Source organism: Burkholderia sp. AU31652 (genome assembly GCF_002223155.1).
Lineage (GTDB): Bacteria > Pseudomonadota > Gammaproteobacteria > Burkholderiales > Burkholderiaceae > Burkholderia.
Genome location: NZ_NKFG01000004.1, coordinates 336,757 through 392,395 on the forward strand (window position 1 = coordinate 336,757; position 55,639 = coordinate 392,395).

The window sequence follows — 55,639 nt, forward strand, 5'->3', positions numbered from 1 at the left end:
GGACGGCGCGCATCCGCTCGACGTGTTCGCGAAGACGATCAACGTGAACCTCATCGGCACGTTCAACATGATCCGGCTCGCGGCCGCCGCGATGGCGGCCACCGCGCCGACCGCGGACGGCGAGCGCGGCGTGATCGTCAGCACCGCGTCGGTCGCCGCGTTCGACGGGCAGATCGGCCAGGCCGCGTACGCGGCGTCGAAAGCCGGCGTCGCGGGCATGACGCTGCCGATCGCGCGCGACCTGTCGCGCAGCGGCATCCGCGTGATGACGATCGCGCCCGGCCTGTTCGAGACGCCGATGCTGCTCGGCATGCCGCAGGACGTGCAGGACGCGCTCGGCGCGATGGTGCCGTTCCCGCCGCGGCTCGGCAAACCGGCCGAATACGCGCTGCTGGTGCGCCAGATCGTCGAGAATCCGATGCTCAACGGCGAGGTGATCCGCCTCGACGGTGCGATCCGGATGCAGCCGAAATAGGCACAAAAAACGCCCGCGATGCGGGCGTCCTTTCATTCAGGGTGCCAGCAGCGTGGCGGCGGCTCAGTCCTCGCCGTCGCGCTGCATCCGCTGCCGCAATTCGGTCACCTGCGACTCGACGACGGTGGCGTCGTCCGCGTCCGGCCGCTCGCCGAGATACAGTTCGAGATCCTCGAGCGCGGGCCGCAGGTAATCGAGCCGCGCATACGCGAACCCGCGGTCGCGGACTTCGTCGAGGTGCTCGGGCAGCAGGATCACGAGCCGCTGCTGCACCGCGAGCAGCCGCTGCCAGCGTTCCGTCTGAAGATAGATCGTCTTCAGGTTGCGCAGCATCCGCGCGATGATCTCGCGGCTCGTCGCCGGCTGCAGCAGCGCGCGCAACGCGCTGTCGACCGCGCCGGCCGCCCGCGCGACGTACGGCTCGAGCATCTCGACCATCTCGGCTTCGGACAGCGAATGGCCGTTGGCCGGATCGATGATCAGGTCGCCGTCCGGCAGCGTGACGCGCAGCAGGAAGTGGCCGGGGAACGACACGCCGCGCGCCGGCACGCCGATCTGCTCGGCGAGCTCCAGGTACAGCACCGACAGCGAGATCGGGATCCCGCGCCGCCGCTTCAGCACGGCGTTCAGGTGGCTGTTATCGGGGTCGTAGTAGTCGTTGTGATTGCACGCGAAGCCGAGCTCGCGGAAGAAGAAATCGTTCAGCGCGGCGACGCGGCCCTTCAGGTCCGCATCGTCCGTGAGCCGCCGGCGCAACCGCGCCGCCAGCATGTCGAGTTCGGCCAGCGTGCCCTGCAGGTCGAGGTCGGGATACGCGTCCTGCGCCAGCGACAGCGCCGCTTCCGTGACGGGCAGACTGTCGTCGTCTGCCACGAGCGTGCTGAAGTAGTCGAGGACGCGGGTCATTGCGGTCGTCACTTGGCGCGCCTTCTGAAATAAGCGTATTTGAAGCCCATCACCCACAACATACCGAAATATAGTGCAGCGAACAGCACGAGGCACGCGGCCATCAGCGCGATGCGATCGAGCGGCTGCGTACGCATCCCGGTCCAGTCGAAGCTGATCGACAGCCAGTGCATCAGGCCGGCGAGCACGAGCGCCGCGCCAATCAGCTGCACGAAGAAGCGCAGCCAGCCCGGCGACGGCTGGTAGATGCCGCGCTTGCGCAGCCCGATGAACAGCAGCAGCGAGTTCAGGCACGCGCCGACGCCGATGCTCAACGTCAGGCCCGCGTGGCCGATCAGCGGCACGAACACGTAGTTCGAGATCTGCGTGACGATCAGCACGCCGATCGCGATCTTCACGGGCGTCTTGATGTCCTGCTTCGCATAGAAGCCCGGCGCGAGGATCTTGATCAGGATGATGCCGACGAGGCCGATCCCGTAAGTCGCCAGCGCGCGCGCGACCATCGTGACGGTGTGCGCGTCGAACTTGCCGTAGTTGAACAGGGTCGCGGTGAGCGGTGTCGCGAAGAAGAACAGCGCGAGCGCGCTCGGCGCCGCGAGCAGGAACGTGACGCGCAGGCCCCAGTCGAGCAGCGCCGAATACTCGTGCGAATCGGCATCGACGTGCGCCTTCGACAGGCTCGGCAGCAGGATCGTGCCGAGCGCGACGCCGAGCAGCGCCGTCGGGAATTCCATCAGGCGGTCGGCGTAGTTGATCCACGACACGGCGCCCTGCCCGAGCCGCGACGCGATGTTGGTGTTGATGATCAGCGACAGTTGCGCGACCGACACCGCGAACGTCGCGGGCACCATCTTCGCGAGCACGCGCTTCACGCCCGGGTGGCGCAGCGCGCGCAGCGGGTTGAGGCCGATCAGCGGCACCATGTCGATCTTCTTCAGGCCCGGCAACTGCACGAGGAACTGCAGCACGCCGCCGACGATGACGGCCCATGCGAGCGCGAACACCGGCACCTTCAGGTGCGGCGCGACGAACACCGCCGCGGCGATGAACGCGACGTTGAGCAGCACCGGCGCGAACGCGGGCAGCGAGAAGCTCTTGTACGTGTTCAGCACGCCGGAGGCGAGCGTCGTCAACGAGATGAACACGATGTACGGGAACATGATCTGCGTCATCGTGACCGCGAGCGGGAACGCCTGCCCGTCGGTGTGCAGGCCGGACGCGACGGCGAACACGACCCACGATGCGCCGGCGATCCCGACCACCGACAGCACGGCAAGCGCCCACGCGAGCACGGTCGACATCGCGTCGACGAGCGCTTTCGTCGCGTCATGCCCCTGCTGGTTCTTGAACTCGGCGAGGATCGGCACGAACGCCTGCGAGAACGCGCCTTCGGCAGACAGGCGGCGCAGCAGGTTCGGGATACGGAAGGCGACGTAGAACGCGTCGGTGTATTGACTGGCGCCGAACGCACGGGCGATCAGCGTCTCGCGGGCCAGTCCGGTCACGCGCGACAGCAGCGTGAAGCCGCTGACCGTCAGCAGGGCTCGGAATAGATTCATGGGGCGCTTATTATACGGACGTTGCGTGGCCCGGCCAGCGGCCGATGCCGAAAAGCGCGCACGCGTTCGGCGCCGTCCTCGGCGGGTGTCACGTTGAACTTGCCACGCGCTTGATTTCGTTGCTATAATCGCCGGTTTCTAGGCTCGTACATGCACGGCAACTGCCGTTTTCATGTCCCTGCCTCGGTTAAAATCACCGTTTTTTATGCGCCCCTGGGCAATCGCTCTCAGGGGACGGATCGAAAAGCAGCGCTTGGCCGTCTAGGCTCCAAGCTCTGGAAACAGGACAGGATAAGGAACCGTCATGGCTAACTCCGCACAAGCACGCAAGCGCGCCCGCCAGGCCGCGAAGGCAAATTCGCACAACTCGGCGCTGCGCTCGAAATTCCGTACCGCGATCAAGGCTGTTCGCAAGGCTGTCGACGCCGGCGATCAAGCAAAGGCTGCAGAGCTGTTCAAGTCTGCCGTCAAGACGATCGACACGATCGCCGACAAGAAGATCGTTCACAAGAACAAGGCCGCTCGCAGCAAGAGCCGCCTGGCCGCAGCCGTCAAGGGTCTGCAGGCAGCAGCGTAAATCCGGTGCGCCCGCTCACGCGGGCGTTCCTGTTTCCTGCGATCGCAAAAAAGCCCGCCTAGGCGGGCTTTTTGTCGCCTGTCGCCAGCGCATCCTGCGGGCCGGTGACAGTTGCCACGAGGGCGGGCGCGGCAAGCGCCCTCGCCCGCGCCGGCATCACTTCTTCGCGTCGTAGTCCGGCAGTTCGCACGCCTCGGTCACGACGAGATTGTTGTCCTTCGCGAAATTCAGCACGAAATCGAACGCCATCGGCTCGACGTCGCGCAGCCGGGAATCGAGGATCACGCATTTCAGGTCGCCGAGCATCGTCGGACGCACGTAGAGCGAATACTGGAGACGCGCGTTCCGCCCGCTCGCCCCCGGCCCGAAGCAGGCCATCACACCGGCCAGACGTTCCGACCAGTCGCTCGGGCGAAACTTTTTCCCGTCTTTCGTGATGCCCTGAATGAAGAATTCGGTCGGAGGGGTTTCAGCCATGTGGTTACCCAAGTGACGGCCCGGCGATGTCCAGGCAACGGCGCCTGGATACGCGAACACAAAGCTGAAACGGACGGCGGCACAAGCATTCCGATATCCCGAAAACGGGACGTCGGTGCGCGCCACCGGCGGACTGCACCGGATTTGTGCAGCGCACGGCTTGTGTCCGGCAGAGCGCGAGGAGGCTTGCCTGCCGGGCTGGAGAAAACTTTTGAATTATACCGCAGCGCGCCATCGCGCGCCGTCCCGACACCCCTCCTGCTGCATCGCTTGCCGCGCGCGGCGATCGTGCCCCGCTTCTCTCCGCGGCTCGTCAAAGCACAGAAAATCCTTTATGCTGCTTTGAGTTATCCACACCCGACGGCGGCGCCGTCCGGCCTTGCTGCCGGGTGCAACCCGCCGTATTTCGCTTCATGACCACCAAAACCATTCGTCACTACCTGCAGTTCAAGGATTTCTCGCTGGAAGACTACGAGTACGTGCTCGAACGCACGGGTATCCTGAAGCGCAAGTTCAAGAACTACGAGACCTATCACCCGCTGCACGACCGCACGCTCGCGATGATCTTCGAGAAGAGTTCGACGCGCACGCGCCTGTCGTTCGAAGCCGGGATCTTCCAGCTCGGCGGCCACGCCGTCTTCATGAGCACGCGCGACACGCAGCTCGGCCGCGGCGAACCCGTCGAGGATTCCGCGCAGGTCATCTCGCGGATGGTCGACATCATCATGATCCGCACGTTCGAGCAGGACGTCATCAAGCGCTTCGCGGACAATTCCCGCGTGCCGGTGATCAACGGCCTGACGAACGAATACCACCCGTGCCAGGTGCTCGCCGACATCTTCACGTACTACGAGCACCGCGGCCCGATCGCCGGCAAGACCGTTGCCTGGGTCGGCGATGCGAACAACATGCTCTACACGTGGATCGAAGCCGCGCAGATCCTCGGCTTCAAGCTGCGCCTGTCCACGCCGCCCGGCTACGCGCTCGACATGAAGCTCGTGTCGCCCGACAGCGCGCCGTTCTACGAAGTGTTCGACGATCCGAACGAAGCATGCAAGGGCGCCGACCTCGTCACCACCGACGTGTGGACGAGCATGGGCTTCGAGGCCGAGAACGAGGCCCGCAAGCAGGCGTTCGCCGACTGGTGCGTCGACGAGGAAATGATGGGGCACGCGAACCCGGACGCCCTCTTCATGCACTGCCTGCCCGCGCACCGCGGCGAGGAAGTGACGGCCGGCGTGATCGACGGCCCGCAGAGCGTCGTGTGGGATGAAGCGGAAAACCGCCTGCACGTGCAGAAGGCGCTGATGGAATTCCTGCTGCTCGGCCGCCTCAAGCACTGACGCGCCGGCAACCCGCCAGCTCATGAAAAAAGCGCCGATCGACGATCGGCGCTTTTTGTTTGGGCGCGGGAAAAGCGGTGCTGAACCCGCGTTACAGGCAGACCGGTTCGGGCTCGAGTTCGACGCCGAAACGGGCGCGCACGTCGGCCTGGATCGCCTGCGCCAGCGCGAGCACGTCGCCCCCCGTCGCGCCGCCGCGATTGACGAGCACGAGCGCCTGGCGGTCGTGCACGGCCGCCGCGCCCAGCGCGCGCCCCTTCCAGCCGCAGCGGTCGATCAGCCAGCCAGCCGCGAGCTTGACCTGCCCGTCCGGCTGCGGATATGACACGACTTCCGGCGCGCGGGCGCGCAGCACATCGAACTGCGCGGCATCGATCACCGGATTCTTGAAGAAACTGCCCGCGTTGCCGAGGACGAGCGGATCGGGCAGCTTCGCGCGGCGGATCGCGACGACCGCGTCGAACACGTCGCGCGCCGTGGCCGCATCGGATGCAATGCCTCGGGCGTCGAGTTCGCGCGTGACGTCCGCGTAGCCGAGCCGCGGTGCCCACTGCTTCGGCAACCGGAACGTCACCGACACGATCGCGAACCGGCCGCGCCCTTCCCGCTTGAAGAAGCTGTCGCGATAGCCGAACGCGCAGCGCGCGGCGTCGAAACGCTCGCTGCGCCCCGTCGCCAGCTCGACCGCGACCAGCGAGTCGAAATACGCCTTCATCTCGAGGCCATATGCGCCGATGTTCTGGATCGGCGCGGCGCCGACCGTGCCCGGAATCAGCGCGAGGTTCTCGAGGCCCGCCATCCCGTGCTCGAGCGTCCATGCGACGAATGCGTGCCAGTTCTCGCCGCCGCCGGCCTCGACGTACCACGCGTCGTCGTCCTCGCGCACGACGCGGCGGCCCGCGATCTCGTCGAGCAGCACGACGCCGTCGAAGTCGCGCGTGAACACGACGTTGCTGCCGCCGCCGAGCACGAGTTGCGGCAGGTTCGCGACGCGCGGGTCGCGATGGAGCGCCTCGAACTGCGACGCATGCGTGATGCGCGCGGCAAAGCGCGCGGTCGCGGCGATGCCGAACGTGTTGTGCGCGGCGAGCGGATAGTCGGGAAGCAGCGACAGGGCGGAATCGTCAGAAGGCATCGGCATTCGCGGTCACGTCCGCCCGGGCGGCGCATGGCCGGCCTTGGGCAAACGGAGGGGCATCGGTAAAATGGCAAACAGTCCGCAATTATAGCGAGTGCCCGCGCGCGAGCCGGGTGCCCGCATCTCAAGGGAGGAATGCCATGCCATCGTTCGACGTCGTTTCCGAAGCGAACATGATCGAAGTGAAGAACGCCATCGAGCAGTCGAACAAGGAAATTTCGACGCGCTTCGACTTCAAGGGCTCCGACGCGCGCGTCGAGCAGAAGGAACGCGAGCTGACGCTGTTCGCCGATGACGATTTCAAGCTCGGCCAGGTCAAGGACGTGCTGATCGGCAAGCTGGCCAAGCGCAACGTCGACGTGCGCTTCCTCGACTACGGCAAGGTCGAGAAGATCGGCGGCGACAAGGTCAAGCAGATCGTCACCGTGAAGAAAGGCGTGACCGGCGATCTCGCGAAGAAGATCGTGCGCCTCGTGAAGGACAGCAAGATCAAGGTGCAGGCGAGCATCCAGGGCGACGCCGTGCGCGTGAACGGCACCAAGCGCGACGACCTGCAGAGCGTGATCGCGATGCTGCGCAAGGACGTGACCGACACGCCGCTCGACTTCAACAACTTCCGCGACTGATCGCCGGGCGATCCGTCACGTCACCCCGCCGGGCCCCGCACACGCGGCGCGCCCGGCTGCGGCCAGGCGCCGCGCTTCCTCAGGCCTTCCCGCCGTCCTGCGCGCCGCCATCCGCGGCCGCCTTCTTCTTGTCGCCGATCCGGCTCTCCTGCCCCGCGAGCAGCTTCGCAATGTTGCCGCGGTGACGCCACACGAGCAGCACGCTCATCGCGAGCACGGCCCATGCGACCGGGTTGTGGCTCGTGCCGAACAGGAACACGTCGAACACCGGCGCGAACACGGCCGCCACCAGCGCCGCGAGCGACGAATAGCGGAAGAAGAACGCGACGATCAGCCAGGTCAGCGCGGTCGCGAGCCCGAGCACCGGGTGCACCGCGAGCAGCACGCCGGCCGCGGTCGCGACGCCCTTGCCGCCCTGGAAGCGGAAGAACACCGGATAGAGGTGGCCGAGGAACACGGCGATCGCGACCCATGCGACCGCGACGTCCGGCAGGCCGAAGCGCCGGGCGAGCCAGACGGCAATCCAGCCCTTGAATGCATCGCCGACGAGCGTCAGGATCGCGGCCTTCTTGTTGCCGCTGCGCAGCACGTTGGTCGCGCCGGGATTCTTCGACCCGTACGAACGCGGGTCGGCCAGGCCCATCGCGCCACTGACGACGACGGCGAATGACACCGAACCGATCAGGTAGGCAACGAGGGCGGCGAGCAGGATCTGCATGCGGAGGACTCTTCTTTCAACGTATCGGTAAAGGGACGGCTGCGCGCGGCACGCCGAAACGGCGCCCATTCTACCGAACGCGCGCCGCCTGCCACGAAGGTGAAACCCTCAGTCGACACTGGCGCACTGCACGGGCTGCGCGCCGAGCAGTGACGTAAGCACGGCCGGCGCGAGGCTGACGAGGTAGCCGCGACGCCCGCCGTTCAGGTAGATCGTCGGCAGCTCGAGGATGGTCGCCTCGACGTAGACGGGCATCGCCTTGCGCGTGCCGAACGGCGACGTGCCGCCGACGAGATAGCCCGAATGGCGGTTCGCGACCTCGGGCTTGCACGGTTCGACGCGCTTCGCGCCGATCTGCCGCGCGAGGTTCTTCGTCGACACCGTGCGGTCGCCGTGCATCAGCACGATCAGCGGCTTCGCGTGCTCGTCTTCCATCACGAGCGTCTTCACGACGCTGTGCTCGTCGACGCCGAGCTGGCGCGCCGATTCGCCGGTGCCGCCGTGCTCGACGTAGTCGTACGGATGCTCGCCGAACGCAACGCCGTGGCGGCGCAGCAACTGGGTCGCGGGGGTTTCGGACACATGCCTGGATTTGCTCATGGCGGCATTTTAAGGGTGAACGACCGGCGCGCGCGCGATCACGCCCGCGCGCCCCCACCGACGGTATACTCGCGGCCCGTTTTTCGCCGGGCGGCCTGCTGCGTCGCCGCAACGATTCCGTCCATCATCATTGCGGACATCGCGAAGCGCTATTGCCCGAATGGCCGATTGTGGCGCGCCCGCGGTCATGGCACGATCGTTCGCCAACCTCGTCGGCCGCCGCCCGCCCCTTTTCTGGAGACGCCATGTCCTCGTCCCTCCGTTCATCCGAGCCGCTCGACGTCGACGCACTGCTCGCCGCGCTGCCTCGCCGCATCGCCGACGTGCCCGCACGCTGGGCCGCGCAGGCGCCCGCGCATCCGGCGCTGATCGAGGACGCGCGCCGCCTGTCGTACGGTGACCTGTCGCAGGCCGTCGATGCCGCCGCCGCGCTGCTCGCCGACCTCGGCGTGCAAGGCGGCGACCGCGTGATGATCGTCGCCGAAAACTGCGTCGCGCAGATCGTGCTGCTGTTCGCGGCCGCCCGCCTCGACGCGTGGGCGCTCGTGTCGAACGCGCGCTTGTCCGCCAGCGAGCTCGACGCGATCGCCGCGCACGCGCGGCCGAAGCTGATCGCGTTCACCACCGACGCCTCGCCCGACGCGCGCACGCATGCCGAACGGCACGGTGCGACACCCGCCGGCACGCTGCCGGTCGACGTCGGTGCATGGTCGTACCACGTCGACGCGAGCGCGCCGGGCGAACCGGTCGCCGCCGACGGTGCCGCGCAATGCGCGGCGCTGATCTACACGACCGGCACGACCGGCACGCCGAAGGGCGTGATGCTGTCGCATCGCAACCTGCTGTTCATCGCGGCGACGTCGAGCACGCTGCGCCGCGTGTCGCCCGACGACGTCGTCTACACGGTGCTGCCCGTATCGCACGTGTACGGGCTCGCGTCGGTCTGCCTCGGCAGCCTGTACGCGGGCGCGACGCTGCGGCTCGCGCCGCGCTTCTCGCCGGAAGCCGTGCGCGTCGCGCTCGCCGACGAAGGCGTCACGATCTTCCAGGGCGTGCCCGCGATGCACGCGAAGCTGCTCGAACACCTGCACACGCACGGCCATGCGTGGTGCGCGCCGCGCCTGCGCTTCGCGTATTCGGGCGGCTCGCCGCTCGACGCGAACCTGAAGGCGCGCGTCGAGCGCCTGTACGGCGTGCCGCTGCACAACGGCTACGGGATGACCGAAAGCAGCCCGACGATCACGCAGACGCCGCTCGACGCACCGCGCACCGACAGCTCGGTCGGCGTGCCGATTCCCGGCGTGGAGATGCGGATCGTCGCGCCGGACGGCACCGACGTGCCGCCGGGCGAAGTCGGCGAGATCCGCGTGCGCGGGCCGAACGTGATGCTCGGCTACTACCGCAACGCGGACGCCACGCACGCGGCCGTGTCGCCGGACGGCTGGCTGAGCACCGGCGATCTCGCGCGGCAGGAGGCGGACGGTGCGGTAACGATCGCGGGCCGCAGCAAGGAACTGATCATCCGGTCGGGCTTCAACGTCTATCCGGTCGAAGTCGAGCAGGTGCTGAACGCGCATCCGGACGTCGTGCAGGCGGCCGTCATCGGCCGCGCGGTCGAAGGCAACGAGGAAGTGCTCGCGTTCGTCGAACTAGTGCCCGGCGCGACGGCCGACGAAGCGGCGTTGCACGCCTGGTGTGCGGAGCGGCTCGCGCCTTACAAACGCCCCGCACACATCCGCGTACTCGACGCGCTGCCGGCCGCATCGACGGGCAAGGTCCTGAAGCACAAGTTGCGCGAGCTGGTCTGACTTGAACCGGCCGCGGCGCGTGACACTGCCTGCTCCGCACCGGATGCGCTAACCGCGCGGGTGGTGTTGCGCATGCAGCGTCTTCAAGCGCTCGCGTGCAACGTGCGTATAGATCTGCGTGGTCGAGATATCGCTGTGGCCGAGCAGCAGTTGCACGACGCGCAGGTCGGCGCCATGGTTCAGCAGGTGCGTCGCGAACGCGTGCCGCAGCGTATGCGGCGACAGGTGCGCGCGCACGTCCGCGTGCTGCGCGTGGCGCTTGATGATGTTCCAGAACTGCTGGCGCGTCATCCCGTCGCCGCGCGCGGTCACGAACAGCGCGTCGGCCGCGCGCGCGCCGAGCAGCGCCGGCCGCGCCTCGCGCAGGTAGCGCTCGATCCACCCTTGCGCGACTTCGCCGAACGGCACGAGCCGCTCCTTCGAGCCCTTGCCCATCACGCGCACGACGCCCTCGTTGAGCCCGACCTCGACGGTCTTCAGCGTCACGAGCTCGCTCACGCGCAGCCCGCTCGCATACATCAGCTCGAGCATCGTACGATCGCGCAGCCCGAGCGGCGTGCCGATGTCGGGCGCACCGAGCAGCGCCTCGACCTGCGCCTCCGACAACGTCGACGGAAACCGGGCCGCCTGTTTCGCGGACGTGATCCGCAGCGTCGGGTCGGCGCTCGCGCGATGCTCGCGCACGGCCCAGCCGTAATAGCGCCGGAACACGGACAGCCGCCGGTTCGACGACGTCGCCTTGCCGTCGCTGCGCGCGGCGATGTAACCCGTCACCATCGCTTCGTCGGCGGAATCGAGCGACGCGTCGTGCGTCTCGGCCAGCCATTGTGAAAACAGCACCAGATCGCGCCGGTACGCATCGAGCGTGTTGCGCGCCAGCCCGTGCTCGAGCCACAGCGCATCGCAAAACACGTCGATCGACGCGCGGCTCGCGAGCAGCGCGGGGGACGCCTCGACGGCATCGCCGTCGACTTCGGGGGACATCAGCGATTCACTCATCAGTACGGCACGCCTTCGTGCGCCAGCAGCCAGCGCTTCACTTTCTGGTAATAACCGTTGTCGTCGTGGTTCGCGAAGCCGCCGAGTCCGCCCGCCGCGACGACGCGATGACACGGAATCACGAGCGGGAAGTAGTTCGCGCCGCATGCCTGGCCCACCGCGCGCGGCGCGCTGCCGATCCGCTTCGCGACCTGGCCGTAGGTCAGCACCGTGCCGGGCGGAATATCGCTGATCACGTCCCACACGCGGTGCTGGAACGCGCTGCCGACTTCGGCGAGCGGCAGGTCGAAGCGCGCCGACGCGCGCTCGAAATAACGTTCGATCTGCTTGACCGCACGCTGTGCGAGCGGCGAATCCGGATCGACCGACTTCACCGATTCGGGCAGATAGACGATCTCGCGCACCACCGCGGCATCCGTGCGGATGCCGACCTTGCCGAACGGCGCGTCGATGACTGCATTGAACATGGCCCTCTCCTGACCGATGGATGCGCGCGACACCACCGCGCGCCGACGACACTTTACGCCGCCTTCACGCGGCACGCAGCGCCCATTCGACATGCTCGCGCACGACCGGCGACGGGTCGTCGGCCCGCGCGCGCAACGCGGCGACGATCGCGTCGCGCGCCTGCGGCGTGAGCCGGCCCGCGTCCGCGCGCAGCGCATTGCCGAGCCCGACCGCGAGATTGCGCAGCCAGCTTTCGTAGCCGATGCGCCGGATCGCACTGCCCTGCATCCGCGTATCGAACGCGTCCGCGTCCCATGCAAACAGCTCGACGAGCGTCGCGCGATCGAGGCCGTGCCGCACGTCGAAATCGGCGACGGGCGCGGCCTGCGCGAACTTGTTCCACGGGCACACGAGCTGGCAGTCGTCGCAGCCGTACACGCGATTGCCGATCATCGGCCGCAGCAGCTCGGGGATGCTGCCTTTCAGTTCGATCGTCAGATACGAGATGCAGCGGCGCGCGTCGACGCGGTACGGCTCGACGATCGCGCCGGTCGGGCAGGCGTCGATGCAGCGCGTGCAACTGCCGCAGTGTGCGCCGGGCGTCTCGGGCGCGGTGTCGGGGGACGTGTGCGCATCGGTCGGCAGCGGAACGTCGACGTAGATCTCGCCGAGGAAAAACAGCGAGCCCGCATCGCGCTGCAGCAGCAGCGTGTGCTTGCCGCGCCAGCCGACGCCGGCCTTCTGCGCGAGCTCGACCTCGAGCACGGGCGCCGAATCGGTGAACACGCGGTAGCCGAACGCGCCGATCTCCTGCTCGATGCGCTCGGCGAGCGTCTGCAGGCGGTTGCGCAGCACCTTGTGATAGTCGCGCCCGCGTGCGTAGATCGACACGACGGCCGCCTGCGGATCGTCGAGCCGCGCCCGTTCGCGCGCACGCCAGTCGTGCAGTGCGAGCGCGCCCGGCTCGCTTTCAGCCGCGTCGGCGGCGAGCGTTTGGGCCGGCAGATAGGCGAGCCGGGCGGAGATCACGCGTCGCGTACCGGCCACAAGTTCGGCCGGACGCGCGCGTTTCATCCCATGTTTCGCCATATAATCCATTTCGCCGTGGTATCCGGCTTCCAGCCAGGCGGCGAGGCCTGCTTCGGCATCCGAGAGATCGGTATCGCTGATGCCGATCGCCCCGAAACCCAATTCGCGCCCCCACGCCCTGATGCGCGCGGCGAGCGCAGTCAACGCCGCATCGTCGAGCGCGCACGGTGCCGCACCTTCGGCACGAGTCGAAGGTCTGTCGGATGCGGCGAGTTCCGGTAATCGGTTCATCGCACTATTTTACGAGAATGCCAGCCACGCCCAGCCATCCGCCTCACGACACCATGCTGCCCGCCCCGCTCGCGGAGCGCGTGATCGCGCTCGCCGACGAAGCGGCGACCGAGGCCTTCGGCACCCGCTTCGCGCACGCGCTCGACGCGGCGCGCACCGAGCTTGCCCGCGCGCATGCGTTCGACGGGCTGCAGATCCAGCTGGTCGGCGATCTCGGCGCGGGCAAGACGTCCCTCGTCCGCGCGATCCTGCGTGGCCTCGGCCACACGGGGCGCGTGCGCAGCCCGACCTATACGCTCGTCGAGCCGTACGCGCTCGAACGCGACGATGGGGAACTCGAGGTCTATCACTTCGATCTGTATCGTTTCAACGATCCGGCCGAATGGTCCGACGCAGGCTTTCGCGAATATTTCAATTCCAGCGCGATCTGCCTCGTCGAATGGCCACAACAGGCAGGCACGCTGCTCGGCGTACCCGATCTGGTTTTCTCGCTCGACGTGGACGGCGACGGCCGCGCCCTCACCGTCCGGGCGTACAGCGCTTCAGGAAAGGCATGTCTCGAAAGATGTTGATCAAACCGTTCCGCTCGATCGAATCGGCGGCCACCGCGACGCACAACTGGCGCCGCCGCCAGATCCTGTGCGCGGGCGCGTCGACGCTGGTGCTCGGTCTCGTCGCCCCGCGGCTCGCGCGCGCGTCGTCGGTGCTCGGCGTGCGCGTGTGGCCCGCTCGCGATTACACGCGCGTCACGATCGAATCCGACCAGCCGCTGCAGAATAGCCAACAGCTGCTGCAGGGTCCCGACCGTCTCGTCGTCGACCTGACCGGCCTCGACCTCGACCAGGCGCTGCGCGACCTCGTGTCGAAGATCGCGCCGAACGATCCGCAGATCCAGTCGGTGCGTGTCGGCCAGTATCAGCCGCACGTCGTGCGGATGGTGTTCGACCTGAAAGGTTCGGTGAAGCCGCAGGTGTTCACGCTGCCGCCGGTCGGCACCTATAAGTACCGGCTCGTGTTCGACCTGTATCCGGCCGTCGCGCCCGATCCGCTGTCCGACCTGATCGCGCAGACGGAACGCAAGGAACAGGCGCTCAACGACAACGCGCGCGCGCAGCAGATGCAGCCGCCGTCCACGCTGGCCGGCCCGGGTACCCCGCCGCCCGCCGCGGGTGACAACAGCGACGCGTTCTTCCAGCGCTTCACGCAGAACACGCCGGCCACGCCGCACACGCCGCCCGCCACGCCTTCGACGCCCGCGAAGCCGGCCGTCAAGCCGCCGCCCGTCATCGCACGCCGCGACGACAGCGACGACGATGGCGACACCTACAAGTTCACCGCGCCGAAATCCGGCAAGGGCAGCACCGTCCGCCTGCTGACGGTGGCGATCGATCCGGGCCATGGCGGCGAGGATCCGGGCGCGATCGGCGGCGGCGGCACGTACGAGAAGCACATCGCGCTCGACATCGCGAAGAAGCTGCGCGCGAAGATCGACGGCGCGCCGAACATGCGCGCGATGATGACGCGCGACGCCGACTTCTTCGTGCCGCTGAACGTGCGCGTGCAGAAAGCGCGCCGCGTGGGCGCCGACCTGTTCGTGTCGATCCACGCGGATGCATTCACGACGCCGTCCGCGCGCGGCTCGTCGGTGTTCGCGCTGTCCGACCACGGCGCGACGAGCGCCGCGGCGCGCTGGATGGCGAACAAGGAGAACTCGTCCGACCTGATCGGCGGCATCAACATCAAGACGGCGGACGCGGCCGTGAACCGCGCGCTGTTCGACATGTCGACGACCGCGCAGATCCGCGATTCGCTGCGCTACGGCAACTACGTGCTGAAGGAAGTCGGCGGCATCAACAAGCTGCACAAGGGCTCGGTCGAGCAGGCCGGGTTCGCGGTGCTGAAGGCGCCCGACATTCCGTCGATCCTCGTTGAAACGGCCTTCATCAGCAACCCGGAAGAAGAGAGCCGGCTGAACGACGACGGCTATCGCGACCAGATGGCCGACGCGATCTTCCGCGGCATCAAGCGTTATTTCGCCGCGAATCCGCCGCTCGCGAAGAGCCGGATGGCCTGACGCCCGTACCCGGCCACCCCGCCCCGCCGCCGGCACGCGGTGCGTGCCGGCGCGTCACGACGCCGCGAAGCGGCGCATCAGTTTCCCGCCGAACACGTTCACCGCGAGCCCGCCCATCACGAGCGCGGTGCCGATCAGCTGCGTGCGCGTCAGATGCTCGTCGAGCAGCAGCGCCGACGACGCGAGACCGACGATCGGCACCAGCAGCGAGAACTGCGCGACCTGCGCGGCCGGATAGCGCGACAGCAGGCGGCTCCACAGCCCGTAGCCGAGCAGCGTCGCGACGAACGCGAGATAGACGACCGCGAAGATCGACGCACCGTTCAGCCCGGCGAGCGCGGTCGCGATCCGCTGCGGCCCTTCGAACCACAGCGACAGCAGGAAGAACGGCACGGGCGGCACGAGGCTGGCCCACACGACGAGCGACACGAGGTTCGCACGGCCGACCTTCTTCGTGACGATGTTGCCGAACGCCCACATCGCGGCCGAGCAGATCGTCAGCAGGAAGCCCGCGAGCGTCATCGCGCGGCCGCCCTGCGCCGCGATCACGACGAGCCCGCCCGCGGCGATCGCGAGCCCGAGCAGGTTCTGCACGCGCAGCCGCTCGCCGAGGAACAGCATCGCGAACACGAGCGTGAAGAATGCCTGCGACTGCAGCACGAGCGACGCGAGGCCGGCCGGCATGCCGACGTACATGCCGGTGAACAGGAACACGAACTGGCCGAGCTGGATCGTCGCGCCGTACAGCACCAGCAGACGCCATGGAATCTGCGGCCGGCGCACGAAGAACACCGCGGGCACGGCCGCGAGCGTGAAGCGCAGCGCGCCGAGCAGCATCGGCGGCATGCCGTGCAGGCCGACCTTGATCACGACGAAGTTCACGCCCCACGCCAGGATCACGACCAGCGCAAGCAGCAAGTCCTTCGGGGCCATCATCGGCGTCTCCTCGATTGTCGAATGGTCGTGCACGGTGCGCTCAGGCCCTGTTGCTTTGCGCCGGGCGCCCCGAGAAGACTGCCTTCGAGGCGGAAAGCCCGGCGCGGCCCGGTGTTTTCCTCTGGGAAGCCGGTCAGTCTACCGGGTTTCAGCCCCCGGCCCGATACCCGCGCGGCGCGCATGGAATCGGCGGCGGACGGCCAGTACAATGACCGGCATCCCCCGCCGCCCCACAGGATCCGCCATGACCGCTCCGATCAAAGCCCTGCTGAAGCCGCACGTGCGCGACATCGGCAACCTGCAGGTGCGCCGCACGCTGCCCGCACTCGCCGCCCGCCTCGTCGGCCCGTTCATCTTCTTCGATCACATGGGGCCCGCCGCGCTGCCGCCCGGCACGGGCCTCGACGTACGCCCGCACCCGCATATCGGCCTCGCCACCGTCACCTACCTGTTCGACGGCGCGATCCTGCACCGCGACAGCCTCGGCTCGCTGCAGGAGATCGTGCCGGGCGACGTGAACTGGATGACGGCCGGCCGCGGGATCGTCCACTCCGAACGCACGCCCGACGCGCAGCGCGAACACGGCCACACCGTGCACGGGATCCAGACCTGGGTCGCGCTGCCGCGCGCGCACGAGACGACCGAGCCGTCGTTCGAGCACCATGCGGCCGACACGCTGCCGAAGCGCAATGAGGACGGCGTCGCGCTGACGGTGATCGCCGGCGATGCGTTCGGGCTGCGCTCGCCGGTCACGACGTTCTCGCGCACGCTGTACGTCGCGGCCGAATTCGCGGCCGGCGGCCGTCTCGCACTCGACGCGTCGCACGAGGAGCGCGCGGTCTACGTGGTCGACGGCGAGCTCGCGATCGACGGCACGCCGGTGCCGGCCGAGCAGATGGCCGTGCTCACGCCCGGCGCCGCGGTCACGCTGACGAGCGGCGGCGGCGCGCGTGCGATGCTGCTCGGTGGCGACAAGATCGACGGCGAGCGCTTCATCGAATGGAATTTCGTCGCCAGCAGCCGCGAGGCGATCGAGCGCGCGAAAGAAGCGTGGACGCGCCAGGAAATGGGCAAGGTGCCGGGCGAGACGGAGTGGATTCCGCTGCCCGAGTCGAAGCCGCGTTGAAAAAGGGGCGCGCCGCCCCCATCCTGACGACATTCGAACGGAAGAGAACGACATGGACACCACGCTTGCCACATTCGAGAAAGACGTCATCGAGGCGTCGCTGGACGCACCCGTGCTGGTCGACTTCTGGGCGCCGTGGTGCGGCCCCTGCAAGACGCTCGGCCCGCTGCTGGAAAAGCTCGAAGGCGACTATGAAGGCCGCTGGAAGCTCGTGAAGGTCAACGTCGACGAGAACCAGGAACTCGCCGCGCACTTCCAGACGCGCAGCATCCCGCACGTGATCGCGTTCGCCGACGGGCGCCCGGTCGACCAGTTCGTCGGCGTGCTGCCCGAAGGCCAGCTGCGCGCCTTCCTCGACCGGCTCCTGCCGGCGCCCGAGGAAGCCGAACGGCGTGCCGCGCAGTATGCGATGGCCGAGGCGCGCTACGACGACGCGCTCACGCACCTCGAGGCGGCGCTCGCGCTGAACCCAGGCTTCGACGACGCCCGCCTCGATCTGATCGAACTGCTGCTCGCGAACAACCAGGTCGACGCCGCACGCGCCGAGACCGAACGCCTGTCGCCGCAGACCGTGCAGAACGGCGATCCGCGCTACCAGGCGATCAAGACCCGTTTCGACGCGCTCGACGCGACGGCCGACCTGCCGCCGACCGACGCGCTCGAAGCGCGCATCGCGGCGAACCCGGCCGACCTCGACGCGCGCTTCGACCTCGCGCAGAGCCTGATCGCGCGGCGCGCGTACGAAGGCGCGGTGGAGCAGTTGCTGGAAATCGTCACGCGCGACCGCGCGTACGGCGACGATCTCGGCCGCCGCACGCTGATCTCGGTGTTCGAGCTGGCCGGCGATCGCCCGGACCTCGTCGCCGGGTGGCGGCGCAGGCTGAGCATGGCGCTCAACTGAACGGATGGATGACCGGCCGGGCTGCAACGGCCCGGCTGCGGGATCGCCCCGCATGACGGCCGACGGCGCGCGTCACGCGCCGCCATGCCTCGACGACCGCGATTCGCAGCGGCTCAGCCGGCGGCCTGCGCCGCGATCGCGCGCAGCGCATGCGCGGCGGCCGCGAAGCCGAAGCTCGCGGTCACGCACACGCTCGAACCGAACCCTGCACAGTTGAGCCCCGCGACGTGCGCGGCCGCGGACGGCTCGGCGCCGTCCTCGAGGTCGCAGGCGGCCGCTTCCGGATAGATCAGCGGCTCGTCCGAATACACGGCGCTGACCTTGAAACGTGCCTTCGGCCCGCGCGGAAAGCCGTGCTGCTTGCGCAACTGCGCGCGCACCTTCGACAGCAGCGGATCCTGGATCGTCAGCGCGAGATCGTCGATCCGGATGCGCGTCGGGTCGAGCTGGCCGCCCGCGCCGCCGACCACCACGAGCGGCTGGCGCTTCGCGACGCACCATGCGATCAGCGCGACCTTCGTGCGCACGCTGTCGATCGCATCGATCACGTAGTCGAAGCCGCCGCCGAGCAGCGCGTCGAAGTTGTCGGGCTCGACGAAATCCTCGATCCGGTTCACGCGGCACGCGGGATCGATCAGCGCGATCCGCTCGGCCATCGCGTCGACCTTCGGCTTGCCGTAATTGCCGTCGAGCGCGTGGATCTGCCGGTTCGTATTGCTTTCGGCGACGTTGTCGAGATCGATCAGCGTCAGCGTGCCGACCGCGTTGCGCGCGAGCGCCTCGGCCACCCACGAGCCGACGCCGCCGATCCCGATCACCGCGACGTGCGCGCGCTCGAACGCGGCGGCGGCCGGCGCGCCGTACAGGCGCGCAACACCGCCGAAACGCCGCGCGCGATCCACGTCAAGCTGGATTTCCGGGGTCGGGGTAAGATCAGAGGAACTGGGCGGGGCAGCGTCGGCGACGGACATGGCAGCAAGGAAAACGTAAGTCGTGCAGCCCTCTATTTTGCCTGAACTCCCCGCTCGCACGCGCCACTGTGCACGCACGTTTCTTGCGCGTTGGCTACAATGGTTCCAGATTGAAGCGTTTGCATAACATGACGACTCTCGCCGATCTCCGCATCAATTACTCACGTGCTTCGCTCGACGAGGCCGACGTCGCCCACGACCCCTTCGTCCAGTTCGACCGCTGGTTCAAGGAGGCGCTCGCCGCCAAGCTGCCCGAGCCGAACACGATGACGCTCGCGACCGTCGGCGCCGACGGCCGGCCATCGGCACGCATCGTGCTCATCAAGGGCGTCGACGAACGCGGGTTCGTCTTCTTCACCAATTACGAAAGCCGCAAGGGGCGCGATCTTGCCGCGCACCCAGAGGCCGCGCTGCTGTTCTACTGGATCGAGCTCGAGCGCCAGGTGCGCATCGAAGGCCGGATCGAGAAAACCAGCGCAGAAGAAAGTGACCGCTATTTCGCGTCGCGCCCGCTCGGCTCGCGCATCGGCGCATGGGCGTCGCAACAGAGTGCGGCGATCGACAGCCGCGCGACGCTCGAAGCGCAGGAAAAGGCCGTCAGCGAACGCTACGGCGACAACCCGCCGCGCCCGCCGCACTGGGGCGGCTACCGTCTCGTGCCCGACTCGATCGAGTTCTGGCAGGGCCGCCCGTCGCGGCTGCACGACCGCCTGCTCTACACGCGCGACGCCGGCACGTCGACGGGCTGGTCGATTTCGCGCCTGTCGCCGTAAGCGCTGCGCCGGCGCACGCCGGTCGTGTCTCGTGTTGCATTCGGGCGCCCGCCTCGCAAGCGGCGGGGCCGGTCAAGATACTTGGCTGTATTCGATTCAACGAACAAACGGAGAATCCAAATGTTCTGGGAAAAGAAGCTGGCACAGTGGGCGGACGAAGTACGGGCGAAAGCGAACATACCGGCGCGCCTCGTGCTGTGGAACGGCGATCAACTCGATTTCGGCACCTTCAGCGCGCCGCAGGTCACGCTGAAGGTCAACAGCGCGTCGGCGTTGCCGCTCCTGCTCGAACCGAGCCTCGACAATCTCGGCGAGGCGTACGTGAAGGGCAAGATCGACATCGAAGGCAAGCTGTCGGACATCATCAACATCGGCTACTCGCTCGCGCGCAGCACGGTCACGAGCGCGAGCAAGCTGGCGCGCGTGAAGCGCTACTTCAATCACTCGAAGAGCACCGACAAGAAGGCGATCCAGTATCACTACGACGTCTCGAACGAGTTCTACCAGCTGTGGCTCGACGAGAACATGGTGTACTCGTGCGCGTACTTCGAGAACGGCGACGAGGATCTCGCCACCGCGCAGATCAAGAAGATCGACCATATCCTCACCAAGATCCGGCTTCAGCCCGGCCAGCGGCTGCTCGACATCGGCTGCGGCTGGGGTGCGCTCGTGCTGCGCGCCGCGCAGAAGTTCGGCGCGCAGTGCCTCGGCGTCACGCTGTCGCAGAACCAGTTCGACCTCGCGACCGCGCGCGTGAAGGCCGCCGGGCTGGAAGACAAGATCGAGATCCGGCTGCAGGACTACCGCGAGATCGACGGGCAATTCGACCGCATCACGAGCGTCGGGATGTTCGAGCACGTCGGGCGCAAGAACCTGCCGCTCTATTTCTCGCGGATCCATGACCTGCTCGCCGACGACGGCATCGCGATGAACCACGGGATCACGTCGACCGACGCGGAAAGCGGCGAGACGGCGCTCGGCGGCGGCGAGTTCATCGATCGCTACGTGTTCCCGGACGGCGAGCTGCCGCACATCAGCCTCGCGCTGGAAGCCGCGCAGCGCGGCGGGCTCGAAGCGATTGACGTCGAAAGCCTGCGCCGGCACTATGCCCGCACGCTCGATATCTGGACGGAAAACTTCGAGGCGAAGGCCGACGCCGCGCGACAACTCGTCGACGACGAAAAATTCCGCATCTGGCGCGTATACCTCGCCGGCTGCGCGTATGCGTTCGAGCACGACGACGTGTCGATCTTCCAGATCGTGTGCCGCAAGGCCGGGCAGAGCGCGAAGACGCTGCCGTGGTCGCGGCGCTATATGTACGAACACGCGCTGCCGCGCTAGGCGGCGCTTCACGCTGGGCATGCATGGGTGACGGCAGGACGCGGCGCAAGGCGCCGCCGGAACGACAGCAGCACGACGACGCGAACACGCCGCACGCCGACGGGCAATTCGACCTGTTCGGCGTGCCGGCCGATGCTGCACGCGCGTCGCCCGAGAACGATGGCCCGCCTGCCGACGCCGACGAACATGTGAACCCGGGCGCGCCTGACGACGCGCAGCCGGCACCGCGCACCCGCACCCACCCCCGTTCTTCAGACGAAACACCGCCCGCCGCTTCCGGCCTGCTGTGGGACGAACCGTCCCTGCCAGTCGAGCCGCCGAAGAAGGGCCGGCGCCGGCGCGGCGTGCTGCCCGCGCCGATCACACCGGATGTGGCCGATGCGGCGGCCGGCCTGCCGCCGAACGTCCGGCTCGGCACGTCGTCGTGGTACTTCCCCGGCTGGGACGGCATCGTCTACGACGGCGATTTCGCTCAGACGAAACTCTCGCGCGAAGGGCTCGAAGCGTACGGCGCGCATCCGCTGCTGAAGAGCGTGAGCCTCGACCGGTCGTTCTATGGCCCGCTATCGGTGGCCGACTACCTGCGCTATGCGCAGCAGGTGCCCGACGATTTCCGCTTCGTCGTGAAGGCGCCGGCTTCCGTGACCGATGCGGTGATCCGCGGCCGGCGCGGCGAACCGTCGGGACCGAACCCGACCTTCCTCGACGCGGATCTCGCCACCCGGGAATTCGTGCAGCCCTGCCTCGAAGGGCTCGGCCGGAAAGCCGGGGTGCTCGTGTTCCAGTTCTCGCCGTTGCCCGACACGCTGCTTGCCCGGCCGGCCGAACTGATCGACCGGCTGGCCGCGTTCTTTGCGGCGTTGCCGCCGCTGCCGGCGGAAGCCGACGGCACCCGCTATGCGATCGAGATTCGCGACGCGAGCCTGCTCACGCCGCGCTTCATCCGCGCGCTCGCCGCGCTCGGCGTGCGCTACTGCGTCGGCCTGCACGCGCGGATGCCCGACCCGCTGCGCCAGGCGGCCGCGCTCGCGCTGCTCGACGGCGACGCGCCGGGCCCGCTGATCGTGCGCTGGAGCCTGCACGGCGGCTTCAAGTATGAACAGGCGAAAGCGAAGTACGAGCCGTTCGACAAGCTCGTCGACGAGGATCCGGCCACGCGCTCGGCGCTTGCCGAACTGGCCGCGCGCTATGCGCTGGCCGGGCAGCCGGTGATCATCACGATCAACAACAAGGCGGAAGGCTCCGCGCCGCTGTCGTGCATCGCGCTTGCGCGCGAGATCGCCGCCGCGTGCGCGCAGTGGCGCAACGAGGCGGCTTGATACCCGCTTGATACCGGCTAGATACCGGCTTGCGCCGGCCGCGGTCACGACGCTTACGCGCCGCGCAGCGACTTCAGACGGTGCGAGAACTTCTTCCGGAATTTCGCGAGCTTCGGCCCGATCACGACCGAGCAGTAGCCCTGCCCCGGGTTGCGCGCGTAATAGTTCTGGTGATAATCCTCGGCCGGCCAGTAGTTGTCGTCGAGCGGCACGACCTGCGTGACGATCGGCTGCCCGAACACCTGCTCGCGCTCCAGCTCGCGGATCACGTCGAGCGCCGTGTCGCGCTGCGCGTCCGAATGCGTGAACACGACCGAACGGTACTGCGTGCCGACGTCGTTGCCCTGCCGGTTCAGCTGGGTCGGATCGTGCGTTGCAAAGAAGATCTCGAGGATCTCGCGATAGCCGATGCGCGCCGGATCGAACGTCACGTTGACGACTTCCGCGTGGCCCGTATCGCCTTCGCAGATGTCGCGATAGCCGGGATTGCGCGTATGGCCGCCCGCATAGCCCGACTGGACGGCCGTCACGCCGTCGACGTCGAGAAACACCGCCTCCGTGCACCAGAAACACCCGCCTCCCAATGTCGCGGTTTCAAGCATCTCGTTCACCATGAAATCAGTCCCTCGTTGATGTCGGCAGCCGGCACGCATGCGCCGGCGCCACCGTTCCGTCTCGCCGCTGCCCACCCGCGTGCGGGTCGCAACGGCACGTCGGCAAGTATCTCACTCGCGCGCGAACCTGACAGATTGCACGGGTGTCGCGCGCGACCGGCCGCCCGTTTTCTCGACTACACTTAGGCACGCGCGAGCGCGGCGGCAAACCCGCTGGCTCGCGCAATGTGCCCGATGCATGCCCGACCCTGATGCAAACATCATCTGCCGGAACTTCGCTATGCATGCCTTAACAGACCTCGCCCGCGTCACGCGTCCGGCCGTCGCCGCGTCGCGGGCCGCGGCTTCGATTGCATCACCTCCTTGCCATGCATCCGTCTCGCTCCGCGCGCGGCGATCCGGCACACCGCTTCTTTCCGCTTTCACGATCTGATGCACGGCGTCGCACGCTCATCGACGCGTGCGTCCGCCTGCCGATCGCTCCCGCCGGCGTGATGCGCGCCGTGCGGCAACCCCGACTCGCACGCCCGCAACGAACGGCCGTGCGACCCCGATCCGACACCATCGAGAGGGCATCACCATGAGCATGCGGCCTGACCCGACGTTTCACGCTTCACCCGAGCTTGCGATGCAGGCACCGGCGGAGGAGTTTGCCTATACGTTGTTGCTGAGCCCCGATTTTTCCAGACCCGACGCGCTCGCCGTGATCGACGTCAAGCCTGGCTCGTCGACCTACGGAAAAATCGTGCACACGGTGACGATGCCGAACACCGGCGACGAGTTTCACCACTTCGGCTGGAATGCGTGTTCGTCGTCGCTGTCGCCGCTGACCGGCCATGCATTCCTCGAACGCCGCTTCCTGATCATCCCCGGCCTGCGCTCGTCGCGCATCTACGTGATCGACACGAAGCCGCATCCGACGCAGGCGCGCATCCACAAGATCATCGAGCCCGACGAGATCTTCTCGAAGACCGGCTATTCGCGGCCGCACACCGTGCACTGCGGGCCCGAGGGCATCTACGTGAGCACGCTCGGCGGCGCAGGCAAGGACGGCACCGACGGCGCGCCCGGCATCTTCATCATGGATTGCGAAACCTTCGACGTCCTCGGCCGCTGGGAGATCGATCGCGGCCCGCAGGACAAGCATTACGACTTCTGGTGGAACCTGCCGCGCGACTACATGGTGTCGAGCGAATGGGCGCTGCCGCCGCAATTCGAGAACGGAATCGTGCCGGAGGACCTGCTCGCGAACAAATACGGGCACCGGCTGCATTTCTGGGACCTGCGCGCACGGCGCAACGTGCAGACGATCGATCTCGGCGCGCAGCACCAGATGGCGCTCGAGGTGCGGCCCGCGCACGACCCGGCGCGCGAATACGGGTTCGTCGGCGTCGTGGTCGACACGACGAATCTCGAAGGCTCGATCTGGACCTGGTGGCGCGAAGGCGGCAAGTTCCATGTGAAGAAAACCGCGACGATCCCGGCCGAGCCGGCCGCGGCCGACGAACTGCCGCCGCTGCTCAAGGGATTCGGCGCGGTGCCGCCGCTCGTGACCGACATCGACCTGTCGCTCGACGACCGGTTCCTCTACGTGTCCTGCTGGGGCACCGGCGAGATGCGCCAGTACGACGTGTCGGACCCGCACAACCCGGTGCTCGCGGGGTCGGTCCGCATCGGCGGCATCGCACGCCGCGCGCCGCACTCGAACGGCCGCACGTTCGCGGGCGGCCCGCAGATGGTCGAGATCAGCCGCGACGGGAAGCGCGTGTACTGGACCAACTCGCTGTATTCGACGTGGGACGACCAGTTTTATCCGGACGGCGTGCCGGGCGCGCAGGTGCTCGCGCACGTGGGGCCGGAAGGCGGGCTGACGCTCGCCGACGATTACTGGGTCGAGTTCCCCGACGGCTATCGCGCGCACCAGATCCGGCTCGAAGGCGGCGACTGCTCGACCGACTCGTTCTGCTATCCGTCGGTCAAGCGTTGAACGCCGGCTTTCACGCGCCGTTCGCGCTGTGGGCGGCCGTGCTCGCGAGCGGGGTGTATCACGGGCTCAACCCCGCGATGGGCTGGCCGCTCGCGGTGTCGAACGCGCTGATGACGCGCCGCGGCGGCGCGCTCGTCGCGGCGCTCGGCTATCTCGCGCTCGGCCATGCGCTCGCCGTGTTCGCGGTGATGCTGCCGTTCGGGCTGCTCGCCGCGCTGCTTGCGTGGCAGACGGCGATCCGGATCGGCGCGAGCGCGCTCGTGATCGGCTTCGGCGCCGTGCTGCTGATCCGGCGCCGGCATCCGCGGGCGCTTGCGCGGATTCCGCCTGCCCGGCTCGGCCTGTGGTCGTTCGCGGTCGCGATCGCGCATGGCGCGGGGCTGATGCTGGTACCGATCTACCTCGGGCTGTGCGGGCTCGACCAGGACGCCGGCCATCGCGCGGCGGCCACGCTCGTCGATGCGCATCTCGGAATGGCGCTCGTCGTCGCGGCCGTGCATGCCATCGCGATGATCGGCGCCGGCGGCGGGCTCGCGTGGCTCGTGTACCGCTATCTCGGGCTGAAGTTCGTATCGCGAAGCTGGTTCAATCTCGACGCGGTGTGGGCGTCGAGCCTGATCGTGACGGGCGCGTTGTCGCTGGGGCTGGCGGCGACGCGATAGTGCGGGGGGACCTGCGGCCGATGTCGAGCAGAGGTGCCGGGCGGAGCGGCGGCCCCGCACAAAAAACGCGACGGAACGGCCGTGCCGGCAGCGTGCCATCGCGCATCCGGCCGCGCGCCGCAGTGTTCGCTACGTCACCCTGCCCCCGCAATGCGCCGTCCGGCCGGGCCCGGCGGCCCCGATTCCGCTAAAATCGGGCCATGCGCACCCCTTCCCCCTCGACCGCCTTGTCGCCTTTCGTCCGCCGTGCCCGCCCCACCCGCGTCGCGCCGCGCCCGCCCGTCTCGTTCCGGATGGCCGCGCGATGAGTCACGCCAATCCCCCGGATTTCGACTCGGCCGCCTTCCGGCAAGCCCTCGGCCAGTTCGCCACAGGCGTGACGGTGATCACGACGCGCGCGCCGTCCGGCCAACTGATCGGCATCACCGCCAGCTCGTTCAACTCGGTCTCGCTCGATCCGCCGCTCGTGCTGTGGAGCCTCGCGCACAAATCGGCGTCGACGCCCGTGTTTCGCGGCAACAGCCATTACGTGGTGAACGTGCTCGCGGCCTCGCAGCTCGACCTGTGCAAGCGCTTCTCGACCTACAAGGGTGACCGCTTCGAAGGGATCGCGCATGCGGCCGGCAACTCGGGGATGCCCGTGCTCGACGGCGCACTCGCGTGGTTCGAATGCCACAACCGCAGCCGCTACGATGAAGGCGACCACGTGATCTTCGTCGGCGAAGTGGAGCGCTGCGGCGTGCGCATGGAATCGGACACGGCACCGCCGCTCGTGTTCCACGGCGGCGGCTTCCACGGCCTTACACCGCTTTGATCGCCCCCGTGCGCGCCAGCCCGACCGGCGCGCCGGCTTCATCCTTCAGCGTCTGCAGCACGATGTTGGAACGGATGTCCATCACGCCCGGCGCCTTGTAGAGCCGGTTCAGCACGAAATCCGAATAGTGCTTGAGGTTGTGCGCGAGCACGCGCAGCAGGTAGTGGCTCTCGCCCGTCACGACGAACGCGCCGACCACCTCCGGCCATTCGCGCAGCGCTTCCGCGAAGCGCTCGTGCCATTGATTCTCTTCGTTGCGCATCGACACCTGAACGAACGCCTCGAGCTCGAAGCCGAGCTTCTCGCGGCTCAGGCACGCGCGATAGTGCTCGATCACGCCCTGCTCCTCGAGCAGGCGCATGCGGCGCAGACAGGCGGACGGCGAAAGCGAAATCCGTTCCGCCAGGTCGAGATTGCTGATTCTGCCCTCTTCCTGCAGTACCGCCAGAATCCGGCAGTCGGTGGCATCGAGCGTGATCGCGTGCATTTTTGGTCCCCGTTTTCCCTCTGAGTCGAATTATCTGCCAATCCGGCGGATTGTCCATGTTTATTTCGCAAGCACTTTCTGCGAGCGTCCACCTATCATTCGAAGGATCGACTCACCGAATCGTCATGCCATGGACACCCTCTGGGACATCTCGCCGCCCGTCAGCCCCGCCACCCCCGTGTGGCCGGGCGATACGCCGGTTTCCGTCGAACGCGTGTGGCGGATGGAGGCCGGCTCGCCGGTCAACGTCGCGCGCCTGACGCTGTCGCCGCACACGGGCGCGCACTGCGACGCGCCGCTGCACTACGACGCCGACGGCGCGCCGATCGGCGCCGTGCCGCTCGACACCTACCTCGGCCCGTGCCGCGTGATCCATTGCATCGGCGCATCGCCGGTCGTGCAGCCGGCCGATGTCGCGGCCGCGCTCGACGGCGTACCGCCGCGCGTGCTGCTGCGCACCTGTGCGCGCGCCAGCGTCGATGAGTGGGACAGCCACTTCTGCGCGGTCGCGCCCGAGACCGTCGACCTGCTCGCCGCGCATGGCGTGAAGCTGATCGGCATCGACACGCCGTCGCTCGACCCGCAGGAATCGAAGACGATGGATGCGCATCACCGCGTGCGCGCGCACCGGATGGCGATCCTGGAAGGCATCGTGCTCGACGACGTGCCGCCCGGCGACTATGAACTGATCGCACTGCCGCTGAAGTTCGCGACGCTCGACGCGAGCCCCGTGCGCGCGGTGCTGCGCGCGCTGCCCGCGCGTGCTTCCTGATTACCCCGACTGACGACCCCCACATCATGATCAAGACCCGTGAAGATGCGCTCGCGCTCGACCGCGACGATCCGCTCGCCCCGCTGCGCGACCAGTTCTCCCTGCCCGACGGCGTGATCTACCTCGACGGCAACTCGCTCGGCGCACAGCCGCGCGCATCGGCCGCCCGTGCGCAGCAGGTGATCGGCGCCGAATGGGGCGAAGGCCTGATCCGCAGCTGGAACACGGCCGGCTGGTTCGCGCTGCCGCGCCGTCTCGGCGACAAGCTCGCGACGCTGATCGGCGGCGCGCCCGACGAGACGGTCGTGACCGACACGATCTCGATCAACCTGTTCAAGCTGCTGTCGGCGATGGTGCGCCACCAGGCCGAGCGCGCGCCGGAGCGCCGAGTGATCGTGTCGGAGCGCTCGAACTTCCCGACCGACCTGTATATCGCGCAGGGGCTGATCGAGCAGCTCGGCGGCGACTACGAACTGCGCCTGATCGACGACCCGGCCGACCTGCCCGGCGCGCTCGGCGCGGACACGGCCGTCGCGATGATCACGCACGTGAACTACCGCACCGGCTACATGCACGACATGCCGGCCGTCACGCAGCTCGTGCACGACGCGGGCGGCCTGATGCTGTGGGATCTCGCGCACTCGGCCGGCGCGGTGCCGGTCGACCTGAACGGCGCGCGCGCGGACGGCGCGGTCGGCTGCACGTACAAGTACCTGAACGGCGGCCCCGGTTCGCCCGCCTTCGTATGGGTGCCGCAGCGCCATCACGCGCACTTCTCGCAGCCGCTGTCCGGCTGGTGGGGCCACCGCGCACCGTTCGCGATGCAGCCGGGCTTCGCGCCCGATCCGGGCATCGCGCGCTTCCTGTGCGGCACGCAGCCGATCGTGTCGATGTCGATGGTCGAATGCGGGCTCGACGTGTTCCTGCAGACCGACATGCACGCGATCCGCCGCAAGTCGCTCGCGCTGACCGATGCGTTCATCGCGCTCGTCGAAGCGCGTTGCGCGGGCCTGTCGCTGAAACTCGTCACGCCGCGCGCGCATCACCAGCGCGGCTCGCAGGCGAGCTTCGAGCATCCGCACGGCTACGAGGTGATGCAGGCGCTGATCGCGCGCGGCGTGATCGGCGACTATCGCGAGCCGTACGTGCTGCGCTTCGGCTTCACGCCGCTCTATACGCGCTTCGCCGACGTGTGGGATGCCGTCGAGACGCTGCGCGACATCCTCGCCACCGACGCGTGGAAGGCGCCCGAGTTCGCCGAACGCGGCGCGGTGACCTGATCGGCCTTGCCCGGCGCGCGCGAGCCGCGCGCCGCGCCCCGTCATTCAAATCTGGAGAAAGTCGTGAATTCTGGTCATATGCAGCCACCCGGCGACGACGCGCCGGCGGGCTGCCCGTTCTCGGGCGCACGCGCCGCGCATTCGGCCCAAGCAGCCCCGGCCGCGCACGAAGCGTCGCACGTGCCCGGCGATGCCGGCTGGCACAACGCGCAGCTCGATTTCTCGAAGTCGATGAGTTACGGCGACTACCTGTCGCTGAATTCGATCCTCGACGCGCAGCATCCGCTGTCGCCCGATCACAACGAGATGCTGTTCATCATCCAGCATCAGACGAGCGAGCTGTGGATGAAGCTCGCGCTGTTCGAGCTGCGCGGCGCCCTCGACGCGGTGCGCACCGACGCGCTGCCGCCGGCGTTCAAGATGCTCGCCCGCGTGTCGCGGATTCTCGAGCAACTCGTGCAGGCCTGGAACGTGCTGTCGACGATGACGCCGTCCGAGTATTCGGCGATGCGGCCGTATCTCGGGCAGTCGTCGGGTTTCCAGTCGTACCAGTACCGACAACTCGAATTCCTGCTCGGCAACAAGAACGTGCAGATGCTGCAGCCGCATGCGCACCGGCCCGACATCCTCGAACAGGTGCGTGCGACGCTCGAAGCGCCGTCGTTCTACGACGAAGTCGTGCGCCTGCTCGCGCGGCGGGGCTTCCCGATCGCGGCCGAGCGGCTCGAACGCGACTGGACGCAGCCGACCCGGCACGACGAGACGGTCGAAGCCGCGTGGCTCGAGGTGTACCGTCATCCGCAGCAGCACTGGGAGCTCTACGAGATGGCCGAGGAACTCGTCGATCTCGAGGACGCGTTCCGCCAGTGGCGCTTCCGTCACGTGACGACCGTCGAGCGCATCATCGGCTTCAAGCAGGGCACCGGCGGCACCAGCGGCGCGCCGTACCTGCGCAAGATGCTCGACGTCGTGCTGTTCCCCGAGCTCTGGCACGTGCGCACCACGCTGTAACGCGCGACGCGCCCCCGGCCCGCCCGCCGTCACGACGACGTGCGGGCCAGCTCCTCCCCTTCGCGCGGCTGCACGGCCGCACGCGACAGTCGCGGAATGTGCCGTCGCACGACGAGCAGCGCGACGCAGACCACCCCCATCGCAATCGCCAGCATCGTCAGATAGGCCGTGGCGCCGCCCGTGGTGATCACGACCGCGCCCGCGAACGCGCTGAGGATCGCGCCGAGCCGGCCGAACGCGAGCGCGCTCGCGGTGCCCGTCGCGCGCACGGCCGTCGGGTAGATGTACGCGCAGAGCGCATACATCGTCGACTGCACCGCGTTGACGAACAACCCGTGCAGGCCGAGCCCGACGATCAGCCAGCCCGTGTGGCGGCTCGCATCGACACCCATCAGCCACACCGCACTCGCCGCGCCGCCGACACTGCACAGCACGAGCGGCCAGCGCGACCCGGCATGCGCGATCGTCCATGCGCACAACAGCGCGCCGATCACGCCGCCGAGGTTGTACGCGGTGAGCCCCGTCCCCGCCACCGACACGCTCAGCCCGCTCGCCGCCAGCATCGTCGGCAGCCAGCTGAACGCCGCATACACGGCAAGCAGGCACATGAAGAACGCACACCACAGCGCGATCGTGTCGCGCGCCTGGCCGCTCGCGAACAGCGCGCCGAAGCCGCCGCGGCCGCCCGCCGCGCGGGCGTCCCTCAGGTCGGTGAAGACGGTGCCCGGCACGACGGGCCGCTCCATCCGCGCGAGCAGCGCGCCGAGTTCCGGCCAGCGCGCGGGGCGCCGCGCGAGATAGCGCGGCGATTCGGGCAACGCATGCACGAGCACGAAGCCGAGCACGAGCGGCAACGCGCCGCCCGCGAAGAACAGCCCGCGCCAGCCGTAGCGCGGCAGCACCTCGTGCGCGAACAGGCCGGCCAGCATCCCGCCGAGCGGCACGCAGACGATCGTCGCGGTCACCATCATCGTGCGACGCCGCGCGGGCGTGTATTCGGCCGTCATCGTCGTGGCCGTCGGCAACGCGCCGCCGATCCCGAGGCCTGCGACGAAGCGCAGCACCGCGATCGCCGTGACGTCCGGTGCGAAGCCGATCGCGCAGGTCGCGATGCCGAACAGGAACACGCTGCCGATCACGGCCTGGCGGCGGCCGAAGCGATCGGCGACGATCCCCGCGCACGCACTGCCGATGCCCATCCCGATCAGCCCGGCCGCCACCGCCGGCGCGAACGCGCCGCGCGTGATGCCCCATTCGCGGATCAACACCGGAATCGCGAAGCCGATCAGCTGGCCGTCGAAGCCGTCGAGCACGATCGCGAGCGCGGCGAGCAGCACCACGCAGCGCTGCATCGTCGTGAACGGCCCGTCGTCGAGCGTCGCGCCGATGTCGACGGACGCAGGCAACAATCCGTCGCGCGTGCTCATGCGACCTCCCGTGCGCCGCGCTCAGGCGGCAACATGCGCAAGCAGCGCGCGGCAAGACAACGGCATTCGATGGCGTTCATGGCGTCTCCGGTTGCCCGGGCTGGCGCGGTGGCGCGTGCCCGGATCTCGTGCTGCGCAGGCGGCCGGCGTCGACGCATCGGCGCCGCCTCCGGTGTCTCGTCCAACCTGTCCCGATCCGGCGCCGTCGCCTGCGCGCGACGTGCTCGTCTCGTCGTGCGGCGCAAGCCGCGCCGCCCGCCTGATGCTCAGTTCACCCGCGCGTCGATCAGCCGGACCAGCGCGAGCAGCGTCTCCGCATGCGGCACCGCGACGCCCGCTTCGCGCGCGGCCGCGACGACCTTGCCGCTGATCGCGTCGATTTCCGTGCGGCGGCCCGCGAGCACGTCCTGCAGCATCGACGGGCGATGGCCGCGATGCGCGTGGATCGCGTGCTCGACATTGCGCGCGATGCGCTCGCCGTCGACCGCGATGCCCTTCGCGCGGGCGACGGCGGCCACCTCGGCTGCAATCGCGAGGGCAAGCCGCGGCCCGTCGTGATGGTTGCCGAGCTGGTCGACCGTGCAGTTGGTCGCCGCGCACAGCGTGTTGAGCGCCGCGTTGAACGCGACCTTCTCCCAGATCGCGGCCCACACGTCGGCGTCCAGCGTGCACGCGAGCCCCGCGCGCGACAGCGTATCGGCCACCGTCGCCGCGAACGGGCGTGCCGCGCCGTCGGCCGTCATCATGCGGATCGCGCCCGCGCCGTGCGAGCGCACGTGCGCCGGCCCCGCCGCGTCGGCCGGCCACGTCGTCACGCCGACCAGGATGCGTTCGAGCGGCACGAACGCATTCAGCGTCTCGACATTGCCGAGCCCGTTCTGCAGCGTCAGCACGTGCGTGTCCCGCTCGAGCAGCGCGCGCACGCCGTCGAGTGCGGCACGCGTATGCAACGATTTCGTGAAAACGATCAGCAGGTCGAATGATGCATCGGGCGATGCGGCCGCAGCCGCATTCGCCGCTTCCGGCCGCACGGCCTGCAACGTCCGGATACACCGCTCACCACGATCGTCATCGATGCGCAACCCTTCGCGGCGAATCGCATCGAGATGCGCATCGTTCACGTCGATCAGCGTGACGGCCTCGCCGCTTTCGGCCAGCCGCCCGCCGAACAGCGAGCCCATCGCGCCGGCGCCCAGAATCGCAATCCTCATCGTCGTCGTCCTCGTCAGAACGGATAGTGGCGCGGTGCGGTCTGCACCGTGATCCAGCGCAGGTCCGTGAACGCCGCGATGCCGGCCTTGCCGCCGAAGTGGCCGAAGCCGCTGTCCTTCACGCCGCCGAACGGCATCTGCGCCTCGTCGTGCACGGTCGGACCGTTCACGTGGCAGATGCCCGATTCGATGCGGGCCGCGACGCGCATCGCACGCGCGACATCGCGGCTGAACACGGCCGACGACAGCCCGAACGCGTTGTCGTTCGCGCAGCGGATCGCGGCGTCCTCGCCATCGACGCGCACGATGCCTTTCACCGGCCCGAACGACTCCTCCGCATAGATGCGCATCGCCGGCGTCACATGGTCGAGCAGCGTGGCCGGGAACAGCGTGCTGTCGGCCTTGCCGCCGCACACGAGCGTCGCGCCGTGCGCGAGCGCATCGTCGATCAGCGCGTTGCAGCGCTCGACGGCCTTCATGTCGATCAGCGAACCGAGCACGACGGGCCCCTGGCGCGGATCGCCGAGCGGCAGCGACGCGGCCTTGTCGGCGAGCTTCGCGACGAACGCATCGGCAATCGACGCGTCGACGACGATGCGTTCGGTCGACATGCAGATCTGCCCGGAATTCGCGAACGCGCCGAACGCGGCCGCCGCGACTGCCGCGTCGAGATCGGCATCGTCGAGCACGACGAACGGCGCCTTGCCGCCGAGCTCCAGCACCGACGGCTTCAGGTGGCGCGCACAGGCTTCGGCGACGATCCGGCCGACGCGCGTCGAGCCCGTGAAATTCACGCGGCGCACGGCCGGATGCGCGATCAATGCATCGACGATCGTGCCCGCATCCTCGGGCGCGTTCGTCACGAAATTGACGACGCCCGGCGGCAACCCGGCCTCCTGCAGCGCCTCGACGATCAGCCCGTGCGTGACGGGACACAGCTCCGAGCCCTTCAGCACGACGGTGTTGCCGCACGCGAGCGGCAGCGCGAGCGCGCGCGTCGCGAGGATCACCGGCGCATTCCACGGCGCGATGCCGAGCACGACGCCGGCCGGCTGCCGCACGCCCATCGCGAGCGACCCGGGCACGTCGGACGGAATCAGCTCGCCACTGATCTGCGTGGTCAGCGACGCGGCCTCGACGAGCCCGCTTGCGGCAAGCTGCACGTTGAAGCCGGCCCACAGCGCGGACGCGCCCGTCTCCGCCGCCATCGCGGCGACGAACTGCTCGTGCTTCGCTTCGAGCGCGGTGGCCGCCTTCAGCAGCAGCGCGCGGCGGGCGCCGGGACCGAGCGCGGCCCAGCCGGGAAACGCGCGGGCGGCCGCGTCGGCCGCCGCGCGCGCATCGTCGACGGTACACGCGGGTGCTTCGGACGCGACTTCGCCATCAAGCGGGTTGCGGCGCGCGAAGGTCGCGCCGCTGGATGAGTGACGGCGTTCGCCGCCGATCAGCATCGATACGGTTTGCATGGAATCTCCGGCAGGACGCGCACTGCGCATCACGTCATTCAGACAATCTCGACTTCGACGACGACCGGCGCCGCCACACGCAGCGCGTCGGTCATCGTGTCACGCAGGCGCGTGGCATCGGACACGCGTACGCCCCGGCAGCCCATCCCTTGCGCGAGCGCGACGAAATCCAGGTTCGGCAGATCGGTGCCCTGCACGGGATCGTCCGGGCCGAAGCCGAACACCGGCGCGAAATCCTGCAGCGCCGCGTAGCGCCGGTTGTTCAGGATCACGAACGTGATCGGCAGCTTCAACTGCACGGCGCTCCACAACGCCTGGATCGAATACAGGCTCGACCCGTCGCCGATCAGCCCGATCACGCGCCGGCCCGGCTGCGCGAGCGCGACGCCGACGGCGGCCGGCATCCCGTAGCCGAGCCCGCCGCTGTCCATCGTGTAGAACGTGCCGCTGTGCGTGAACGGCAGGTGTTCCTGCATCACGGGCCGCGCGCTCGGTGCTTCCTCGACGACGATGTCGTGTGCGGCGCGCACGTCGGCGAGCGTCTGCAGCGCGAACGCGACCGACATGCGCTCGCCGGCGGCCGGCGGTTCGACGCGCGCACGCGGCGGCCGCGGCGCGGGCATCGGCCGCTCGGGCGGCGCCGGGCGCGCGAGCAGGTCGCGCGCGGCGAGCCGCAGGTTGCCGACGACCGCATCGCCCGACGGCGTCCACGCGGCGAGGCCCGGATCGTCGACGAGCTGCACGAGCGTCGCGCCCGGCGGCACGTGCGGGCCGAAGCCCTCGATGTGATAGGTGAACGCGGGCGCGCCGAACGCGAACACGAGATCGTGCCCGTCGAGCCGCGCGACGATCTTCTCGCGGATCGCGGGCAGGAAGCCGGCGAACAGCGGATGGTCCTCGGGGAAACTGCAGCGCCCCGACATCGGCGCGACGTACACACGCGCACGGTGCCGCTCGGCGAGCCGCACGACGTCGTCCCACGCACCGGCGCGATCGACGGCTGCCCCGACCACGAACGCGGGACGCCGCGCGGCGTCGAGCGCATCGCCGAGCCGCGCGAGCGCATCCGGATCGGGCCGCACGACACGGCTGACGTCGCGGCGCGGCAGCAGCTCGGCCGGCTGATCCCAGTCGTCGACCGGGATCGACACGAACACGGGGCCGCGCGGTTCCTGCATCGCGATGCGGTACGCACGCGCGATCGCGGCCGGCACGTCCTGCGCACGCGCGGGCTCGATGCTCCATTTCACGTACGGCTTCGGCAGCTCGGCGGCCTGCGTCGCGCCGAGGAACGGGTCGAACGGCAGGATCGCGCGCGCCTGCTGGCCCGCGGTGACGATCAGCGGCGTGCGGTTCTTGAAGGCGGTGAAGAGATTGCCCATCGCGTTGCCCACACCCGCCGCCGAATGCAGGTTGACGACCGCCGCATTGCCGGTCGCCTGCGCGTGGCCGTCGGCCATCCCGACCACGACAGCTTCATGCAAGCCGAGCACGTAGCGGAAATCGTCCGGGAAGTCGCGGAACATCGGCAGCTCGGTCGAGCCGGGGTTGCCGAACACGCGGTCGATGCCGAACTGGCGAAACAGGTCGATCACCGCATCGCGAACGGTGATCGGTGCGGCGGAAGGGGGCGTATGGCCGGACATGCTCGGGCGTCTCCTCGATGGCTTGGCGGTTTCCACAGTATCGAAGCGCGAGCCATTCTCGGATACTGTATTTTTTGCGATAAGCCATACCGTTCCGACATGACTTTCGATCTCCGACAATTGCGCGCCTTCACGACGATCGTCGCGTGCGGCAGCCTCGGCCGCGCGGCCGACGCGCTGCACGTGACGCAGCCGGCGCTGAGCCGGATCCTGAAGCGACTCGAGGACCAGGTCGGCGCGCCCTTGTTCGAACGCCATTCGAAGGGTGTGCAGCTCACCGCGTTCGGCGACGCGCTGCTGCCGCATGCGACGCTGCTGCAGCACGAGGCCGAGCACGCACGCGAGGAGCTCGATGCGATGCGCGGGTTTGCGAAGGGCACGATCAAGGTCGGCACGGTGGGCAGCATCGCGAGCCTCGTGCTGCCGGTCGCGGTCGGCCGCGTGCTCGACCGCTGGCCGAACCTGCGCGTCGAGATCATCGAAGGCGTGTGGGACCGGCTCGCGGAAGGGCTGAACAAGCACGAGATCGATCTCGCGCTGTCCGCGCACGGGCCCGATACCGACGAGATCGTCGCGATTCCCGAGTGTCGCTGGGAGGATCGCAGCCACATCGTTGCGGCGCAGCACCATCCGCTGCGCGCGCTCGGCCGCGCGCCGACGCTCGCCGACACGCTGCACGCGCGCTGGGCGATTCCGCCGCGCGGCACCGCGCCGTTCGACCACATGCGCGCGACCTTCGACGCGCACGGGCTGGCGCTGCCCGACATCGCGGTCGAGACGCGCTCGGTTACTACATTGAAGAGCCTCGTCGCGCATGCCGGCTTCCTGAGCTGGATGGCCGAGCCGATGTACGGCGCCGAGCAGCGCGCCGGCACGATCGACACGCTGCCGGTGCGCGAGGTCGTCGCGGTGCGCACGCTCACCGCGTTCCGGCGCCGCCACGGCATCCTGCCGGGGCCAGCGGGCAAGCTGCTCGAGGAACTCGTCGCGTTGACGCGCGAAGGACGCTGACAGCGCTTTCCGCACCGGCCGCCCGTTCGCGGCCTTCCCACCCTGCTGCCCGCACGCCGCCGCAGCGCACCATCGAAATGCCGTTTCCCCGCCTTGACTTTCGCTCGCCCGAATACGATCATTCGCTCACACAAAGAGCAAATGATCGTATTCGGCAGGACTGTCAGGCACGAAAAGGAGACACCGGATGAGCGCATCGCCCTCCGCCCGCACGCCCGTGCTGCTGCACATCGGCGCGGGCTCGTTTCACCGCGCGCACCAGGCGTGGTATCTGCATCGCGTGAACGCGGCCGTCCCGGCCGACGAGCGCTGGTCGCTGACCGTCGGCAACATCCGCGACGACATGCACGCGACGATGGACGCACTCGCCGCGCAGCACGGCGCCTACACGCTCGAAACCGTCACGCCGCAAGGCGAGCGCGCGTACGAGACGATCCGCGCGATCACGCGCGTGCTGCCGTGGTCGATCGACCTCGCCGCGCTGATCGACGCCGGCGCCGATCCGGCCTGCCGGATCGTGTCGTTTACCGTCACCGAAGGCGGCTACTACCTCGACGAACACAACCGGCTCGACCTCGCGAACGCCGATCTCGCGGCCGACCTGCAAGGCGCGCGCACGACGCTGTACGGCGCGCTCGCGGCGCTGCTCGCCGAACGCGTGAAGCGCGGCGCGGGCCCGCTCACGCTGCAGAGCTGCGACAACCTGCGCAACAACGGCGCGCGCTTTCGCGCGGGGATGCGCGAATTCCTCGAGCGGCGCGGCCAGGCCGACCTGCTCGCCTGGTTCGATACGAACGTCGCGACACCGAGCGCGATGGTCGACCGCATCACGCCGCGCCCGACCGCCGACGTGCGCGAGCGTGTGCTGGCGGCCACCGGCTTCGACGACGCATGCCCGGTGATGGGCGAATCGTTCATCCAGTGGGTGATCGAGGACCGCTTCGCGGCCGGCCGGCCGAAGTGGGAAGTGGCCGGCGCCGAACTCGTCGACGACGTGCACCCGTACGAGGAAGCGAAGATCCGCATCCTCAACGCGACGCACAGCTGCATCGCGTGGGCCGGCACGCTCGCGGGCCATACGTATATCCACGAAGGCACGCACGACGCGGCGATCCGCCGCTTCGCGCACGACTACGTGACGCAGGACGTGATCCCCTGCCTCACGCCGAGCCCGCTCGATCTCGCGCGCTACCGCGACGTCGTGCTCGAACGCTTCGGCAACCCGTACGTGCTCGACACGAACCAGCGCGTCGCGGCCGACGGCTTCTCGAAGATTCCCGGCTTCATCGCGCCGACGCTCGTCGAATCGTTCGCACGCGGCGCGGCGCCGGTCGCCACCGCCGTGCTGCCCGCGCTGTTCCTGCGCTTTCTCGAGCGCTGGGCGCGCGGCGCGCTGCCGTACGCGTACCAGGACGGCGTGATGGACGAAAGCGCCGCACGCGCGATCGTCCAGGCCGACGACCCGGTCGTCGCGCTGTGCGCGAACCGGCAGCTGTGGGGCTCGCTCGCCGGCAACGCCGCACTGTTCGAGGCCTTGCGCGGCGGACTCTCGCGTGTCGACACATGGCTCGCGGCACGCTGACGTGCATCCGGGCGAACCTGCCTTGGCACGGGCGCGGCCGCGCGGCTAAAGTAGCGACTCCCCACTGACGGAACGGATCGCTCATGTATCTCGGCATCGACCTCGGCACCTCGGAAGTGAAGGTGCTGCTGCTCGCCCCGGACGGCACGGTCGTCGGCACCGCCGGCTCGCCGTTCACCGTGTCGCGGCCGCATCCGCGCTGGGCCGAACAGCATCCGGACGACTGGTGGCAAGGCACGCTCGCCGCGCTCGCGGCGTTGCGCGAACGGCACCGCGACGCGTTCGCGGCCGTGCGCGGCATCGGCCTGTCGGGCCAGATGCACGGCGCCGTGCTGCTCGGCCGCGACGATCGCGTGCTGCGCCCCGCGATCCTGTGGAACGACATGCGCAGCGCCGACGAATGCGCGCTGCTCACCGAACGCGCGCCCGATCTCCACGCACTGGCAGGCAACCTCGCGATGCCGGGCTTCACCGCGCCGAAACTGCTGTGGGTCGCGAAGCACGAACCCGACGTGTTCGCGGCAACCGCCTGCGTGCTGATGCCGAAGGACTACCTGAGGTTCCGGCTGACCGGCGCGAAGGTGTCCGATCCGTCGGACGCCGCCGGCACGCTGTGGCTCGACGTCGCGCGCCGCGACTGGTCCGATGCGCTGCTCGCCGCGTGCGGGATGACGCGTGAGCAGATGCCGCGCATCGTCGAAGGCAACGCGCCATCCGGCACGCTGCGCGCGGACATCGCACGCGAACTCGGGCTGTCGGAGGCCGTCGTGGTGGCCGGCGGCGGCGGCGACAACGCGACGAGCGCGCTCGGCATCGGCGCGATCCATGCAGGCGACGGCTTCGTGTCGCTCGGCACGTCCGGCGTGCTGAGCGTGGTCGGTGATCGCTTCATGCCGAACCCCGCGTCGGCCGTCCATGCGTTCTGCCATGCGATTCCCGATCGCTGGCAATTGATGAGCGTCGTGCTGTCGGCCGCGAGCTGCCTGCGCTGGGTCTGCAAGCTGACCGGCACCGACGAGCCCGCGCTGCTCGCGGAAATCGAAACGCTCGACGCCGACGCGCTCGCGACGGCCCCGCTGTTCCTGCCCTACCTGTCCGGCGAGCGCACGCCGCACAACGACCCGTACGCGCAAGGCGTGTTCTTCGGGATGACACATGCGACCGAACGCGCGCATCTCGGCTACGCGGTGCTCGAAGGCGTGACGCTCGGCCTCGCCGACGGTCTCGACGCGCTGCACGCGGCCGGCGTCGAAACCGACCAGCTGTCGCTGATCGGCGGCGGCGCGCGCAGCGCGTTCTGGGCGCAGTTGATCGCCGATGCGCTGAACGTGCGCACGCGCCAGCACGGCGGCGGCGAAACCGGCGCGGCGCTCGGCGCGGCACGGCTCGGCTGGCTGGCCGTCGGCGCCGATCCGCATGCGGTGCTGACCAAGCCGCCGGTGCGCGCCGAATACGCGCCCGATGCGGCACGCCATGCGCTGCTGCGCGAACGCCTCGATGCGTTCCGCGCGCTGTACCGTCACGTGCAGCCGCTGTACGAACCGTCGCGCGCACGGCTCGCATAAGCGCCGCACGTCACGCGTGGCGGCCATCGGCCGCGTGCGCGACATGCGGTACAGTGGATGCCGCCATGCGGCCCACCGACCGGCCCGCGGGGCGGCCCCCCGATCCGAACCGAATCGCTATCGTGTCCAAGTCCTCAGAAAAACTCGATCTCGCCACGCGTGCCGCGTGGCTCTACTACGTCGCGGGCGACACGCAGAACGAAATCGCGGAAAAGCTGCAGGTGTCGCGCCCGGTCGCGCAGCGTCTCGTCGCGTTTGCGGTCGAGAAGAACCTGATCCGCGTGCGCGTCGACCACCAGCTCGCCGACTGCCTCGATCTCGGCGCGCAGCTGTCGAAGCGCTACGGCCTCGCGATGTGCGAAGTCGTGCCCGTCGATGCCGATGCGCCCGACGCGATCGACCGCAAGCTCGCGGTCGCCGGCGCGCAGGTGATGGAACGCTACCTGAACGAAACGCGTCCGATGGTGATCGCGGTCAGCAGCGGCCGGACGCTGAAGGCCGCGGTCGCGCAGATCGCGCAGATCGACCGCCCGCAGCACCGGCTCGTGTCGATGGTCGGCGCGATCGCGGCCGACGGCTCGTCGAACCGCTACGACGTCGCGCAGTACATCTCCGAGAAAACCGGCAGCAAGCACTTCCTGCTGCCCGCGCCGCTGTTCGCCGACAGCGACGCCGAGCGCGCGCAGTGGTGCAATCACCGGCTGTACCGGATCGTCGAGGCGCTGTCGGGCAAGGCCGATGTCGCATTCGTCGGGATCGGCAACATCGGCCCGCACTGCCCGCTCTATGAAGACGGCTTCATCACCGAACAGGAGCGCGACGAGATGACCGCGCTGGGCGCGGTGGCCGAGCTGCTCGGCGTGCCGATCGACGCGCAGGGCACGCAGATCGCCGTGTCGACGAGCGCACGCGTGACGAGCGTCGCGCTCGCGACGCCGCCGAAGCTGCCGACGATCGCGTTCGCCGGCGGCCCGAAGAAACACGACGCGGTGATTGCCGCGCTGCGCGGCGGCTGGCTGTCGGGGCTCGTCACCGACGAAGCGTGCGCGCGCGCCGCGCTCGCCGCGAAAGCGGCCTGACGCCGAAGCCGCGCACGGCCCACCGCGCGCGGCTGTCGAGCGCTCAAGCCGCGTGCGGCGCCGGAAACGCATGCCGGCGCGCACGCCACGCGCCGACCCACGCAGCCGCCAAGAGCGCGACGAGCACCCACGGAATCGCGCCGGCGCCCGTTGCACCGAGCAGCATCCCGCCCGCGATGCCGCCGCCCGCGATCGCGAGGTTCCACACCGTCACGAGCATCGACTGCGCGACGTCGGCCGCCTCCCCCGCCGCATTCGCGGCGGCGGTCTGGAACAGCGTCGGCGCACCGCCGAACGCGAGCCCCCACAACGCGACGCCCGCATAGACGATCGCCATCCCGGAACCGGCACCGAGCATCGCCGCCGCGACCGCGAACAGCGCGATGCTGGCAAGCGTCAGGCGTCGCTGCGCGGCGCCGATCCACGCGCCCGTCAGCGCGATGCCGACCAGCGACGCGAGACCGAACACCAGCAGCACCGCATCGACCTGCGCGCCCATCCGCACGCCGGCGAGAAACGGCGCGACGTACGTGTACAGCATGTTGTGCGCCAGCACGTACGCGAACATCACGGTCAGCACCGGCCGCACGCCGGGCAGCGTCATCACGCCGAGCACCGGCTCGCGCGCGCCGGCCTGCTGCCCCGGATAGTCGGGCACGCGTAGGCGAATCCAGCCGATCAGCGCCAGCGCCGCGACCGTGATCCCGGCGAACGCGACACGCCAGCCGAACATCGCGCCGAGCGCGGTGCCGGCCGGAATGCCGATCGACATTGCTGCCGGTATGCCGAGCATCGCGACCGCGATCGCCCGGCCGCGCAGCGACGGCTCGACCAGCCGGCTCGCGTAGCCCGCCAGCAGCGCCCACAGCAGCCCGGCCGACATCCCGGCGACGAAGCGCGCGGCCAGCGTGAGCGCGTAGTACGGCGACGCGGCCGTCAGCGCATTCGACACGACGAACCCGGCGAGCGCCGCGAGCAGCAGGCCGCGCCGGCGCATCGCACGTGTCGCGGCGACGAGCGGAATCGCCGCGACGATCGAGCCGAGCGCATAGACGGTCACCAGTTGGCCGATCAGCGCCTCGGTCACGTGCAGGTCGACGCTCATCAGCGGCAGCAGGCCGGCGGGCAGGGCTTCGGTGAGCACCGTGATGAAGCCGGCAGTGGCTAGCGCGAGCAGGTTCGCGACGGGCAGGCGCGCGCGGCCCGGTGCAGACGAGCCGGCTGCGGAATCGGCAGCCCGGCCGGCGGAGGACGCGGAAACGGACGGGGAAGCGGATACGCATTCGCTCATGCCGCGCTCCGGTCGTCGACGCCATACACCGCATCGCGCACGTCGGTGACGATGCGCCCGTACATCCCTTCGTACAACGTATTGGTCAGCGCGACGACCGTCAGCCCGGCCGCACGGTCGACGAACCACGCATGCCCGTACGCGCCGCCCCAGCGCCAGGTGCCGACCGACTCCGGCGACTGCGCGGCCGCCGGATCGCGCAGCACCGAAAAGCCGAGACCGAAACCGAATCCCGGCGCATCCGGCAAGTCGTGCGCGCCCGGCTGCACCCGCGCCATCTCGTCGATCCAGCGCGGTGCGAGCCAGCCGTCGAGGCCCGTGCGCAGCGTATCGAGCAGCGTCAGGCAATCGTGCGCGGTGCCGACCATGCCCGCGCCGCCCGACGGCCACGCGGCGGCATCGAACGCGCGCGCCGGCTCGAAGCGGATGCCGACCGTGCCGTCGAACACCGGCACGAGATCGTCGTCGGCCATCCGGCGCGGCGCGCCCGGCGTGCTCACGTAAGGCGTCGCGACGTGCGCGGCGTCGGGCGCGACGAATCCGGTATCGGTCATCCCGAGCGGCGTCGTGACGAGCGCGGCCACCGCCTGCGCGAGCGGGCGGCCGTCGACCGCTTCGATCAGCGCCCCCGCCACGTCGGTCGCGAGCGAGTAGCCCCACGACGTGCCGGGTGCGAACTGCAGCGGCACGACGGCGATGCGCCGCACGTTCTCGGCGAGCGACAGGCTCGCGCGATCCATCCCGTCGGATACGCCTGCACGCGCATACGGGCCGTCGCCGTCCGCTTCGAGGAAGCGATAGCCGAGGCCGGCCGTATGCGACAGCAGATGCCGCAACGTGATGTTCACCGGCGCGCCGCGTGCGAGCGTCGGCGTGAACGCCGGCAACCAGCGCGCGACCGGCTCGTCGAGCCCGATGCGGCCTGCCGCAACCAGCCGCATCGCGGCGGCCGTCACGATCGGCTTCGACACCGACGCGAGCCGGAACACCGTGTCCTCGCGCATCGGCGTGCCGGCTTCCCGATCGGCCAGCCCGGCCGCGCGTGCATAACGCAATTCGCCGTCGCGGGCGACCAGCACGACCGCGCCGACCACGCGCGCGTCGGCCAGCGCGCGATCGAGCACGGCGTCGAGCCGCGCGCGCAGCGCGGCGTCCGGTTCTCCGCGGTGGGTGGTGACAGGCAGGGATGACATGGCGTGACCTCGAACGATGAAGGAACGCCCATCGTAGGGAGCCGACGCGTGAAGAAAAACCGGGGTAGAGTTCCGGACACTCCGGACATCGATGTCCGCAATCGGGAACCTGCATGGAAAATCTGGGCGGTTTCGTCGTATTCGTTCAGGTCGCGGAAACGCGCAGCTTCGTCGCGGCCGGCCGCGCGCTCGGGCTGTCGGCGTCGGCGATCGGCAAGCGCATCGCGCGCCTGGAAGCACGCCTGAACGTGCGGCTGTTTCACCGCAGCACGCGCAGCATCACGCTGACGGCCGAAGGCGCGCGCTTTCTCGAACGGTGCCGGCGCGTGATCGCGGAGATCGACGCGGCCGAGCAGGAACTGACGCACAGCGCCGAAGCGCCGCGCGGGCGGTTGCGCGTAAGCCTGCCGACGATCGGCACGCTGCTGCTGCCGATGCTCGCCGATTTCATGGCCGCGTATCCGGAGATCGAGCTCGACATCGATTTCAGCGACCGGCTCGTCGACGTGATCGACGAAGGGTTCGACGCGGTGCTGCGCACCGGCCAGCCGTCGGATTCGCGGCTGTCGTCGCGGCTGCTCGGCCATTTTCGCCAGCACCTCGTCGCGTCGCCCGGCTATCTCGAGCGGCATGGCACGCCGCGCACGCCGGCCGATCTCGTGCGGCACCGCTGCCTGCACTACCGCTTCCCCAGCAGCGGCCGGCTCGAGACCTGGCCGTTGCGCGCGCCGCGCGCCGGCACGCCGCCGGAGGTGCCGGTATCGATGGTCAGCAACAACGCGGAAACACGGCTGTGCTTCGCGCTGCGCGGGCTCGGCATCGCCTGCCTGCCCGAGTTTTTCGTACACGACGCGCTGGCCGACGGCACGCTGCGCCCGGTGCTCGACGAACACGTCGAGAGCCGCACGCCGTTCTACGTACTGTGGCCGTCAGGCCGCCATCCGACGCCGAAGCTGCGCGCGTTCGTCGACTACGTGGCCGAGCACCTGCGCCTCTGAGCACCGCAGGCGCACGTGCCGGCGCGTCACGCCGCCTTCGCGTGCACGCTCAGCCGCCGGAACGCCTGCCCGTTTTCGTCGAACAGATGGCAGTGCTCGGCCTGCGCATGCACGCGCAGCGCGTCGCCGGTGCGGTACGTGTCGAGCGGCGGAATCCGCGCGATCAGCCCGTCCGGCGCGACAGCTGACTCCGCATACAGATACGCGGCGTCACCGAGCGACTCGACGGCCATCGTCCGCGCGGCGACGCCCGCCGCCGCCGCATCGACCAGCAGGTGCTCGGGCCGCACGCCGACCGTCACCGCCGCGCCACGCTGCAGCCCTGCTGCTTCGGCCGCGACGCGCTGCGTCTCGCCGCTGTCGAAACGCACGAGCACGCCGCCCGCGTCGACCGCTTCGACGGTGCCCTTCAGGAAATTCATCTTCGGCGAGCCGATGAAGCCCGCGACGAACTGGTTCGCCGGCGCGTGGTACAGCTCGTTCGGTGTGCCGACCTGCTGCACCGCGCCGCCCGACAGCACGACGATCTTGTCGGCGAGCGTCATCGCCTCGACCTGGTCGTGCGTCACGTAGATCATCGTCGTCTTCAGCTCGTCGTGCAGCCGCGCGAACTCCAGCCGCATCTTCACGCGCAGCGCCGCGTCGAGGTTCGACAGCGGCTCGTCGAACAGGAACACCTTCGGCTTGCGCGTGATCGCGCGGCCGATCGCGACGCGCTGCCGCTGGCCGCCCGACAGCTGCTTCGGCTTGCGGTCGAGCAGATGGTCGATGTGCAGGATCTTCGCGGCCTGCTTCACCGCCTGGTCGATCTCCGGCTTCTTCGCGCCCGCGAGCTTCAGGCCGAACGCCATGTTGTCGTACAGCGTCATGTGCGGGTACAGCGCATACGACTGGAACACCATCGCGATGCCGCGCTTCGCGCTCGGCACGTCGTTGACCTTCGCGCCGTCGATCAGCAGGTCGCCGCTCGAAATATCCTCGAGGCCGGCGATCATCCGCATCAGCGTGGATTTGCCGCAGCCGCTCGGGCCGACGAACACGACGAATTCGCCGTCGGCGATGTCGAGGTTCACGTTGCGCAGCACTTCGGTGTCGTCGTAGCGCTTCGCGATGTTGCGCAGGAGTACGCTTGCCATGATCTGTCTCCGTTCGTTCGTGATGCGCCGCGTCGAACGCGGCGCGCAATCATTCGTGGTGGCTAGTTCGGCAGCACCGCACCGGTCGCCTGCCAGCGCGCGACGTACCCGGGCAGCTCGTGCATGTCGTCGAATACGTGACGCGCGCCGATCCCGCGCAACGCGTCGATCTGCGCGGCCGACGCATGCCCGCCGCCGACGAAGCCGAGCACGGTCATGCCGGCCGCGGCGGCCGCGGTGATGCCGGTCACGCTGTCCTCGACCACGAGGCACCGGGCCGGCGCGACGCCGAGCGTGCGCGCCGCCGCGAGATACACGTCGGGCGCCGGCTTCGGCCGCGCGACGGCGTCCGCGCAGAACAGCCGGTCGCCGAAGAAGCGCGCGAGGCCCGTGCGGGTCAGCGCCGCCTCGACGTACGCGCGGTAGCTGTTGCTCGCACAGGCCGTCGTCAGTTCGATCGCGGCCAGCGCCGCATCGATGCCGTCGACCATCGGCGCGTTGACGGCCGCCGCCTCGACCGCGGCGCGGATCTCGACGACGTCGTCGTTCGACAGCGTGCGGCCGAGCGCGTCGCATGCGCCGGCCAGCACGCGCTCGATGCGCAGCCCGAGCAGCGGCATCACGGCCGGCCGCGCATCCGCGCCCGGCCAGCGCGCATCGAGCTCGCGCACGAGCACGTCGGCCGCCACCGCCTCGCTGTCGATCAGCACGCCGTCGCAATCGCAGATCAGGACGTTCGTCGCGGTCATTTGACGGCTCCGAACGTGAGCCCGCGCACGAGCTGCTTCTGCGACAGCCAGCCGACGATCAGGATCGGCGCGACCGCGAGCAGCGACGCCGCGGACAGCTTCGCCCAGAACAGCCCCTCGGGGCTCGAGTACGACGCGATGAACACAGTCAGCGGCGCCGCATTCGAGCTCGACAGGTTGATGCTCCAGAACGCCTCGTTCCACGACAGGATCACGAGCAGCAGCGCGGTGGACGCGAGCCCCGGCAGCGCCATCGGCATCAGCAGGTACACGATCTCCTGCCACGTCGACGCGCCGTCGATCCGCCCGGCTTCGAGGATGTCCTTCGGGATCTCGTTGAAGTACGTGAAGGTCATCCACACCGCGATCGGCAGGTTGATCAGCGTGTAGACGATCACGAGGCCCGACACGGTATCGAGCAGCCCCGCGTTCTTCCACAGCAGATAGATCGGCACCAGCACGCCGACCGACGGCATCATCTTGGTCGACAGCATCCACAGCAGCACCTTCTGCGTGCGGTGGTTCGGGAAGAACGCCATCGCGTACGCGGCCGGCACCGCGAACAGCAGCGAGATCACCGTGACGCCCGCCGAGATCAGCACCGAATTCCACGCGAACGCGAAGTAGTTGCTGCGCGCGAACACCTCGCGGAAGCTGTCGAGCGTCGGGATGAAGAACAGCGTCGACGCATACGCCTGCTGCTCGGTCTTGAACGCGGTGATCGCCATCCAGAAGATCGGGAAGAACAGCAGCAGCGCGATCAGCCACGCGAGCGTGCCGGGCAGCGCGCGCCGCACGAGGTCGAACACGGCCGGCACGCGCCGGCCCTCGAAGGTCAGGTCGCTCATTTGTCGTACTCTCCCTTCAGGTTGCGCGCGAGCATCCGCACGAGGAAGAACGACACGACGTTCGCGACCACCACGGCGATGATGCCGCCCGCGGACGCGAGGCCGACGTCGAACTGCTGCAGGCCGAGCGCGTAGATCAGGTACGACAGGTTGGTCGTCGCGTCGCCGGGGCCGCCGCCGGTCGTCGTGTAGATCTCCGCGAAGATCGACAGCAGGAAGATCGTCTCCATCATCACGACCACGGCGATCGCACGCTTCAGGTGCGGCAGCGTGATGTAGAAGAACATCGCGATCGGGCCCGCGCCGTCGATCCGTGCCGCCTCCTTCTGCTCCTGGTCGAGCGACTGGATCGCGGTGAACAGGATCAGGAACGCGAACGGCAGCCACTGCCACGCGACGATGATGATCACCGCGGTGAGCGGGTAATCGGCGAACCAGTCGATCGGCGTCATCCCGAGCGCGCGCATCGCGTTCGCGACGAGCCCGTACACGGGGTGCAGGATCATGTTCTTCCAGATCAGCGCGGACACCGTCGGCATCACGAAGAACGGCGCGATCGCGAGCAGGCGTGCGACGCCCTGCCCGTAGAACTTGCGGTCGAACAGCACGGCCATCAGCACGCCGCCGATCACCGTGATCGCGAGCACCGCGCCGATCAGCACGAGCGTGTGCCAGATCGCGGGCAGGAACGACGGATCGGTCGCGAGGAAGCGGTAGTTGTCGATGCCCGCGAAACCCTTCACGTCCGGGTTCAGCAGGTTGTAGCGCGAGAACGAATACCAGATCGTCATCGCGAGCGGAATCGACATCCACAGCAGCAGCACCGCGACGGACGGCGAGACGAGCCAGCTCGCGCCGCCGCGCGCGCGGCGCGGCGCGCCGGGCGGTGACGACGCGTCGCCGACCGACGGCGCGTGAGCGTGGCTCAGGGGAAGACGCAGGTGACGCATGATCGGAGTCCCTCCGGTTGATGCGCGGGCGCGAAGGCCTGCCCGCCTGTCAGCTCGACGACACGCACCGTGCGCCACCGCGCACGGTGCGGGCCGCGTTACTTCTTGTAGCCGGCCTGCCGCACCGCGCGGTCGGCGGCGGCCTGCCCGGCGGCAAGCGCCTGGTCGACCGACATCTGGCCCGCGACCGCACCCGCGATCGACTGGCCGACCACCGTGCCGAACGACTGGAATTCAGGAATCCCGACGTACTGCACGCCCGTGTACGGCACCTTCTTCAGCGACGGATCGTTCGGGTCGGCGGTCTCGATCGCCTTCAGCACGAAGTCCGAGAACGGCGCGGCAGCCTTGTACTCGGGGCGCTGATACGTCGACGTGCGCGTGCCCGGCGGCACCGACGCCCAGCCCTCGTCCTTGCCGACCATCTCGATGTACTGCTTCGACGTCGCCCACGCGATGAACTTGCGTGCGGCGTCCTGCTGCTTCGACGTCTTCGGCACGGCCAGCGCCCACGCCCACAGCCAGTGCGACCCCTTCGGCGTGGCGGCGACCGGCGCGGCCGCGAAGCCGATCCTGTCGGCCACCTGCGACTGCTGTTTGTTATAGAGCATCCCGGCCGCGACCGTCGCGTCGATCCACATCGCGCACTTGCCCGACGCAGTGAGGGTCAGGTTCTCGTTGAAGCCGTTCGAGCTCGCTCCCGGCGGGCCGTTCTTCTTCAGCAGGTTCACGTAGAAATTGATCGCCTTCTTCCACTCCGGCGACGTGAGTTGCGCATTCCAGTTCTCGTCGAACCAGCGCCCGCCGAACGTGTTCACGACCGTCGACACGTACGCCATGTTCTCGCCCCACCCGGCCTTGCCGCGCAGGCAGATCCCGTAGGTGCCCTTCGCCTTGTCGGTGAGCTTGTCCGCGAATTCCGCGATCTGGTCGTAGGTCGGCTGGTCGGGCATCTTCAGCCCCTTCGCCGCGAACAGGTCCTTGCGGTAGAACGTCATCGAGCTTTCGACATAGAACGGCAGCGCGTACAGCTGGCCGTTGTACGACAGGCTGTCGCGCGCGGTCTTCACGATGTCGTTCAGGTCGTAGTCGGCAGGCAGGCCCGTCATCGGCGCGAGCCAGCCGCGCTTGCCCCACTGCGGCGTCTCGTAGGTGCCGATCGCCATCACGTCGAACTGGCCGCTGCCGGTCGTGATATCGGTCGTCGCGCGCTGGCGCAGCACGTTCTCCTCGAGGATCACCCAGTTCAGCTTGATGTCCGGGTTCGCCTTCTCGAAGGCCGGCGACAGCTTCTTCAGCTCGATCATGTCGGGATTGTTCAGCGTCGCGATCGTCAGCGTGCCGGCGGACGCGGCGCAGGCCGCCGTCGCGAGCGCGGCTCCGGCGAAGCAGCGTGCGGCGGCGTCGAGCATCTTTCGTTGCATGGCATGTCTCCTGTGTTTGTTCGAAGTGTCGTCGGTACTGCGTTTCCTTCGCGGCCCGTCACGCCGGCCGCTGCATTCCGCACGCGCGCGCATAGTGCGCGATCACGTCGCGTATCCGGTGCCGCACCCACGCGCGCGGCGCTTTCGCGAGGCCGCCCGCGCGGCAGGCCGCGTACACGTCCGGCAACCACTGCGCGACGAGCGTTTCCGGCACCGGCTGCCGCGCGAGGTTGTCGAACAGTTGCTCGACCGCGGCCGCGACGGCCGGCTGCAGCCAGTAGTAGCGGATCCGGTCGCTGTAGCTGAACTGGCGCGCGAGCCGCTGCTCGGTTTCGTCGCCGCGGTAATACGGTGCCCAGTGCTCGGGCTGCGCGCGCATCGCGGCATCGACGACGTCGCGCAACCGCGAGCGCTGCGCGACGTCGTCGATCAACGCGTCCTCGATGAAGGTCAGCGCGAACAGCGCCTCGCGCAGCGCGAACGTCAGCGCGGGGCCGACCTTCAGCACCGCGAAGTGGTCGCGCACGAGCGCGGCGAGCGCACCCTCGGTCTGGTAGTCGGTCGAATGCGCTTCGAACACGAGGCCCGGTGTCTGCAGGATACTCGCGCCGAGCGACGCGGCCTTGGCGCTGTCGTAGTCGAGCACGTGGCGATCGTCGAAGTCGACCCCCGGCTGCGCGACGATCGCGACGACACGCGTCCACGCATCGTCGAGCCCGGCCGCCGCGAACGCGTGGCGGTGCGCATCGAGCGTCGCCGCGATGCTGTCGCTGCGCGTGACGGCGATCTGCGTGATCGCTGCGTCTCCGTCGCCGCCGCTGCCGCTGACTTCGCCGCCCGGCGTCGGCACCTCGGTGCCGATCACGTAGACGGGCGCGAGGCCGGCGCGCGCTGCCGCGTCTTCCGCCGCGCGGCACAGCTCGGCCGCGCGCGCGGCGATCGTGCGATCGTCGAGCCGCGCCGGATCGTCCGCGCACGCCATGCTCGCATCGAGGTGGATCTTTTCGAAGCCGGCTTCGACGTATGCGGCGACCATCGCACTCGCTTCGCGCATCGCATCGGCCGCGCGGCGATGCCGCCACGGGTTCGGGCCCAGATGGTCGCCGCCGAGCACGAGCGCCGACGGCGGCAGCCCGCAACGCAGCGCGATCGCGTCCACGTCGCGGCGGAAATCGGCAGGCGTCATGCCCGTATAGCCGCCGAGATGGTTCACCTGGTTGCAGGTCGCCTCGATCAGCAACGGCGAGCCGTCCGCGCGCGCCGCTTCGCACGCGGCCTCCAGCACGAGCCGGTGCGCGCTGCAGATCGAATAGATGCCGCGCTGCGCGTTAGCGCGGTTTGCGTCGAAGATCATCCGCAGCACGGCGTCCGCGTGCGCGGTGCGCGAACGTTCGGCGAAGGTCGTCAGGCCGGACATGCGATACCTCGTTCGGTCAGGAAACGGTCGATTTCGGCCGCGCTGCTGTTGCCCTCCATCGGGCCGCGCCGCGTGACCGCGATCGCCCCGGCCGCGTTCGCGCGGCGCAGCGCGACCTCGATCGGCACGCCGGCGACGAGGCTCGCGACCAGCGTGCCGCCGAAGCAGTCGCCGGCGCCGGTCGGATCGACTTCGTCGACCTGGAACGCCGGCGCTTCCGCACGGTTCGCTCGATCGAATGCGACGCTGCCTTGCGCACCGCGTTTCAGCACGACCCGCTCGAGCAGCGGATGCGTCGCTAGCAGGCCCGCGATCGCCCGCTCGGCCGGCTGCGGCCCGCAGAAGAACGGCAGGTCGGCTTCGCTCGGCAGGAACAGGTGGCACGCGGCGAGCATCGCGTCGAGCGCCGCGCGCATCGGGCGAAAACTCAGCATTTCGGGCCGCACGTTCGGATCGAACGACACCTTGGCGCCGGCGCGCGCGGCCTCGATCACGCCGCGCTGCACGGCCGCGATCGCCGATTCGCTCGTCAGCGACGAGCCCATCACATGGAAATAGCGGCAGCCGTCGAACATCGCGGTATCGACATCGGAATCGTCGACACACGCGGCCGCACTGGTGGACAGCGTGAACACGAAACTGCGCGAGCCGTCGTCGCGATACGCGACGAACGCGGTGCCGGTCGGGCGTGCGACGCGACGGATGCGCGCGACGTCGACACCATCGCGTTCGAGCCGCGCGACGATCGCGTCGCCGAATGCGTCGCGACCGACGCAGCCCGCATACGCAACACGTGCGCCAAGCCGCGCGGCCTGGTCGGCGAAGATCGCCGGCGCACCGCTCGGGAACGGCCCCTCGAACAGGCCCGGCGTATCGAAACCCTGGCCGCGCTCGGCGGCGACGAATTCGGCGAGCAGTTCGCCTGCCACGACGATCTCGGCCATCAGGCGAGCCCTCCTCGTTCGACGGCGGCCGCGACGTGCGCGACAACGGCCTCGTCTCGGGCCGGCCGGCGGGTGGCGCGTGCGAGCGGCGCCATATCAGTTCATCCAGTTGCCGCCGTCGACGTTCAGCGTCTGGGCGGTGATGTAATCAGCGTCGGACGACGCGAGGAACAGCGCAGCACCCGTCAGGTCGCCCGGCACGCCCATGCGGCCGAGCGGCACGGCTTCGCCCACCAGCCGCTTCTTCTCGCCGAGCGGCCGGTTCTCGTAGCGCGCGAACAGCGCATCGACCTGCTCCCACATCGGCGTGTCGACGACACCCGGCGCGATGCCGTTCACGTTGATCCGGTGCGGCGCGAGCGCGAGCGCGGCCGACTGCGTGTAGCTGATCACCGCGGCCTTGGTCGCGCAGTAGTGCGAAACGAGCGCCTCGCCACGACGCCCGGCCTGCGACGACATGTTGACGATCTTGCCGCCACGGCCCTGCTCGACCATCCGCTGCGCGACGGCCTGCATCAGGAAGAACAGCCCTTTCACGTTGACCGAGAACAGCCGGTCGAACACGTCCCACGATTCGTCGAGGATCGGCCGCATGTCGAACAGCGCCGCGTTGTTGAACAGGATGTCGACGCCGCCGAAGCGCTCGACCGCCGTGGTGACGATCCGCTCGATGTCGTCGCGGCGCGTGACGTCCGCGGTGACGGCCACCGCGCGGCCGGGGTTCGCCTCGATGAGCCGCGCGAGCGAGCCGCCTGCCGGCTTCAGGTCGACGAGCACGCAGCGTGCGCCCTCGTCCAGATAGCGTTGCGCGACCGCCTCGCCGATGCCGCTTGCGGCGCCCGTCAGGATTGCGACCTTGTCTTCCAGTCTCACTGGCTGTCTCCGGTTCGTTCTGCTTGTCGACGGCCGCGAGGTGAGCGAACGCTCGCCAACCGATCAATTGCTCTGTTAGTGATCGAATGATCGGACACGCGATTCGCGCTGTCAAGGCGACGTGACGGCTTTCTATGACGCGCTGCGGCACAACGGCGCAGCGTGGCGGCCCGCCGCGCACACCCGGCAAGGCGTAGCGCACACGGTGCGGCGCGGTCGTAGCGGCGATGAAGGGGACGGAGCGAGGACGGAAACGGGATTTCGCGCTGCACGGCGCGGCGATACGTTATATCATCGCCATACTTTGTTTCATCGCCCTGCTTCACGCCATGGCTACCTCATCGTCCATTGACGCCCGGCTGTCCCGGGCCGACGCATTCGCCGCCGAGCACGGGCTCGCGTGGACGCCGCTGCGCCGCCAGGTCTACGAACGCGTGCTGGCCGCGCAGCGCCCGATCGGCGCGTACGACCTGCTCGCCGAGCTCGAGCCGCAGCGCGGCCGCGTGCCGCCCACGACCGTCTACCGCGCCCTGGATTTCCTCGTCGAGCACGGCTTCATCCACCGGATCGAATCGAAGAACGCGTTCTTCGCGTGCTGCGAGATCGGCGTGCCGCACGAAGGCCAGTTCCTGATCTGCGACTCGTGCGGCGACACCGTCGAGATTCCCGGCGGCGACCTCGCGAAGCAGTTGTCCGCGAGCGAGCCCGCGCACGGTTTCGAAGTCCACCACCAGGTCGTCGAGCTGAGCGGCCTGTGCGGGCACTGCAAGCACAAGCCCGTGCAACGCTGACGCGTTTCGCGCGGCGCCCGCGCCGCCCCTTCCAACGAGGAGTTCCATGTCCATTGCCCTGAAGCGCGCGCCGCGGCGCGCCCTGTCGCCTGTCCGCTGGCTCGCCGCCACCGTTGCCGCCCTGTCGCTCGCGGCGCCCGCGTTGGCGCAGGCCGCGACCGTCAACGTCGTGGCTGCCGAGAATTTCTACGGCGACGTCGCGTCGCAGATCGGCGGCAGCCATGTCGCGGTGACGAGCATCCTCAGCAATCCGGACCAGGATCCGCACCTGTTCGAAGCGAGCCCGAAGACCGCCCGGGCGCTCCAGCACGCGCAGGTCGTGATCTACAACGGCGCCAACTACGATCCGTGGATGAGCAAGCTGCTCGGCGCGTCGAAGCAGGCCAAGCGCGCGACGATCGTCGTCGCCGATCTGGTCGGCAAGAAGGCCGGCGACAACCCGCACCTGTGGTACGACCCGGCGACGATGCCGGCCGCCGCGCGCGCGATCGCGGCCGAGCTCGGCCGCGCCGACCCGGCGAACAAGGCCGAATACGATGCGAACCTGCAGAAGTTCGTCGCGTCGCTCAAGCCCGTCGACGACAAGGTCGCCGCGCTGCGCGCGCAGTACAAGGGCGTGCCGGTGACGGCCACCGAGCCCGTGTTCGGCTACATGTCCGACGCGATCGGCCTCGACATGCGCAACCAGCGCTTCCAGCTCGCGACGATGAACGACACCGAAGCCAGCGCCCAGGACGTCGCCGCATTCGAGAACGACCTGCGCAAGAAGCAGGTACGAGTGCTGATCTACAACAGCCAGGCCGAAGAACCGATGACCAAGCGCATGCTGAAGATCGCGCGCGACGGCGGCGTGCCGACCGTCAGCGTCACCGAGACGCAGCCGGCCGGCAAGACCTTCCAGCAATGGATGGCCGGCCAGCTCGACGCGCTCTCGACCGCGCTGGCCGCCGGCAAGAAATAAACACTCCGTAACGACATGACCGTCACTCCTCACGCACTCGCCGTCGATCGCGTCACGCTCGAACTGGGCGGGCGCACGATCCTGCGCGACGTCAGCTTCTCGATCGAACCCGGCGAATTCGTCGGCGTGCTCGGGCCGAACGGCGCGGGCAAGACGACGCTGATGCGCGCGGTGCTCGGCCTCGTGCCCGTGTCGGCCGGCACGCTGTCCGTCGGCGGTGTGCCGGTCGTGCGCGGCAACGCGTCGATCGGCTACATGCCGCAGATCCGAAGCGGCCTCGCGAACCGCCGGATGCGCGGCTACGACTTCGTCGCGATGGCCGCCGACGGCCACCGCTGGGGGCTGCCGCACACGAACGCGGCGACGCGCCGCGACGTCGACCGCGTGCTCGACCTCGTCGGCGGCCCGACGCTCGCGCGCCGGCCGTTGTCGGAACTGTCCGGCGGCGAGCGGCAGCGCCTGCTGCTCGCGCAGTGCCTGCTCGGCAACCCGAAGCTGCTGCTGCTCGACGAGCCGCTGATCAGCCTCGACCCGAACCACCAGCGCGGCGTCGTCGAACTCGTGCGCAACGTGCAGCGCGAGCTCGGCATCACCGTGCTGTTCTCCGCGCACGAACTGAATCCGCTGCTGAACGCGCTCGACCGCGTGCTGTATCTCGGCAACGGCGTGGCCGCGCTCGGCACCGTCGACGAGGTGATCACGAAGCCGGTGCTGTCACGGCTCTACGGTTCGCCGATCGACGTGATGCGCGTGAACGGCAAGATCTTCGTGATGTCGGGCGACGTCGAGGTCGAGAAGCACGATCACGAACACGAGGACGACGATGGTCACTCGCACGGCGGTGGCGGTGGCGGCGGCCACGGCCATCACCACCACGGACACGCTCATCCCGGGCATTCGCACGATGTTTGAATACGACTTCATGATCAACGCCTTCGCGGCGTCGGGGATCGTCGCGGTGCTCGCGGGCATCGTCGGCTACTTCCTGGTGCTGCGCGGGCAGACCTTCGCCGGCC

General features: G+C 69.0%; 54 protein-coding genes (2 of these 54 running past the window's edge). 27 read left to right on the forward strand and 27 right to left on the reverse strand.

Annotated elements, in window-relative coordinates; all coding sequences use genetic code 11:
* Window positions 1–475, forward strand: the 3' portion of a protein-coding gene (locus CFB40_RS13940) for an SDR family NAD(P)-dependent oxidoreductase (protein WP_089426172.1). Its footprint begins 284 nt before the window's first position; the window shows 475 of its 759 coding nt (coding positions 285–759); its start codon lies off the left edge, out of view; it ends in the stop codon at window positions 473–475.
* Between the two features lie 63 nt (window positions 476–538).
* Here CFB40_RS13940 and CFB40_RS13945 read toward each other — a convergent pair whose 3' ends face one another.
* On the reverse strand, window positions 539–1,381 hold the full coding sequence (locus CFB40_RS13945) for a SirB1 family protein (RefSeq protein ID WP_089426643.1): 843 nt from the start codon (window positions 1,379–1,381) through the stop codon (window positions 539–541).
* A gap of 8 nt (window positions 1,382–1,389) precedes the next feature.
* Window positions 1,390–2,940: a murein biosynthesis integral membrane protein MurJ gene (gene murJ / locus CFB40_RS13950; protein WP_046544567.1), complete on the reverse strand. Its 1,551-nt coding sequence runs from the start codon at window positions 2,938–2,940 to the stop codon at window positions 1,390–1,392.
* Window positions 2,941–3,244: 304 nt separating this feature from the next.
* On the opposite strand from murJ, the gene rpsT reads away from it, so the two are divergent.
* The gene (gene rpsT / locus CFB40_RS13955) at window positions 3,245–3,517 is read left to right on the forward strand and encodes a 30S ribosomal protein S20 (protein ID WP_039368270.1); all 273 of its coding nucleotides are present in this window, start codon (window positions 3,245–3,247) and stop codon (window positions 3,515–3,517) included.
* 156 nt (window positions 3,518–3,673) lie between these two features.
* On the opposite strand, the gene CFB40_RS13960 is transcribed toward rpsT, so the two are convergent.
* The gene (locus CFB40_RS13960) at window positions 3,674–3,994 is read right to left on the reverse strand and encodes a DUF3579 domain-containing protein (RefSeq protein ID WP_089426173.1); all 321 of its coding nucleotides are present in this window, start codon (window positions 3,992–3,994) and stop codon (window positions 3,674–3,676) included.
* A 413-nt stretch (window positions 3,995–4,407) separates the two neighbouring features.
* Here CFB40_RS13960 and argF point away from each other — a divergent pair, with 413 nt between their 5' ends.
* On the forward strand, window positions 4,408–5,337 hold the full coding sequence (argF, locus tag CFB40_RS13970) for an ornithine carbamoyltransferase (protein WP_089426174.1): 930 nt from the start codon (window positions 4,408–4,410) through the stop codon (window positions 5,335–5,337).
* A 91-nt stretch (window positions 5,338–5,428) separates the two neighbouring features.
* On the opposite strand, the gene murB is transcribed toward argF, so the two are convergent.
* Complete coding sequence (gene murB, locus CFB40_RS13975; RefSeq protein ID WP_089431612.1) at window positions 5,429–6,478, reverse strand: UDP-N-acetylmuramate dehydrogenase; 1,050 nt, start codon at window positions 6,476–6,478, stop codon at window positions 5,429–5,431.
* A 137-nt stretch (window positions 6,479–6,615) separates the two neighbouring features.
* On the opposite strand from murB, the gene CFB40_RS13980 reads away from it, so the two are divergent.
* A complete protein-coding gene (locus CFB40_RS13980) occupies window positions 6,616–7,101 on the forward strand; it encodes a YajQ family cyclic di-GMP-binding protein (protein ID WP_039368282.1) in 486 nt (161 codons plus the stop codon).
* Between the two features lie 79 nt (window positions 7,102–7,180).
* On the opposite strand, the gene plsY is transcribed toward CFB40_RS13980, so the two are convergent.
* Both plsY and ybaK read right to left on the reverse strand, forming a co-directional pair.
* Complete coding sequence (gene plsY / locus CFB40_RS13985; RefSeq protein WP_089431613.1) at window positions 7,181–7,819, reverse strand: glycerol-3-phosphate 1-O-acyltransferase PlsY; 639 nt, start codon at window positions 7,817–7,819, stop codon at window positions 7,181–7,183.
* 108 nt (window positions 7,820–7,927) lie between these two features.
* Window positions 7,928–8,419, reverse strand: coding sequence for a Cys-tRNA(Pro) deacylase (ybaK, locus tag CFB40_RS13990; protein ID WP_011353000.1), 492 nt, complete (start codon window positions 8,417–8,419; stop codon window positions 7,928–7,930).
* Between the two features lie 245 nt (window positions 8,420–8,664).
* On the opposite strand from ybaK, the gene CFB40_RS13995 reads away from it, so the two are divergent.
* Window positions 8,665–10,227 carry a class I adenylate-forming enzyme family protein gene (locus tag CFB40_RS13995; RefSeq protein ID WP_089431614.1) on the forward strand — a complete coding sequence of 521 codons (1,563 nt, stop codon included), beginning with the start codon at window positions 8,665–8,667 and terminating at the stop codon, window positions 10,225–10,227.
* Window positions 10,228–10,275: 48 nt separating this feature from the next.
* Here the strand turns inward: CFB40_RS13995 and xerD are convergent, their stop codons facing one another.
* The 3 genes from xerD to queG all read right to left on the reverse strand — a co-directional run bounded on the left by xerD (window position 10,276) and on the right by queG (window position 12,993).
* Window positions 10,276–11,226 (reverse strand): site-specific tyrosine recombinase XerD, encoded by a 951-nt coding sequence (gene xerD, locus CFB40_RS14000; protein WP_089426178.1) that lies wholly within the window; start codon window positions 11,224–11,226, stop codon window positions 10,276–10,278.
* Window positions 11,226–11,693, reverse strand: a complete 468-nt coding sequence (locus CFB40_RS14005; RefSeq protein WP_089426179.1) for a methylated-DNA--[protein]-cysteine S-methyltransferase — start codon at window positions 11,691–11,693, stop codon at window positions 11,226–11,228. The genes xerD and CFB40_RS14005 overlap by 1 nt, the downstream gene beginning before the upstream one ends.
* 64 nt (window positions 11,694–11,757) lie before the next feature.
* A complete protein-coding gene (gene queG / locus CFB40_RS14010) occupies window positions 11,758–12,993 on the reverse strand; it encodes a tRNA epoxyqueuosine(34) reductase QueG (protein ID WP_089431615.1) in 1,236 nt (411 codons plus the stop codon).
* 17 nt (window positions 12,994–13,010) lie between these two features.
* Here queG and tsaE point away from each other — a divergent pair, with 17 nt between their 5' ends.
* On the forward strand, window positions 13,011–13,565 hold the full coding sequence (gene tsaE, locus CFB40_RS14015) for a tRNA (adenosine(37)-N6)-threonylcarbamoyltransferase complex ATPase subunit type 1 TsaE (RefSeq protein ID WP_089431616.1): 555 nt from the start codon (window positions 13,011–13,013) through the stop codon (window positions 13,563–13,565).
* A complete protein-coding gene (locus tag CFB40_RS14020; protein WP_089431617.1) occupies window positions 13,547–15,067 on the forward strand; it encodes an N-acetylmuramoyl-L-alanine amidase in 1,521 nt (506 codons plus the stop codon). The genes tsaE and CFB40_RS14020 overlap by 19 nt, the downstream gene beginning before the upstream one ends.
* Window positions 15,068–15,121: 54 nt before the next feature.
* Here the strand turns inward: CFB40_RS14020 and CFB40_RS14025 are convergent, their stop codons facing one another.
* Window positions 15,122–16,000, reverse strand: coding sequence for an EamA family transporter (locus CFB40_RS14025; protein ID WP_179254846.1), 879 nt, complete (start codon window positions 15,998–16,000; stop codon window positions 15,122–15,124).
* Between the two features lie 247 nt (window positions 16,001–16,247).
* On the opposite strand from CFB40_RS14025, the gene CFB40_RS14030 reads away from it, so the two are divergent.
* Both CFB40_RS14030 and trxA read left to right on the forward strand, forming a co-directional pair.
* Complete coding sequence (locus CFB40_RS14030; protein ID WP_089431618.1) at window positions 16,248–17,129, forward strand: pirin family protein; 882 nt, start codon at window positions 16,248–16,250, stop codon at window positions 17,127–17,129.
* A 52-nt stretch (window positions 17,130–17,181) separates the two neighbouring features.
* Window positions 17,182–18,030, forward strand: a complete 849-nt coding sequence (trxA, locus tag CFB40_RS14035; RefSeq protein ID WP_069248701.1) for a thioredoxin — start codon at window positions 17,182–17,184, stop codon at window positions 18,028–18,030.
* A gap of 113 nt (window positions 18,031–18,143) precedes the next feature.
* Here trxA and CFB40_RS14040 read toward each other — a convergent pair whose 3' ends face one another.
* The gene (locus tag CFB40_RS14040) at window positions 18,144–19,001 is read right to left on the reverse strand and encodes a tRNA threonylcarbamoyladenosine dehydratase (protein ID WP_039368313.1); all 858 of its coding nucleotides are present in this window, start codon (window positions 18,999–19,001) and stop codon (window positions 18,144–18,146) included.
* A gap of 128 nt (window positions 19,002–19,129) precedes the next feature.
* Here CFB40_RS14040 and pdxH point away from each other — a divergent pair, with 128 nt between their 5' ends.
* From pdxH to CFB40_RS14055, 3 genes are all read left to right on the forward strand, one after another.
* Window positions 19,130–19,774 (forward strand): pyridoxamine 5'-phosphate oxidase, encoded by a 645-nt coding sequence (pdxH, locus tag CFB40_RS14045; RefSeq protein ID WP_089426185.1) that lies wholly within the window; start codon window positions 19,130–19,132, stop codon window positions 19,772–19,774.
* 120 nt (window positions 19,775–19,894) lie between these two features.
* Window positions 19,895–21,115 carry an SAM-dependent methyltransferase gene (locus CFB40_RS14050; RefSeq protein ID WP_089431619.1) on the forward strand — a complete coding sequence of 407 codons (1,221 nt, stop codon included), beginning with the start codon at window positions 19,895–19,897 and terminating at the stop codon, window positions 21,113–21,115.
* Between the two features lie 23 nt (window positions 21,116–21,138).
* On the forward strand, window positions 21,139–22,434 hold the full coding sequence (locus CFB40_RS14055; protein ID WP_089431620.1) for a DUF72 domain-containing protein: 1,296 nt from the start codon (window positions 21,139–21,141) through the stop codon (window positions 22,432–22,434).
* Between the two features lie 53 nt (window positions 22,435–22,487).
* On the opposite strand, the gene msrA is transcribed toward CFB40_RS14055, so the two are convergent.
* A complete protein-coding gene (gene msrA, locus CFB40_RS14060; RefSeq protein ID WP_089426188.1) occupies window positions 22,488–23,048 on the reverse strand; it encodes a peptide-methionine (S)-S-oxide reductase MsrA in 561 nt (186 codons plus the stop codon).
* A gap of 580 nt (window positions 23,049–23,628) precedes the next feature.
* Here msrA and CFB40_RS14070 point away from each other — a divergent pair.
* From CFB40_RS14070 to CFB40_RS14080, 3 genes are all read left to right on the forward strand, one after another.
* Window positions 23,629–25,035 (forward strand): selenium-binding protein SBP56-related protein, encoded by a 1,407-nt coding sequence (locus CFB40_RS14070; RefSeq protein WP_089426189.1) that lies wholly within the window; start codon window positions 23,629–23,631, stop codon window positions 25,033–25,035.
* The gene (locus CFB40_RS14075) at window positions 25,032–25,697 is read left to right on the forward strand and encodes a hypothetical protein (protein ID WP_089426190.1); all 666 of its coding nucleotides are present in this window, start codon (window positions 25,032–25,034) and stop codon (window positions 25,695–25,697) included. The genes CFB40_RS14070 and CFB40_RS14075 overlap by 4 nt, the downstream gene beginning before the upstream one ends.
* Window positions 25,698–26,001: 304 nt before the next feature.
* Complete coding sequence (locus CFB40_RS14080) at window positions 26,002–26,511, forward strand: flavin reductase family protein (RefSeq protein WP_089426191.1); 510 nt, start codon at window positions 26,002–26,004, stop codon at window positions 26,509–26,511.
* Here CFB40_RS14080 and CFB40_RS14085 read toward each other — a convergent pair.
* The gene (locus tag CFB40_RS14085) at window positions 26,498–26,998 is read right to left on the reverse strand and encodes an Lrp/AsnC family transcriptional regulator (protein ID WP_006477992.1); all 501 of its coding nucleotides are present in this window, start codon (window positions 26,996–26,998) and stop codon (window positions 26,498–26,500) included. The two genes, CFB40_RS14080 and CFB40_RS14085, sit on opposite strands and share 14 nt — an antisense overlap.
* Window positions 26,999–27,128: 130 nt before the next feature.
* On the opposite strand from CFB40_RS14085, the gene kynB reads away from it, so the two are divergent.
* From kynB to kynA, 3 genes are all read left to right on the forward strand, one after another.
* Window positions 27,129–27,770 carry an arylformamidase gene (gene kynB / locus CFB40_RS14090; protein WP_089426192.1) on the forward strand — a complete coding sequence of 214 codons (642 nt, stop codon included), beginning with the start codon at window positions 27,129–27,131 and terminating at the stop codon, window positions 27,768–27,770.
* Window positions 27,771–27,796: 26 nt separating this feature from the next.
* Entirely contained in the window at window positions 27,797–29,050 is a 1,254-nt protein-coding gene (kynU, locus tag CFB40_RS14095) for a kynureninase (protein ID WP_241026035.1), read from the forward strand.
* Window positions 29,051–29,128: 78 nt separating this feature from the next.
* Window positions 29,129–30,061, forward strand: a complete 933-nt coding sequence (gene kynA, locus CFB40_RS14100; RefSeq protein WP_089426193.1) for a tryptophan 2,3-dioxygenase — start codon at window positions 29,129–29,131, stop codon at window positions 30,059–30,061.
* A gap of 29 nt (window positions 30,062–30,090) precedes the next feature.
* On the opposite strand, the gene CFB40_RS14105 is transcribed toward kynA, so the two are convergent.
* The 4 genes from CFB40_RS14105 to mdlC all read right to left on the reverse strand — a co-directional run bounded on the left by CFB40_RS14105 (window position 30,091) and on the right by mdlC (window position 35,811).
* Window positions 30,091–31,488 carry an MFS transporter gene (locus tag CFB40_RS14105; protein ID WP_089431621.1) on the reverse strand — a complete coding sequence of 466 codons (1,398 nt, stop codon included), beginning with the start codon at window positions 31,486–31,488 and terminating at the stop codon, window positions 30,091–30,093.
* Between the two features lie 266 nt (window positions 31,489–31,754).
* Complete coding sequence (locus tag CFB40_RS14110) at window positions 31,755–32,699, reverse strand: ketopantoate reductase family protein (protein WP_089431622.1); 945 nt, start codon at window positions 32,697–32,699, stop codon at window positions 31,755–31,757.
* A 14-nt stretch (window positions 32,700–32,713) separates the two neighbouring features.
* The gene (locus tag CFB40_RS14115) at window positions 32,714–34,165 is read right to left on the reverse strand and encodes an aldehyde dehydrogenase (protein WP_089426196.1); all 1,452 of its coding nucleotides are present in this window, start codon (window positions 34,163–34,165) and stop codon (window positions 32,714–32,716) included.
* A 38-nt stretch (window positions 34,166–34,203) separates the two neighbouring features.
* Window positions 34,204–35,811, reverse strand: coding sequence for a benzoylformate decarboxylase (gene mdlC, locus CFB40_RS14120; protein WP_089431623.1), 1,608 nt, complete (start codon window positions 35,809–35,811; stop codon window positions 34,204–34,206).
* Window positions 35,812–35,910: 99 nt separating this feature from the next.
* On the opposite strand from mdlC, the gene CFB40_RS14125 reads away from it, so the two are divergent.
* The 4 genes from CFB40_RS14125 to CFB40_RS14140 all read left to right on the forward strand — a co-directional run bounded on the left by CFB40_RS14125 (window position 35,911) and on the right by CFB40_RS14140 (window position 41,048).
* Complete coding sequence (locus CFB40_RS14125; RefSeq protein WP_174972912.1) at window positions 35,911–36,822, forward strand: LysR family transcriptional regulator; 912 nt, start codon at window positions 35,911–35,913, stop codon at window positions 36,820–36,822.
* A gap of 187 nt (window positions 36,823–37,009) precedes the next feature.
* Window positions 37,010–38,404: a D-arabinitol 4-dehydrogenase gene (gene dalD, locus CFB40_RS14130; RefSeq protein ID WP_089431624.1), complete on the forward strand. Its 1,395-nt coding sequence runs from the start codon at window positions 37,010–37,012 to the stop codon at window positions 38,402–38,404.
* 83 nt (window positions 38,405–38,487) lie between these two features.
* Window positions 38,488–39,969: a xylulokinase gene (gene xylB, locus CFB40_RS14135; RefSeq protein WP_089426200.1), complete on the forward strand. Its 1,482-nt coding sequence runs from the start codon at window positions 38,488–38,490 to the stop codon at window positions 39,967–39,969.
* A gap of 65 nt (window positions 39,970–40,034) precedes the next feature.
* Entirely contained in the window at window positions 40,035–41,048 is a 1,014-nt protein-coding gene (locus CFB40_RS14140) for a sugar-binding transcriptional regulator (protein ID WP_089426201.1), read from the forward strand.
* 43 nt (window positions 41,049–41,091) lie between these two features.
* Here the strand turns inward: CFB40_RS14140 and CFB40_RS14145 are convergent, their stop codons facing one another.
* Together CFB40_RS14145 and CFB40_RS14150 are read right to left on the reverse strand one after the other, a co-directional pair.
* The gene (locus CFB40_RS14145; RefSeq protein ID WP_089431625.1) at window positions 41,092–42,339 is read right to left on the reverse strand and encodes an MFS transporter; all 1,248 of its coding nucleotides are present in this window, start codon (window positions 42,337–42,339) and stop codon (window positions 41,092–41,094) included.
* Complete coding sequence (locus CFB40_RS14150) at window positions 42,336–43,532, reverse strand: serine hydrolase domain-containing protein (RefSeq protein WP_089431626.1); 1,197 nt, start codon at window positions 43,530–43,532, stop codon at window positions 42,336–42,338. The genes CFB40_RS14145 and CFB40_RS14150 overlap by 4 nt, the downstream gene beginning before the upstream one ends.
* Window positions 43,533–43,645: 113 nt before the next feature.
* On the opposite strand from CFB40_RS14150, the gene CFB40_RS14155 reads away from it, so the two are divergent.
* Window positions 43,646–44,530 (forward strand): LysR family transcriptional regulator, encoded by an 885-nt coding sequence (locus CFB40_RS14155; RefSeq protein WP_089431627.1) that lies wholly within the window; start codon window positions 43,646–43,648, stop codon window positions 44,528–44,530.
* A 26-nt stretch (window positions 44,531–44,556) separates the two neighbouring features.
* Here CFB40_RS14155 and CFB40_RS14160 read toward each other — a convergent pair whose 3' ends face one another.
* The 8 genes from CFB40_RS14160 to CFB40_RS14195 all read right to left on the reverse strand — a co-directional run bounded on the left by CFB40_RS14160 (window position 44,557) and on the right by CFB40_RS14195 (window position 52,871).
* Entirely contained in the window at window positions 44,557–45,666 is a 1,110-nt protein-coding gene (locus CFB40_RS14160; RefSeq protein WP_089431628.1) for an ABC transporter ATP-binding protein, read from the reverse strand.
* Window positions 45,667–45,728: 62 nt separating this feature from the next.
* Window positions 45,729–46,415 (reverse strand): HAD family hydrolase, encoded by a 687-nt coding sequence (locus tag CFB40_RS14165; protein WP_089426206.1) that lies wholly within the window; start codon window positions 46,413–46,415, stop codon window positions 45,729–45,731.
* Window positions 46,412–47,263: a carbohydrate ABC transporter permease gene (locus CFB40_RS14170; RefSeq protein ID WP_011353034.1), complete on the reverse strand. Its 852-nt coding sequence runs from the start codon at window positions 47,261–47,263 to the stop codon at window positions 46,412–46,414. The genes CFB40_RS14165 and CFB40_RS14170 overlap by 4 nt, the downstream gene beginning before the upstream one ends.
* Window positions 47,260–48,213, reverse strand: coding sequence for a carbohydrate ABC transporter permease (locus CFB40_RS14175; protein ID WP_089431629.1), 954 nt, complete (start codon window positions 48,211–48,213; stop codon window positions 47,260–47,262). Before CFB40_RS14175 ends, CFB40_RS14170 begins: the two co-directional genes overlap by 4 nt.
* A gap of 98 nt (window positions 48,214–48,311) precedes the next feature.
* Window positions 48,312–49,637, reverse strand: coding sequence for an ABC transporter substrate-binding protein (locus tag CFB40_RS14180; protein WP_089426208.1), 1,326 nt, complete (start codon window positions 49,635–49,637; stop codon window positions 48,312–48,314).
* A gap of 58 nt (window positions 49,638–49,695) precedes the next feature.
* Window positions 49,696–51,054: a D-tagatose-bisphosphate aldolase, class II, non-catalytic subunit gene (locus CFB40_RS14185; protein ID WP_089431630.1), complete on the reverse strand. Its 1,359-nt coding sequence runs from the start codon at window positions 51,052–51,054 to the stop codon at window positions 49,696–49,698.
* Window positions 51,042–51,998 (reverse strand): sugar kinase, encoded by a 957-nt coding sequence (locus CFB40_RS14190; RefSeq protein WP_089426210.1) that lies wholly within the window; start codon window positions 51,996–51,998, stop codon window positions 51,042–51,044. Before CFB40_RS14190 ends, CFB40_RS14185 begins: the two co-directional genes overlap by 13 nt.
* A gap of 96 nt (window positions 51,999–52,094) precedes the next feature.
* The gene (locus CFB40_RS14195) at window positions 52,095–52,871 is read right to left on the reverse strand and encodes an L-iditol 2-dehydrogenase (protein WP_089431631.1); all 777 of its coding nucleotides are present in this window, start codon (window positions 52,869–52,871) and stop codon (window positions 52,095–52,097) included.
* A gap of 329 nt (window positions 52,872–53,200) precedes the next feature.
* Between CFB40_RS14195 and CFB40_RS14200 the strand changes: the two genes are divergently transcribed.
* The 4 genes in view from CFB40_RS14200 to CFB40_RS14215 are tightly spaced (at most 46 nt apart) and all read left to right on the forward strand, a layout consistent with a single transcriptional unit that may run on beyond the window.
* Window positions 53,201–53,662 (forward strand): Fur family transcriptional regulator, encoded by a 462-nt coding sequence (locus CFB40_RS14200; RefSeq protein WP_011353040.1) that lies wholly within the window; start codon window positions 53,201–53,203, stop codon window positions 53,660–53,662.
* 46 nt (window positions 53,663–53,708) lie between these two features.
* The gene (locus CFB40_RS14205) at window positions 53,709–54,623 is read left to right on the forward strand and encodes a metal ABC transporter solute-binding protein, Zn/Mn family (RefSeq protein WP_089431632.1); all 915 of its coding nucleotides are present in this window, start codon (window positions 53,709–53,711) and stop codon (window positions 54,621–54,623) included.
* A gap of 15 nt (window positions 54,624–54,638) precedes the next feature.
* Window positions 54,639–55,535 carry an ABC transporter ATP-binding protein gene (locus CFB40_RS14210; RefSeq protein WP_089431633.1) on the forward strand — a complete coding sequence of 299 codons (897 nt, stop codon included), beginning with the start codon at window positions 54,639–54,641 and terminating at the stop codon, window positions 55,533–55,535.
* On the forward strand, window positions 55,528–55,639 hold the start of the coding sequence (locus CFB40_RS14215; RefSeq protein ID WP_027789245.1) for a metal ABC transporter permease. It continues 671 nt past the right edge of the window; 112 of the gene's 783 nt are visible here — the first part of the coding sequence; it begins with the start codon at window positions 55,528–55,530; the stop codon falls past the right edge of the window. The genes CFB40_RS14210 and CFB40_RS14215 overlap by 8 nt, the downstream gene beginning before the upstream one ends.

Coding starts and splice junctions, on each gene's coding strand:
- CFB40_RS14155 (WP_089431627.1), top strand. CDS start 43,646: ATGGAAAATCTGGGCGGTTTCGTCGTATTCGTTCAGGTCGCGGAAACG.
- CFB40_RS14030 (WP_089431618.1), top strand. CDS start 16,248: ATGACCGCTCCGATCAAAGCCCTGCTGAAGCCGCACGTGCGCGACATC.
- xylB (WP_089426200.1), top strand. CDS start 38,488: ATGTATCTCGGCATCGACCTCGGCACCTCGGAAGTGAAGGTGCTGCTG.
- trxA (WP_069248701.1), top strand. CDS start 17,182: ATGGACACCACGCTTGCCACATTCGAGAAAGACGTCATCGAGGCGTCG.
- CFB40_RS14125 (WP_174972912.1), top strand. CDS start 35,911: ATGACTTTCGATCTCCGACAATTGCGCGCCTTCACGACGATCGTCGCG.
- CFB40_RS14070 (WP_089426189.1), top strand. CDS start 23,629: ATGAGCATGCGGCCTGACCCGACGTTTCACGCTTCACCCGAGCTTGCG.
- murJ (WP_046544567.1), bottom strand. CDS start 2,940: ATGAATCTATTCCGAGCCCTGCTGACGGTCAGCGGCTTCACGCTGCTG.
- pdxH (WP_089426185.1), top strand. CDS start 19,130: ATGACGACTCTCGCCGATCTCCGCATCAATTACTCACGTGCTTCGCTC.
- tsaE (WP_089431616.1), top strand. CDS start 13,011: ATGCCAGCCACGCCCAGCCATCCGCCTCACGACACCATGCTGCCCGCC.
- CFB40_RS14170 (WP_011353034.1), bottom strand. CDS start 47,263: ATGAGCGACCTGACCTTCGAGGGCCGGCGCGTGCCGGCCGTGTTCGAC.
- CFB40_RS14040 (WP_039368313.1), bottom strand. CDS start 19,001: ATGTCCGTCGCCGACGCTGCCCCGCCCAGTTCCTCTGATCTTACCCCG.
- CFB40_RS14180 (WP_089426208.1), bottom strand. CDS start 49,637: ATGCAACGAAAGATGCTCGACGCCGCCGCACGCTGCTTCGCCGGAGCC.
- murB (WP_089431612.1), bottom strand. CDS start 6,478: ATGCCGATGCCTTCTGACGATTCCGCCCTGTCGCTGCTTCCCGACTAT.
- CFB40_RS13945 (WP_089426643.1), bottom strand. CDS start 1,381: ATGACCCGCGTCCTCGACTACTTCAGCACGCTCGTGGCAGACGACGAC.
- CFB40_RS14190 (WP_089426210.1), bottom strand. CDS start 51,998: ATGGCCGAGATCGTCGTGGCAGGCGAACTGCTCGCCGAATTCGTCGCC.
- kynU (WP_241026035.1), top strand. CDS start 27,797: ATGATCAAGACCCGTGAAGATGCGCTCGCGCTCGACCGCGACGATCCG.
- CFB40_RS14080 (WP_089426191.1), top strand. CDS start 26,002: ATGAGTCACGCCAATCCCCCGGATTTCGACTCGGCCGCCTTCCGGCAA.
- CFB40_RS14140 (WP_089426201.1), top strand. CDS start 40,035: ATGCGGCCCACCGACCGGCCCGCGGGGCGGCCCCCCGATCCGAACCGA.
- CFB40_RS14115 (WP_089426196.1), bottom strand. CDS start 34,165: ATGCAAACCGTATCGATGCTGATCGGCGGCGAACGCCGTCACTCATCC.
- CFB40_RS14185 (WP_089431630.1), bottom strand. CDS start 51,054: ATGTCCGGCCTGACGACCTTCGCCGAACGTTCGCGCACCGCGCACGCG.
- xerD (WP_089426178.1), bottom strand. CDS start 11,226: ATGAGTGAATCGCTGATGTCCCCCGAAGTCGACGGCGATGCCGTCGAG.
- CFB40_RS14005 (WP_089426179.1), bottom strand. CDS start 11,693: ATGTTCAATGCAGTCATCGACGCGCCGTTCGGCAAGGTCGGCATCCGC.
- CFB40_RS14145 (WP_089431625.1), bottom strand. CDS start 42,339: ATGAGCGAATGCGTATCCGCTTCCCCGTCCGTTTCCGCGTCCTCCGCC.
- argF (WP_089426174.1), top strand. CDS start 4,408: ATGACCACCAAAACCATTCGTCACTACCTGCAGTTCAAGGATTTCTCG.
- CFB40_RS14110 (WP_089431622.1), bottom strand. CDS start 32,699: ATGAGGATTGCGATTCTGGGCGCCGGCGCGATGGGCTCGCTGTTCGGC.
- CFB40_RS14050 (WP_089431619.1), top strand. CDS start 19,895: ATGTTCTGGGAAAAGAAGCTGGCACAGTGGGCGGACGAAGTACGGGCG.
- CFB40_RS14160 (WP_089431628.1), bottom strand. CDS start 45,666: ATGGCAAGCGTACTCCTGCGCAACATCGCGAAGCGCTACGACGACACC.
- CFB40_RS13960 (WP_089426173.1), bottom strand. CDS start 3,994: ATGGCTGAAACCCCTCCGACCGAATTCTTCATTCAGGGCATCACGAAA.
- kynA (WP_089426193.1), top strand. CDS start 29,129: ATGCAGCCACCCGGCGACGACGCGCCGGCGGGCTGCCCGTTCTCGGGC.
- CFB40_RS14020 (WP_089431617.1), top strand. CDS start 13,547: ATGTCTCGAAAGATGTTGATCAAACCGTTCCGCTCGATCGAATCGGCG.
- CFB40_RS14205 (WP_089431632.1), top strand. CDS start 53,709: ATGTCCATTGCCCTGAAGCGCGCGCCGCGGCGCGCCCTGTCGCCTGTC.
- msrA (WP_089426188.1), bottom strand. CDS start 23,048: ATGGTGAACGAGATGCTTGAAACCGCGACATTGGGAGGCGGGTGTTTC.
- CFB40_RS14175 (WP_089431629.1), bottom strand. CDS start 48,213: ATGCGTCACCTGCGTCTTCCCCTGAGCCACGCTCACGCGCCGTCGGTC.
- kynB (WP_089426192.1), top strand. CDS start 27,129: ATGGACACCCTCTGGGACATCTCGCCGCCCGTCAGCCCCGCCACCCCC.
- CFB40_RS14165 (WP_089426206.1), bottom strand. CDS start 46,415: ATGACCGCGACGAACGTCCTGATCTGCGATTGCGACGGCGTGCTGATC.
- CFB40_RS13980 (WP_039368282.1), top strand. CDS start 6,616: ATGCCATCGTTCGACGTCGTTTCCGAAGCGAACATGATCGAAGTGAAG.
- CFB40_RS14150 (WP_089431626.1), bottom strand. CDS start 43,532: ATGTCATCCCTGCCTGTCACCACCCACCGCGGAGAACCGGACGCCGCG.
- plsY (WP_089431613.1), bottom strand. CDS start 7,819: ATGCAGATCCTGCTCGCCGCCCTCGTTGCCTACCTGATCGGTTCGGTG.
- CFB40_RS14210 (WP_089431633.1), top strand. CDS start 54,639: ATGACCGTCACTCCTCACGCACTCGCCGTCGATCGCGTCACGCTCGAA.
- CFB40_RS14025 (WP_179254846.1), bottom strand. CDS start 16,000: ATGGCCCCGAAGGACTTGCTGCTTGCGCTGGTCGTGATCCTGGCGTGG.
- queG (WP_089431615.1), bottom strand. CDS start 12,993: ATGAACCGATTACCGGAACTCGCCGCATCCGACAGACCTTCGACTCGT.
- CFB40_RS14055 (WP_089431620.1), top strand. CDS start 21,139: ATGGGTGACGGCAGGACGCGGCGCAAGGCGCCGCCGGAACGACAGCAG.
- dalD (WP_089431624.1), top strand. CDS start 37,010: ATGAGCGCATCGCCCTCCGCCCGCACGCCCGTGCTGCTGCACATCGGC.
- ybaK (WP_011353000.1), bottom strand. CDS start 8,419: ATGAGCAAATCCAGGCATGTGTCCGAAACCCCCGCGACCCAGTTGCTG.
- CFB40_RS14105 (WP_089431621.1), bottom strand. CDS start 31,488: ATGAGCACGCGCGACGGATTGTTGCCTGCGTCCGTCGACATCGGCGCG.
- CFB40_RS14200 (WP_011353040.1), top strand. CDS start 53,201: ATGGCTACCTCATCGTCCATTGACGCCCGGCTGTCCCGGGCCGACGCA.
- CFB40_RS14085 (WP_006477992.1), bottom strand. CDS start 26,998: ATGCACGCGATCACGCTCGATGCCACCGACTGCCGGATTCTGGCGGTA.
- rpsT (WP_039368270.1), top strand. CDS start 3,245: ATGGCTAACTCCGCACAAGCACGCAAGCGCGCCCGCCAGGCCGCGAAG.
- mdlC (WP_089431623.1), bottom strand. CDS start 35,811: ATGTCCGGCCATACGCCCCCTTCCGCCGCACCGATCACCGTTCGCGAT.
- CFB40_RS13995 (WP_089431614.1), top strand. CDS start 8,665: ATGTCCTCGTCCCTCCGTTCATCCGAGCCGCTCGACGTCGACGCACTG.